Here is a 57,089-nt window from a genome sequence, read left to right as displayed (position 1 = left end):
TGTGCCAGGAACGGATACCTACCCGCAGTGTGATGAAATGCCTCCGCTCGGCACTTTTCGGCCATCGGCTTGGCCGAAGTGCGGCAGGGCGGACGGCGGCTCGACGGGCCGTTGTCAGTGGCGGGTGGGAAGCTGCTGGTCATGGACGAGGCTGACTTCATGCGGGGCCGGGTCTACGGCGCCGACCACGAGGACGCGGCGCCCCGCCCGGACCGCGAGTACGCGGAACTGGTGGGCGGCCCGCTGGACGGGCTGCTGCTGGACGTCACCGACCGCCCCGGCGGCGACCTGCGCGAGGTGGCGCTGACCACCGAGATTGGCCGCTACGGCCCCGGCGGCTGGGCCCTGTACGAAGAGCGCCCCGGCGACATCCGCCGCTTCGACTGGCGGGGAGACGCGCCCGGCACCCCCTGACGGCCCAGCAGGGGTCCGGCGGGGACGCCGTGCGACGGTCGAGGGTCCGCCCGTCCTGGGCCGGTTCGCGTACGACGACGCCGTCGTCCTGCCCGGCGACGGCGGCGCCTCCGCCGACTTCGGCAGCATCCGTCGGCCCGTCCTGCCCGGGGCGAAGCCACCGGCCCAGGGCGGCGGCGAGACGGCGAACCCCGAGCGGTTTCGTGGCCGGCTTCGCCGGGGGAACACTCCCGCCGGCGGCCGGGGCGCGGTACGGCACCGGACGCCGGGAACGGGTATCCGCTCCGGCGTTCTCCGACAGTGGTGCCGCTGGGGCGTAGGAGTGCGATTCGGGGGTATGCGCGCGGTCATGAACGGGGTAATCAAGGCGGTCCGCATGGCACCTGTCCCTCCCGACGAGGGTTCTCCGCGTCCCGATCGGGGCCGGGTCGAGACGACGATGGCCCTGGACGGGGAGAGCGGCTGCATCGCCGGGGCGCGGGAGCTGACGGGCTCCTTCCTCGCGAGCGTGCAGCGCGAGCACGGGGTGCCGGTGTCGGCCCGCACTATGGATCTGTCGCAGCTCGTGGTGAGCGAACTCGTCACCAACGCGCTGCGTCACGCGCCGGGCCCGGCCCTGCTGCACCTGTGCATCGCCGGTGCCGCCGTGGAGATCGCGGTCTGGGACAGCGAACCGGCGCTGCCGGTGCCGCGCGGGGCCGATCCGACGAGGGTGGGGCAGCACGGCCTGGAGATCGTGATGGCCGTGGCCCAGGCCGTCGACATCGTACGGGAGCCGGTCGGCAAGCGGATCGTCGCCCGGCTGGGGCTGCTGGACGGCCTGTAGGCGGCGGTCAGGCGGACGCCGTGGAGGTCTCGTCGCCGAGGACGCGGAACGTCGCTCCGCCGACGGTCAGCACCCCGTCCGACAGGGGAGTGCACCGCACGCCGCCGTTCCCTCGCAGGGCACGCTGCGCGCCCGGTCCGACGGTGACGTCCAGCCACGCGCACGGTCGTGCCGGACGGTTCACGGCGAGGGTCACGGCACCACCCCCGGAGTCGAGGACGATCGTCGAGCCGACGAGGGCGTCGATGTCGACGCCCCGCAGCAGGATGTTGCGGCGGGTGTGCCGGAGATCGGCGTCGGGGGCGATGTCACGGGGAAGGCTCTCGGCCGCCATCACCGTCACCGAGGCGTTCCGGTGGGCGGGCCGGCCGAAGTAGCGGTCGCCGACCAGCCCCAGACCGGCGCGGACCCGCACCGACGGCACGAGTTCGTCGCCGGGCCCGTCCAGCGGCCCGCCCGACGGCCCGTCCCCGGGCCGCCCCGAGAACCGGTGCACGGGCGACACCAGCAACTGCACGATCTCCACCTCGGCCATACCGCCCACCCTAGGCAGGGTTCGGCCCACGGGGGACGGCGGCCGTCGTTCGCCCGGTCCCAGGGCTTGTCAGGGCTTGTAGGGAAGGCCGGCGCAGTTCGAGCCGGCCGGCCTGCCTTCGAGGCGGTCGGTGAGCCAGGAGATGGCGTCGCCCTGGTCGGTGAGCAGCGGGGCGAAGTGGTTGAGCAGGGCGTTGCCCAGCGGCAGCAGGACGACGGGCTTGTAGGTGACGTCCGCCCCCTTCGCGCACCAGGCGACGGCGAGGTCCCGGGCCTGTCCGTGCGGTACGAGGTTGTCGGCGGTGCCCGTCGCCACCCGCACCGGGGAGGCGGGCCTGAGCCTGCCGATGCGCTGATCGTCCAGGAACGCCTTCAGCGCGGGCTCGTCCTCGATGATGGCGCCGAGAGGGCGGCCGTCGGTGGTCCAGGCGGTGCTGCGTGCCGAGTTGTAGGCGAGGAGGGCGTCCCCGACGCACATGGTGGACAGATCCCTGAGGGCCGCCCGGCCGGCCGCGCTGAGGTGCGCGTCCGCGATCGGCTTCAGCTCCGGGTCGGACTCCAGGAAGCCGTTGACCGACCAGCCGAGCGCCCCGGCGAGGTCGCTGCCGTCGATGGCCGCGGTGACGGCGACCAGGTCCGCGGGCGGCGCCCCGGCGTAGGTGCCGGCCAGCGGCACGTCGGGGGCGTACGTCGGCTGGAGTTCGGCGGCGGCAGCGGTGGCCCCGCCGCCCTGGCTGTAGCCGAACAGCGCCACCCGCGAGCCGTCCGTGAGCGACGTCCCGTCGAGGGAGCGGGCCGCGCGGACGGCGTCCAGCACCGCGTGGGCCTCGTCGACCCGGTTGACGTAGGTGTGCAGCCGGTCCGTGGTGCCCAGGCCGGTGTAGTCGGTGACGACGACGGCGACACCTCGGGCGAGCAGGCGGTAGATGGCCAGGTCCTCGTAACCGACCGACACCGTCTGTCCGTTGAGCAGGAGCGGGCGTTCCAGGCCGAGGGACGCGGCGCACTGGTCGCCCTGTCCCATGGTCCCCGGGGCCACGGCGACCAGCGGCCGTGGCCCGGTGCCCCGCCAGGCCGCCGTCGGTTCGATGTAGGCGCCGGTGACGGCCGTCGGGCGGCCCGCCGAGTCCGTGGACCTGTACATCAGGCGGGTCGCCCGGCCGGGCAGCGGGCCGTTGACGCCGGGCAGGCTCAGGGCGAGGGGAAGCCGTTCGGTGCGGATCAGCGCGCCGTCGTCGGCCGGCAGAGAGGCGGGCGGGGTGTAGAAGGCGGGGATGGTGACCCCGCGGGAGACCACGGGTTCGGTCGGTGTCGCGGCGCCGGCCGGAACGGCCGTGGTGCCGAGGCAGGCGCGGCCGTGACGGCCCGCGGCGAGCAGGCGGGTGGGGGCGGGCATGGCGGACCTCCGGGGGGAGAAGGGGAGGCCGAGCCTCACTCTGCGGCTCGGCTGACGCGCGGTCCGGTGAGGACGGACCGCCCGGCCCACGGCGCCGGTCGTCCCACCGCCGCCGCGTGCCGTACGGAAATCGCTCTTAGACGAGCTGTCAGGAAGGTAACGGCGACTGGGTTACCGGCGGTAGCGGTCGGTAGGTTACGGTTCAGTAATATGGCGGTGGATGATCCGGACCGCCCCGCCGCCCCGCTCACGGCCCGCTGACCGCCCCCAACTCACCACTACCGCCGGTGTGATTGACTGCCTGCGTGGTGCACGAGTCGGTCTTCCGGACCCAGGACCTCCCGGCGGCCGACCGGTTCGAGGGCTGGGTCCAGCGCATGGGCCGCACGCATGCGCCGATGCAGCTGAGCAGCGACCGTGCGGCGGACTACGACGGCTGCCAGCGGGCGATCCTCCTCGGCGACGTGACCGTGTGGCCGGCCACCTTCGACCCGCTGGTCTTCCGCCGCACCCCCAGGCTCATCCGCGCCTCCGATCCCGAGGTCCACCACCTCTCCCTGCTCCTCAAGGGGGAGGGCGCGGCCAGTTGGGGCAGCAGCCGGCAGGCGGTCTACACGATGAACGACTTCCACATCAGCAGCTCCTCGCGCCCCTTCGAGATCCACACCGGAGCCGACCCGGTCACCATCGTCGGACTGGAGATCCCCCGCGCCCAGGTTCCGTTGCCCGGCCGGCACGCCGACCAGGTGATGGGGCGGCGCATCGCGGCCACGGAGGGCATCGGCGCCCTGCTGGCACAGTTCCTGCGCCAGCTGGCCGCGGACACCTCCAACTACCGGCCCGCCGACGGGCCTCGCCTCGCCACCGTCGTCGCCGACCTGGTCTCGGCGGCGTTCGCGCACGCCCTGGACGCCGACCTGAGCCTGCCGCCGGAAAGCCACAGCAGGACCCTCACCCTGCGCGTCAAGGCGTTCGTCCGCCGCCACCTCGCCGACCCCGAGCTGACCCCCGCGACCGTCGCCGCCGCCCACCACATCTCCCGCAGCCACCTGTACCGCCTCTTCCAGGCCGAAGGCCTCGGCGTGGCCTCGTACATCCGCGACCAACGGCTGGAGCACGCCCGCCGCGAACTCCTCGACCCCGCCCGGAGCGCGACGCCGATCCACGCCGTCGCCGCGCGCTGGGGTTTCCCGCGGGCCGCCGAGTTCACCCGCGCCTTCCGCACCGCCTACGGCCTCCCGCCCAGCGAACTGCGCGCCCGCGAACACCCCGGGCCCGACACGCCCGGAGACGCTCCGCCAACCGAGCGTGGACGCCTCGCCAACGACACGCGCCCCGGTTCCGGCGCATCCTGGTGACCATCCGGCGGACGTCGCCGGAACCCGGGCGGCGTGCCAGGACCACGGGGGAGTCCTGGTGCGCCGATGCCCGGCGGACGCGCGCGAAGGCGGAGCGGCCGGGAGCCGGGCGGACCGGCCGGCGCGGACCGGCCGATGCAGACCGCGGGCGACGACGACCGGCCCCGATGATCGAGTGGTGACGGTCCGGGCGGCGGCGTACGGTCGAACGGTGAACACGACAGTGGACGTGACCGTTCACTGAATCTCCCAGGGGCCCGCCCCTGTGCGGGCGACACGCTATGAGTACATCTCCGCAGCCCTCCGCGTCCCAGACCTCCGCCCCGCCGCCGGGCGGCGGCGGTCATCCGATGGCGCTGTTCGTCATCGCCTCGTGCCAGCTGATGGTGGTCCTCGACATCACCATCGTGAACATCGCGCTCCCCGAGATCCAGCGCTCCCTGGACTTCTCCACCGCCAACCTGTCCTGGGTGGTCAACGCCTACACGCTCACCTTCGGCGGTCTGCTGCTGCTCGGCGGCCGGGCCGGGGACATCCTCGGCCGGCGGCGCGTCTTCGTCTTCGGCGTGCTGCTGTTCGTCTTCGCCTCGCTCCTGGGCGGGCTCGCCCAGGGACCCGGCCAACTCCTGGCCGCACGCGCCCTCCAGGGCGTCGGCGGGGCCATCGCCTCACCGACCTCCCTCGCCCTGATCAGCACCACCTTCCGCGAAGGGCCGGAGCGCAACCGGGCGTTCGGTGTGTTCGCCGCGGTCTCGGCCGGCGGCGGCGCGATCGGACTGCTCGCCGGCGGCATCCTCGTGGAGTGGCTGAACTGGCGCTGGGTCCTCTTCGTCAACGTCCCCATCGGCCTGCTCATCGCCCTCGCGGCACCCCGCTGGATCAAGGAGTCCGAACGCCACCCCGGCCACTTCGACATCGCCGGTGCGGTGACCTCCACCGCCGGCATGGTCCTGCTGGTGTACGGATTCATCCGGGCCGCGCAGGACGGCTGGCGCGACGCGCTCACCATGGCCTCGTTCGCCGCGGCCGTCGTCCTGCTCGCGGTGTTCATCCTGGTGGAGCGGCGCTCCCGGCAGCCGATCACACCGCTGCACATGTTCGCCGACCGCAACCGCGCGGGCACCTACGGCATCATGCTCTGCCTGGCCGCCGGCATGTTCGGCATGTTCTTCTTCCTCACGCTGTTCGTGCAGAACGTGCTGGACTTCAGCCCCCTCCAGGCCGGACTGGCCTTCCTCCCGGTGAGCGTGGTCATCGCCGTCGGCGCGGGCCTGGCCTCCCGGTTCCTGCCGACGTACGGCCCCAAACCCTTCATGGTGGTCGGAGGGATCCTTGCCGCCGTGGGACTGGGCTGGCTGACCCTCACGGACGTCCACTCCACCTACGCGGGCAGCGTGCTGGGCCCGATGCTCGTGTTCAGCCTGGGCATGGGCATGGAGTTCGTCTCCCTGACCCTGATGGCACTGTCCAACGTGTCCGTCCGTGAGACCGGCGCGGCCTCGGGGCTGCTCAACGCCACCCAGCAGGTGGGGGGTTCGCTCGGCCTGTCCATCCTGGTCACGGTGTTCGGCACGGCCAGCAACAGCGAGGCGGACAAACAGATCCCGGCGTTCCTGGCCCAGGCGACCCCGGCGGAACGCCTGCGCTTCCAGCGCACCGGCGAACTCCCGCCGCCCTGGGCCGACGAGATCCTCACGGCGGGCGTGTCGGCGGCCTTCGTGGTCGCGGCCGTCTGCACGCTGATGGCCGCCCTGATCGCCGTCGTCGTGATCCAGGTCCGGCCCTCCGACCTCGAACGCCTCAAGGGCGACGGAGCGGTGGCACCGGGCGGGTGAGAACCGGAGTCAGGGACTCCGCGACGGGCGGCAGGCGCCGCCGGGTTAGGGTCCGCCCATGGTTCGTCGAGACGTGGGGATCCTGCATCCCGGTGACATGGGCGCGAGTGTGGCCGCGCAGGCCGTGGCGGGCGGGGCCGAAGTCTGGTGGCTGCCCTCCGGGCGGTCGGGGGCGACCCGGCGCCGGGCGGCCGAGACCGGTCTGCGGTCCGCCGCCGACCTCGGTGAGTTGGCCGGGAGCTGCGAGGTCGTCCTCAGCGTGTGCCCGCCGGCCGCCGCCCTCGAGGTCGCGGAGGAGGTGGCACGCGCCGGCTTCCGCGGCGTCTACGTCGACGCCAACGCGGTCGGTCCGGAGCGGATGGCGCGGATCGCCGAGGTGCTCGCGGCCGGCGGCGCCACCGTGGTGGACGGCGGGATCACCGGCCCGCCACCCCGCGAGGCCGGTACGAGCCGGCTGTACCTCTCCGGTGACGCGCAGGCCGTCGCCCGGGTCGCCGGCCTCTTCGCGGGCACCGCGCTCGCGCCCTTCGCGCTGGACGGCCCGATCGGCCGGGCGTCGGCGCTGAAGCTGTCCTTCGCCTCCTACAACAAGATCGCCTACGCCCTCGCGGCCCAGGCCTGCGCGCTGGCCGACGGCCATGGAGTCCTGGACGAGCTGATCGACCTCGCGGCCGGGGCGCTGCCCCACACACCGCTGGCCGCGCCCGAGCGACTGGCCGGCGCGGGCGCCAAAGCCTGGCGCTGGGAGCCGGAGATGCGCGAGATCGCCCGCGCCTGCGCACAGGTCGGCCTGCCGACCGGCTTCGCCGAGGCCGCCGCGGAGACGTTCGGACGCTGGGAGACGCACAAGGACGACGCGGCGGTGACCGGCGCCCGGCTGATCGCCGATCTGCGCCGGACCGGGCCGCCCGAGGGGCCCCGCCCGGCGTGAGCTGTCAGGGTGCGGCGGGGCCCCGCCCCGCCGCACCCGCACCCGCACCCCACCTCAGTCGTCGAGCGCGGTCAGGACCTCTCGGAGGTCGACGAACTTGAAGTTCGTCGCCGTGCGGTCCTCGGCCTGACCGGCGTCGTCGTGCCCGTCCTGCACGACGAGCAGACCGCCCGGGTACCTGCGGCCCAGGGGTGCGTTGAGCACCGCCGCGCCGTCGCACTCCTCCGAGCCGTCGGGGCCCGTCCCGGTGGCGGCGACCCGGAAGCCGCCCTCGTACTCGTTGTCGTCACCCTGCTCGCGGTCGTAGGCGGCGAAGGTGTCGTCGCCCTGGCTGGAGGCCAGCACATAGCCGTCGCCGTCCGCCTCGCTGAGCAGCGTCAGGCCCTCGACGTCCGCGGCGATCCGCGTCCCGCCGTAACCGGGGTCGGTGCCGTTCACGCACTCCTCGGTGGCCTCGTCGTACGTCCCGGGGACCCCGTACTCCCGGACGGTGTCCACGAGTCGGGGCGTTCCCTGGAGGGTGGCGGGCACGCGCCAGATGCCGATGTCCTCCTGGCCGGCGTACAGGGTGCCGTTCGCCGGGTCCACGACCATGCCCTCGACCTGGGGCAGTTCACCGGGCTCGGCGCACGGCGACCAGGACGTGCCGTTCGGCAGGCGGAAGGAGGACGGCAGGTCCAGGGTGCGGACCTTGCGGTAGCCGACCTTGCCGCCGGCCGTCGGCGTCAGTTCGAGCAGGGCGATCGTCGTACGCTCGCGCCGGCTGACGAGGGCGTAGGTGCGCCCGCTCGCCCTGTCGGTCCAGGTGGCGAGGCCGTACGCGGTCCGCTGCTCGTTGATCTCCGTCTGGTCGGCGGAGAAGACCGGTGCGGCGGCAGGGTCCGTGACGTCCGAGAGGGGACGGCCCGGCGACGTGGGGTCGATGCGGTAGATCCGCAGCCGGTCGTTGCCCCGGTCGGTGGTGACCGCGAGGTCGGCGCGCCCCGTGGACAGCTTCAGGCCCTGCACCACGTCCACGTTGTTGTAACGGCCGGGAGCGTCCTCGGGACCCGGTCCGGCGGGCGCGGCGAGCGACTGCACGAGCCGGGCGCCGAGGTCGTACACCCTGAGGCCGCCCTCCTTCGCGGTGGCGACGACCAGACTGGCGTCCGGGTCGGCGGCGTTGCGCCAGATCGCTGGGTCGTCCGCGTCGGAGTTGCCGCCCGCCTCGTCGTCGTACAGGGCAGGCGTCTCGACGCGGGGGAGGACGGCCGGCAGGGCGTCGTCGTCCCCGGCGGAGGCGGGAAGTGCGGCGGTCAGAGCGAGCGACGCCGTGAGGACGGACACGGCGAAAGTCCTCGGAAGCGATCCGGCCATGTCGACCTTCCTTCGGTTGGGGGCATGACAAAGCATTGATGATCTTGGTGGTGCGGGCGGACGGTGAAGGGTCGTACGGGTGAAGGGCAGGCACCTTCCGGCGGAACAACTGTCGTGCCGGCAGGGCCCCGTGGGAAGTCGCCGTCGCCGGCCCGCACCCCGACCGCGGGGCGCGGCACTCCCACAGGTGTCCGTCCGACGCCCCGTCACCTCACCGAAGGGCAGAGGTGGGCCAGGGCGGGTTTGCGGACCGAGCGAGCGGCAACGCGAAGTCCATGACTGAACCGAACACGGACACGAACGAAGAGCGCGCCGCCAAGCGCGCGACCGCATCCAAGGCCCGGCGCGCGGCCGACAAGGCGACCGCGCCCGCCGCAGGGGCCGCAAAGGGCGCCGCCGACAAGGTGGATGACACCGCGTCGGCCGCGGGCTCCAAGGCCGAGCGGGCCGCGGGGACGATCGGTGGGGCGGCGCAGGGCGCGGCCCGTGGCGTCGAGGCGGGCCGCCAGGTACTCGCCGAGAAGACCGGGCAGGTCGCCGCCACCGCCAAGTCCGCCGGCGGGCAGGTCGCGGCCACCGCCAAGACGGCCGGCGGACAGGTCGCCACCACGGCCAGGACGGCCTGGACGGTGATCGCCCACCGCAAGCTGATAGCCGCCGGAGTGGGTGCCGGCGTGACCGCGCTGACGGCCGCGTCGTACGCGGTGGGCCGCCGCTCGGGCCGCCAGACCCTCGGCCCGATCACGCGGCTCACCGGCGGCCGCATCTGACGCCCCGCACGCGCGGTGGGACGGGCCGCTGGACGGCCGGGCCCACCGTGCGGAGCCGGGGAGGAACGCTTCCGGTCAACTCCGTTGCCGTCTCGGGCAATCGGTCACGATGAACCGCCCCAGCCGGGGCACATGCCCCAAGTGATCTTCGTCGAAGGCCGCTTGGGAGGAACCACCACCGTGACCGCACCCACCCGCCCGCTACGCCCCGTGCACCGCCGCCGTCGCTTCGACCTGCGGACGACGGCCCTCTTCTTCATCCTTCTCGCCCTCCTGCTGACTCTCGCGGGACTGGTCGCCCGCACCGCCGCGGCCGCGGCGGAGCGCCGCCCCGCGTGGGCCGTGTCCCTGCTCGTCCTCGGCTTCGCCCTCACCGTCGCCTGCTGTCGGGGCCGACGCCGGTGGTCGGCCCGCAGACTCGTACGGCGCGCCACCGAGGCCCTTGAGGAAGCGGCCGAGACAGCAGTCGACGCACTCGGCGAGACGCCGGTCGAAGTCGTCCCGGCGGGTGCGCCCGACCCGGTCCGGACGTCCGCCGTCGCCGACGTGGAGCAGACGCTCGTCATCGAAACCGCCGACGCCGCCGACGCCGCCGACGCCACGGACGTCACGGACTACGAGGCCCTGGACCCGGACGAGTTCGAACAGGCGATAGCCGGCCTGTGCGCCCGCGACGGCTGCGCGGACGTCGAAGTCGTGGGCGGTGCGGGGGACCTGGGCGCCGACGTCATAGCGGTGGCACCGGACGGACGCCGGCTCGTCCTGCAGTGCAAGCGTTACGCGGCCGACCACAAGGTCGGCTCCCAGGACGTGCAGCGCTTCGGCGGCACCTGCTTCACCGTCCATGAGGCCGATGTCGCCGTGGTCGTCACCACCAGCGACTTCACGGCACCCGCCACCGAGTACGCGACCCAGTGCGGAATCCTGTGCGTGGACGGCGAGGGACTGCGCGCGTGGGAGACCGGTACCGGCCTCCGCCCGTGGGAGCTGTCCGTCGAAGGCTGACACCGCGCCTTCACGGCCGTATCGGAAATTGTTCGTCGTCAGTCCGGTTCGCCGTCGGCGACGGGGGCACTTGGCGATGAGCGAAACCCGAGCACAGGAGGTCGTCGTGGCGGTCCGGCATCGGCTGATCAAGACATCCCCGAGGCGTGTGTGGGCCGTCCTGTCGGACGGCGACCGGTACGCGGACTGGGTGGTCGGTACGGCGGAGTCCCACCCGGTGCGGGGTCAGTGGCCCCAGGTCGGCGCGGAGATCGGCTACGAGGTCCGGATCGGGCCCGTCCGGCTGACCAACCGGACCGTCGTACGGCGCTGCGAGGAGGGCGTAGCCCTGGAACTGGAGGCCCGGGCGGGCGCGCTCGGCACCGCGAGGGTCGCCATCGAGCTGCGCCCCTGGGGCGAGCACTGCCTGGTGATCGTGGACGAGCATCCCCTGCAAGGAGTGGGCGGGGCCCTGCACAACGCGGGCGTCGAGGCGTTGATCCAGCTCCGCCACCGGACGATGCTGGCCCGGCTGGCCGGGGTGTGCGAGGAAGGGGCCGAGGACGTCGGGCCGGGGCCGGTACCGGTGCGGCACCTCGGCGGCGCCGATGCCTGACGCCGTGGTGATCGGGGCGGGACCCAACGGCCTGGTGGCCGCCAACCTGCTGGCCGACGCGGGATGGAGCGTGGAGGTCGTCGAGGAGCAGCCCGAACCCGGCGGAGCGGTGCGTCACGACCGGGGAGTGGACCCGGACTTCGTCAACGACCTCTTCAGCTCCTTCTACCCGCTCGCCGCCGCCTCCCCGGTGGTGTCGGCCCTGCGCCTGGAGGACCACGGACTGCGGTGGAGTCACGCACCCCACGTCCTGGCACATCCGCTGAGCGACGGCAGGTGCGCGGTCCTGGACCGGCGGATCGACGCCACCGCAGCCTCCCTCGACGTCTTCCACGACGGCGACGGCGCCGCCTGGCGCCGACTGCACGAGATCTGGGAACGGCTCCGTTCCGACATCGTCGACGCCCTGTTCACCCCTTTCCCGCCGGTGAAGGCCACCGGGCGGCTCGCCGTCCGGCTGCGTGCGGCTGGAGGTCTGCGGCTGGCCCGCACCCTCCTGCTGCCGGTGCGCCGCATGGGCGCCGAGGAGTTCGGCGGCGAGGGGGGCAGGCTCCTCCTCGCGGGGAACGCGCTGCACGCCGACCTCGCCCCGGAGGCCGCCGGCAGCGGCGGCTTCGGCTGGCTGATGTCCATGCTCGGCCAGACGTACGGCTTCCCCGTACCCACCGGCGGCGCCGGCGCCCTCACCGACGCGCTGGTCCGCCGGCTGCGCTCGCGCGGCGGCACCCTGCGCTGCGGGCAGCGGGTGGACCGCGTCGTCGTCCGCGGCGGACGAGCCGTGGGCGTACGCACCGCCGACGGCGGGACGCTCGCCGCCCGCCGCGCCGTCCTGGCGGACGTGTCCGTCCCCGCCCTCTACGGCGAACTGGTCGAGCCCGAGCACCTTCCGTCCCAGCTCCTGGCCGATCTGAAGCGGTTCGAGTGGGACTTCGCCACCTTCAAGGTCGACTGGGCCCTCGACGGCCCCGTGCCCTGGCGTGCCGAGCAGGCCGCACGGGCCGGCACGGTGCATCTCGCCGACGGCCTCGACGAACTCACCCGCTTCGCCGCCCAGATCGCGATGCGGCAGGTCCCCGACCGCCCGTTCTGCCTGTTCGGCCAGATGACGACGGCCGACCCGACCCGCTCCCCGCAGGGCACCGAGTCAGCCTGGGCCTACACCCACGTGCCGCACGAGGTCGCGGCCGACGCGGGGGACGAGGGCCTCACCGGGGCCTGGGACCCCAAGGAGCAGGAAGTCATGGCCGACCGGGTCGAACGCCAGGTCGAACGATTCGCGCCCGGATTCCGCGCGCTGATCCGCGCCCGCCGCGTGCTCGCCCCGCCCACCCTCCAGGCACTCGACGGCAATCTCCGCGCGGGCGCCATCAACGGCGGCACCGCGGGCATCCACCAGCAGCTCATCTTCCGTCCGCTGCCCGGCACCGGACGGCCGGAGACACCGCTGCGCGGCCTGTTCCTCGCTTCGGCGAGCGCCCACCCCGGCGGCGGCGTGCACGGCGCGCCGGGCGCCAACGCGGCCCGCGCGGCGCTGCGCCGGAACCGGGCGCCGGGGCTGGCAGGGCTACAGCGCGCCCTCACGCACCGGGACCGCGCGGGCCACGCCCGGCCCACCTGAACGGCGACCGGGGGGACCGACGATCGGAGCGACTCATGGCGCAGGCGCACAGTCCCCTGGAGAACCGCACCGTCGTCGTCACGGGCGCGGCGCGGGGGGGTGGGCGCCGCCCACGCCCACGCGCTCGCCCGGCGCGGCGCCCGCCTGGCCCTGCTCGGCCACGAGCGGCCCGCCCTGGAGGCCGTCGCCGCCTCGCTGCCCACACCGGCCATCGCCGTCGAGGCCGACGTCACGGAGGAAGAGGCCCTCCGGCACGCCGCGGAGACCGTCCGTGCCCGCCTGGGCCCACCGTCGGCGGTCGTCGCCAACGCCGGTATCGCCGAGGGCGGCCCCTTCGCGACGCAGGACATGGCCGACTGGCGCCGGGTCGTCGACGTGAACCTCACCGGCAGCGCCCTCACTGCGCACACGTTCCTGCCCGACCTGCGGGAGACGGCGGGCTACTACCTCCAGATCGCCTCCCTGGCCTCCTTCGGCGCCGCTCCGATGATGAGCGCGTACTGCGCGTCCAAGGCCGGAGTGGAGGCCTTCGCGCACGCGCTGGGGGCGGAGGAGGCGCACCGCGGTGTCGCGGTCGGTATCGCCTACCTGAACTGGACCGACACCGACATGATCCGGGACGCCGACCGGCACGCCGTCCTGCGGGAGCTGCGCGCGCACATGCCGGGGCCCGCCCGGCGGGTCCACCCCGTCGAGACCGTCGCGGAGGCGCTCACCCGCGCCGTGGAACGCCGCAGCACCGCCGTCTACGCGCCCGCCTGGCTGCGCCTCGCGCAGCTCGCCCGGATCGCGCTGCCACCCGTGGTGCTGCGCGTGGCCCGTCGCGAACTGCCGCGGCTGGAGGCAGCGGATCCCCTCCACTCCACGGGTCTGCTCGGGGCCGGTGGCCGAGCCGACCGGGATGCCCGGCCCTTGCCCTGACATTGCCCTGGATCCCTTTCGCCCCGCGGGTCTGCTCGGGGCCGGAGTCCGGGCCGACCGGGGTGCTCGGCCCCTGCCCTGACACCGCCCGGCCCCTGCGCGGAGCGCGGGCCGGGGACGGTTCAGAAGGCGTAGCGGATGCGCAGCCACGGCGCGTGGACGCCGACCAGTTCGCGCAGCGTGTTCACCGCCTCGGCCTTGATCGCGTTGCGGTAGCGGACGTTCGACGCGCCGTTCTCGGAACGTTTCGCCTGCTGCAGATCCGGCTGCCACAGCACCTGCTCGGCACGGGGATGCCAGCCCAGGTTCACCTCATGCAGTCCCTGGTTGTGGGTGAGCATGATCACCTCGGCGGCCGCCTGCCGCTTGACCCGCTCGGGCAGCACGTCGTCAAGGTGTCGGAGCAGGTCGCCCCAGGCCTCCCGCCAGCCCGGCCGCAGGACGACGGGGGAGAAGTTGAAGTGCACCTCGTAACCGGCGTCCAGGAAGTCGGCCGCGGCGGCGACACGGGCGGCGACCGGTGAGGTGCGCACGTCCAGGAGACGGGCGTCGGTCTCGGGCATCAGCGAGAAGCGGATCCGGGTCCGGCCCCGCGGCTCCAGCGCGAGCAGGTCGGGATTGACGAACTTCGTCGCGAAGGACGCCTTGGCCGTCGGCCAGCGGCGGAAGGCACGCACCAGATCGGCCGTGTTGTCGCAGACGAGGGCGTCCACCGAGCAGTCGCCGTTCTCCCCGATGTCGTACACCCACGCCGTCGGATCGCACTGGTTGGGCTCCTGTTTGCGACCCTGCCGTGCGATGTGCCGCCCGAGGTGGGCGATGATCCGGTCGACGTTGGTGAACACGGTGATGGGGTTGGCGTAGCCCTTGCGGCGCGGCACATAGCAGTAGGCACACGCCAGGGCGCAGCCGTTGGAGAGGCCGGGAGCGATCCAGTCCGCCGAGCGCCCGTTGGGGCGTGTGTCGAGCGTCTTCCTCTCGCCCAGCACGAGTGTCTCGCCCTTGACGCGCACCCACCGTTCGACGTTGCCCTCGTTGCCGTGCAGGCCGGGAACACGCCAGTGGGAGTCGACCTCGATCAGCCGGGCCTCGGGGAAGCGGGCGATGATCTGGCGACCGCGCGCCGAGGCGGCGGCTGCCGGTTCGGCGTGGATCTCCCGCACGGGCAGCAGGCGACGGGCCGTGTCGGAGTCGCGGAACGACGGACCGGCGGAGGGCGGGGGCGGCTCGAGGGCGTCGAGTCCGAACAGGGCGTCGGACCCGCCGTCCGGGCCGGCTGACGGGGCGGGCATGAGGGCTCCGGAAGGGAATGGCGTGCAGCCGCGGGACATAACACTCTACGCATACCGGGCACGTGGCTGCCGACCGGTGTGGGCGGCGCGGCCGAGCGACGCCGGCGGCGGACCCGGGCGCCGGGGAGCACGCCAGGCGGCACGCCGGGGCCCGTCAGTCGACCTCGCCGGCCGGTCGCCTCCGCAGCACCATCAGCGCCGTGTCGTCGCCCTGGGTACCCGCCGCGTGGCGTCGCAGGTCACGGTGGACCGTCGCGGGCAGGTCGCCGGGGCGGACGTCGCCCCAGGCCGCGGCGCGCTCCTCCAGGGGATAGAACGTCCCCGACGGATCCCGTGCCTCGGTGACCCCGTCGGTGCACAGCAGCAGCGTGCTGCCCCGCGGGAAGGAGAACCACTCGACCGTACGGGGCTCAGGAGAGAGCGCGTCGAGACCCAGCGGAACGCACGGCTCGCCCTTCAGCACCGGACCGTCCCGGTCGCCGTGCAGCATCAGCGGCGGGACATGACCGCAGTTGATCGCCTGGACCTCCGTGTCGGAGCCGATGCCGAGGACCAGCGCCGTCACGAACCGCTCGCTCTCGCCGGCCTGCGCCGCGAAGGAGTTGTGCCGCAGCACCGCGTCCTCCAGGGCGTCGACGACGGCGGTCAGGGTGGGCTCGGCGATGGCCGCCTCACGGAAGGCGCTGAGGACCGAGAAGGCCGCGCTGATGGCGGGCAGCCCCTTGCCCTGGACGTCGGCGATGAAGACCCGGCTGCCGTACGGCGAGGCCACGACCTCGTACACGTCGCCGCCCACCCGGCTGTCCTCCTCCACCGGCTGGTAGAGGCCGTGCACGATGAGCTGGTCCGTCATCAGCGGGAACGGCCGCAGGAGTTGCCGCTGGAGCGCCGCCGCCGCGGACCGCAGCCGGGCGATCTCGCGCTCGCTGTGAACCCGCTGGGCGGCCCGCGCGACGCTCAGCCCGTTGAAGACGACCGCGAAGACGACGGTGGCCGTCGCCGCGCCGATCGTGTCCTCCGCGGTGTCGAACAGGGCACCGGCGATCATCACCGTCACCCAGGCCGACGCGACGGCGGTCTGGCGCACGCTGCCGCGTCCGGCGATCAGCGCGGGAAGCACCACGAGGAAGGGGGCGAGCCTGGTCTCACGGTCCAGGAAGACCCCGATCACCGCCAGGACCACCGTGACGAGGACGAGCCAGAACACCACGACCGACCAGCGCAGCGGCGGCGCGGTACGGCCCTCCCCGCCCGCCGCGGACGACCCGCTCGGCTCTCTCGACGCGTCCACCGTCTCTCCCGCTCCGTGTCCGGCCGTCGGCGTCCCGCCCGGGAACGGGAACACCCTCCTCCTCAATATCCGCCTCCCGCGCCCCGCCCGCCGATCGCGGCATGGTGATCACATGACCGTGCTCGCTGTCCTGTTCGCCGTTCTCGCCGCCGCCAGCAACGCCGTGGGGACGGCCTTCCAGCGGAAGGCCGCCGCCACGGTGCCGCACGGCGGCGGCCTGCGGCTGCTGCGCGCGCTCGTGAGGCGGCCCGCCTGGGCCGTCGGTGTCGCCGGTGTCGTCGGTGCCGCGATCTTCCAGGCACTCGCCCTGGTCAACGGACCCCTGGCCCTCGTCCAGCCCCTCTTCATCCTGGAACTGCCCTTCGCGCTGCTGCTGGCCGTTCCGCTGCTGCACCGCCGTCTCTCCGCCGACGGCTGGCGGGCGGTCGCGGCACTGGTGGCCGGTCTGGCCCTGGTCCTGCTGTCGGCGGCGCCCTCCGGCACCCGCGACCAGGCTCCGATGACGCACTGGATCCCGGTACTGGCGCTCTGCCTGGCCGCGATGGCCGCCGCCGTCGCTGTCGCCCGCCCCACCCGCTCACCCCTCGTGCGGGCGGCGGCGCTGGCGACGGCCGCCGCGATCGGCAACGCCCTGACCGCCGCGCTCATGAAGTCCGCCACCGGACGCCTGGCCGACGCCGGCCTCCCCGGCTTCCTGACCGCCTGGCAGACGTACGGCTTCGCCCTGGCCGGCGTCTGCGCGCTCCTGCTGCTGGAGAACGCCCTCCAGGCCGGCCCGCTGGTCGCCTCGCAACCCGCGCTGACCATCGGCGACGCCACCGTGAGCCTCCTGCTCGGCATCACCTTGTTCGACGAGCACGTCCGCACCGGCTGGTGGCTCCTCCCCGAGGCCGCCGGAGCCCTCCTGATCGTCTGGGGCGTCGTCCGGCTGACCCGCGTGGTGCCCCACCTCGTCGACGTCGTCCGGTAGGCCGAGCCGCTCGCCGACCTGCGTGGGCCGGTGCGCGGTGTGAGAGTTACCGCGAAGGTGATCAACCCGAGCATGCGGTGGGTGAGGGCATGTCGGCCGACGCCGGCGAAGAGCACCTGCGGGACCTCCTCGCCGACCCCGTCAACTCCAGCCTGGACCTGTCCGCCGCCGTCGCCCGCTGCGCAAAGGCGCTCGGCCTCGCACACACCGTCGTCCACCTCGCCGACCGACCGGGCGCCTCCGGGACGACGCCACGATCCTTCTGCCCGAGTGGCAGCCGCCGGTCCACCCCTGACCCGCCCGTGTCCCGCCCGTGTCCCGCGGGGCACCCCGAACTGTCCGCGGGTCCCAACAGCCCTGCCCCCGCAGATGGTTGTGGTCCTGCCCGGCCCTGACTAGGTTCGGTCGGATAGCCGCATGGCACCCCCCGGAACGGCGGAGGGCCGCCACCGACAGCAGCTCAGACGGGAGAACGGGTGCACGCGCACGAGGAACCCACGAAGACCGCGGCACGCCCCGCCCCCCTCCCCGTGCCGCACCCCTCGGCCGGACACGCGGCGCGTCCCGGCACGGCGGGCCTCACCCCGGAGAGCGCGGCGGCTCTCCAGCGCACCGCGGGCAATGCCGCCGTCGCCCGCGCGGTCGGTCGGGTACGGCAGCCCTGGCAGGCCTCCGGCCCGGCCGGGACCACCGTCCAGCGGATGCCTCCCAAGCGCGACCGGGACACGGCCGGCCTCGAACGCGGCGACAGCCCGCCGGCCCGCCGCGCCACCCGCGGCAGCACGAAGGTCTTCGACCTCGACAAGCCGACCCTCACCTTCACCTCGGCCTACGACGGCCCGGCGAGCCAGCGCCTCGACGCCGACCAGAGCATCGGCTTCACCCAGGCGGCGGCACTGCACAACCCCGCCGGCGCCCCGCTGTCCCCGGCCAGCAACTACCACTTCTGGCAGGAGGTCACCGACAGCAACGTCCAGATCATCCCGGCCCGCAGCACCGAGGGCGTTCCCAGCGAGCGGCCCTGGCAGCAGGACGGCCCGTACAAGCCGCCGTACAACAACGCCGTCATCGTCAGCGACCGCAACGCGATCACCTTCAACGACGATCCCGGCTTCTCCACCACGTCCAAGCTGACCGCCGGATACTGGCTCGCCTCTTACAGCGTCAGCTTCCGATGGAAGGTGGCCCGGAACACCGGCGCCTTCAACCGCGGCGCCCCGGCCTGGACCAGCGGCGTCGTCACCCACACCCTCACCTCGGACTTCGACCCCGAGTCACCGGACGCACCGGCACCGATCCGGGCTCGGGCGGCGGGCAACCGCACCTGGACCGTCGACCTCGGCGCGACGGGCGACGACGCGTAGGGCAAGGCCCGGCCCCGCCCCGGCTCAGCGGGGACCGCGCCGTTCGGTCCGCTGGGCCTCCCGGGTGGCCTCGCGTGCCTCGCGCTCCGCACGGGTGAGTGCGTCGGAGGCCGCCCGCTGCTGCTCCTGGGCCTCCCGCCGCTCCTGCCGGGAGAGCTGAAGCTCCTCCCGCGCGGCGTGCAGCCGCCGCTCGGCGGCGGCCACCTCCTCCTCCGCCCGGTCATGACGCTCGCCCGCCCGGACCGCCCGGTCGTCGGCCTCCGCCAGTTCCGTACGACGCTCGCGCAACCGCCCCTCGGCCGCCTCCGCCGCCTCCTGGGCCCGTGCGAGCTGCCGCTCGCGTTCACGGCGCCGCTCGGCGAGGTCGTCCTCCGCCGGGGCGCGGGCCGCGGGCCGCGCGGGTGTCGTAGGGCCGCCCTGCTGGGCGGGGCGCTGCCGGCGGGCAGGTCCGAAGGCGGGGTGAGGGCGGTCTCCAGCCGGCCGGCGGCCCACTGCTCGGCGGCGCCCGGGTCGGCCAGCACCGCCTGGAGCGTCGCCTCGACCTCCTGCCGCACCGAGGCCGACAACCGTTGCCCGGCCTCCGCGGCGAGCCGCGCGGCCTGCCCGGACAGCGCCGCGACGACACTGCGGCGCCGCACGGACAGCTCCTTGATCCCGGCGCGGTCCAGGGCGCCGTACGCCTCGCGCAGCGCCTCGCCGAGTTCGAGGAACCGTCGGCTCTCCTGCGGAAGGGAGCGCCGCAGCAGGTTCGCCGTCCAGGCCGCCAGCGAGGGCCGGCGGGCGGCGTGGATACGACGGGCGTCCTCCGCGCGCCCGTCCGTGCGGGCCCGCAGGGCCAGCTCCTCGCGCCGGGAGACGAAACCGGCGGGCGGCGTGCTGTACAGCTCGTCGAGCGCGGCCTCCACCTCGGCCCCGGCCTCCGCGGTCCCCCGCTTCCCCCCTACGTCCTTGCGCGGCACGCTTCCCAGACTCCACCGGGCCGGGCCCGCGCGCACCTCGGCCCCGGACCGGTCGGGCAGGATGGGTACCAGGGCGTCCGGTCGGCGGCGCCGGGGAGGGGAGCGGTGCGTGAGTGAGGAGCCGGGGTGCGCGTGGACGGCCATGACACCGGGGGACTTCGACCGGGAAGCACCGCTGCGGCTGAACGTCCGTACCGGCGGCGCCGCCGTCCCGGCCGAGCCGGACGAGTGCGGGACGGTGCCCCTCTTCGGCGACGAGGCGCCCGCGCGGCGTCGCCCGGCGGCCCGGCCGCGTCGGCGCGATGCCGCCGGACACGAGCAGGAGCGCCTCTTCTGACCGGTTCTCCCTGAGAACCGGGAGCCTCGACCCGCTCAGCGGCCCGTGTACTGGATGACCAGCAGGGCCACGTCGTCGGTGCGCTGCCCGGCCGTGCCGGACGTACGCAGCAGGGTGTCGACGAGCGCGTCCAGGTCCCGGTCGTCGGCACGGTCCAGCTCCACGGCGAGCTGGTTCATCGAGTCCTCCAGGTCGACGCCCGGCATCTCGATGAGCCCGTCCGTGTAGAAGACGAGGATCAGCCCCGGCACGAGCGGGATCTCCGTGACCGGGAACTCGGCGTCGGCATCGATCCCCAGGAGAGGCCCGGGCGGCATGTCGAGCGGCCGGGCGGCGTGACCCGGCAGCCGCAGCAACGGCGGTGGGTGCCCGGCGCCGGCCAGTGAGACCCGCCGCCCCGCGAAGTCGATGCAGGCGTAGAGGCAGCTGGTGAACAGCTCCAGGCCGAGGTCCGTGACGAGCCGGTTGGTTCCGGCGAGCACCTTGTCCGGGGGAGTGCCGAGGGTCGCGTGGGCGTGCACACCCATGCGGACCTGGCCCATCAGCGCGGCGGCGGCGACGTTGTGCCCCTGGACGTCGCCGATGACGGCCGCCGCGGCGGTGTCGTCGAGGCGGATCAGGTCGTAGAAGTCCCCGCCGATGTCCATCCCGTGGGTGGCGGGCAGATAGCGGGCGGCGACCCGCAGACCGTCGATCGCGGGCAGCGTGCGGGGCAGCAGCGCCTGCTGGAGAGCGTGCGCGAGGTCGTGCTTGGTGTCGTACAGCCGGGCGCGGTCCAGGGCCTGGGCGATGAGTCCGGCGAGCGAGGTCAGGACGGCGCGTTCCGCGGCCGGGAAGTCGTGCCGGTGCTCGTAGGACAGGACGCAGATGCCGACCGGACGGCCCGAGATGATCAGCGGGAGGAAGGCCCAGGCCTTTTTGCCGCTGATGTGGGGGGCCTCGGGGTAGATGCGCCGCATCTCCTCGGGGTTCGAGAAGAACGCCGGGATGCCGCTGTCCAGGGCGCGCCCGCGGGGGTGAACCCCGTGTCCAGCGGCAGCCCGTCGAGGCGTTCGATGGTCTGCGGCGTGTAGCCGCGGTAGCCGGTGATCCGCAGCCGTCCGGCGTCCGCGGTGGACAGCACCAGTCCCTGGGCGCCGAAGGCGGGCATGATCTGGTCGGCGACCAGATCGATGACGTCCTGCACGCCGACGACCTCGGTGAGCGCGGCGGCCAGGTGCGTGAGCTGGTAGAGCTGGCCCATCCGGGACGGCACGGAGCCGCTCTCGGGCCGGCGGGGCGCCGACAGGGGCAGCGGCCGCGCTCCGCTGGGGACGATCCGGACGCTGATGCCGCTGTCGTCCGGGAAGAGATGGAACTCCAGCCACTGGCCAGGCGGCCGGCAGGCGGTGAAGGAGACGGGCGCGCGGCTGAGCACGGCGGCGCGGTAGCGGTCCTCGTAGGTGGGGTCGTCCAGCCAGCGCAGGGACTGCCACGGCAGCGTGCCCAGCAGTTGGCCGGCCTCGCGGCCGAGCAGCGTGCAGGCACCGGAGCTGAGGTAGGTGAAGCGGCCCGCCAGGTCGAGGGCGCAGCTGCCGCCCGGCAGCCGTTCGACGAAGTCGGCCGCCGCCATCGCCGGTCCGGCGTGCCGGTGCCCCGCCCCCGTTGGGCAGGACCCGCGGCCGGCCGGTGCCGGCCGGCGGCCCGCCGCGCTCGGCGGCCTCCTCGATCAGCCGTGCCAGCCGCCGGCAGCTCGACACGATGTTCCCCTGCTCGCGCCCCGTCATGTACGGCGGACGGGTGGCCGGCCACATCAGCAGCAGGGCTCCCCAGCGGCGGACACCCGTGACCGGTGAGGCGGCCAGGGCCAGCGGATAGGGGAGCGCCATCGCGGTGCGCGGATAGGAGCGGGCCATCTCGCTCTGGCTGCCCACCCAGACCAGGCGCCCCTCGCGGACCGCGTCGCCACGGGTGCCGGAGCCGCCACCGGCACCCGCGCCCACGGTTCGGCCAGCTCGGCGGGGGCCCCGCTCAGCACGTCCAGGCAGAGCACCTGCTCGTCGGGGGAGAGCAGGTAGAGGGCGCCGATCGACGCGCCGGTGCGGCGTACGATCTCGGCGAACGCGGCGTCCAGGCCGTCACCGTCGACGGCCGGATCACCCGTGTCGGTCACGAGGCACCTCCAGCGTCAGGGGGGAGCCTCGCGGACGGCTGCCGGCTCCACGCGCGGCGCGGCACGCCTCCGCAGACATGCCGCGCCTCCGTCATCAAGGACGCTACGCCGATCCGGGATGCTCGGCACGTCCCCGAGGGCGCCTCATCCAAGGGAATCGAGCGCCTCCAGAAGCCGCTCGACGTCCTCGTCGGAGCTGTACGGCGCCAACCCGACCCGTACGCCGCCCCCGTCGCCGAGTCCGAGGTGGCGGGACGCCTCCAGGGCGTAGAACGACCCGGCGGGCGCGTCCACACCGTGCCCGGCGAGATGGCGGGAGACGTCCGCCGGGGTGTGACCGGCCACCGTGAACAACAGGGTGGGGGTGCGCCGCACGGCCCGCGAGTACACCGTCACCCCGCCGGTCTGCGACAGCCCGGCCTCAAGGCGCCGGCGCAGCGCGTCCTCGTGGGCCTCGATCGCCGCGAAGGACGCGACCAGGCGCGCCCGGCGGCTGTCGGGCCCGGTCCCCGGCACGAACCCGGCGAGGAAGTCCACCGCGGCCCGCACCCCGGCCAGCAACTCGTACGGCAGCGTGCCCAGCTCGAAGCGTTCGGGGACGGCGTCGGTGGACGGCAGCAGCTTGTCCGGGCGCAGCGACTCCAGCAGTGCGGCCCGGCCGGTCAGGACGCCCAGGTGCGGACCGAGGAACTTGTACGGCGAGCACACCAGTGTGTCCGCGCCGAGCGCGGCGAGGTCGACCGTGGCGTGCGAGGCGAAGTGCACCGCGTCGACATGGAGCAGGGCGCCCGCCCGGTGCGCGAGCTCGGCGACGGCCGGGATGTCGGGGCGGGTGCCGAGGAGGTTGGACGCCGCGGTGACCGCCACCAGCCGGGTGCGCGGGGACAGGACCTCCCCGATCCGCTCCGGGGCCAGCTCGCCCGTGGCCGGGTCGAAGTCCGCCCGGCGCACGGTCGCGCCCACCGCCTCGGCCGCCTGGACCCAGGGCCGTATGTTGGCGTCGTGGTCGAGGCGGGTGACGACCACCTCGTCACCGGGACGCCAGTCCCTGGCCAGGGTGCGCGCCAGGTCGTAGGTGAGCTGGGTGGCGCTGCGGCCGAAGACGACGGTGCCCGGGTCGGTGCCGAGCAGATCGCCCATCGCCCGGCGGGCCGCCAGCACGATTCCCTCGGCGTTGCGCTCGCCCTCCGTGAGCTGTCCCCGGTTGGCCAGCGGGTGGGCGAGGGCCTCGGCGACGGCGTCGATCACCGGCTGCGGGGTCTGCGTGCCGCCGGGCGCGTCGAACCGGGCCGAGCCGGACTTCAGGGCGGGGACCTGCGCGCGGATCGCGTCGACGTCGAGGTGCATGCGTACTCCTGCGGGGCGAGGGCGTCTTCTGTTCGGACCAGTCTGACCCCGATCGTTTCGGATCGGGGCCGTCCCCGAGCGGCGGTGCCGGCCGCGGAGTGTGTCCCGCGATTCCCTGGTGTGCGACGCGGTTTCCTGGGCAGACGTGCGTCGTGTGGTGCGGGGCGGTGCACCTGGGGAGGTCAGCGCCGCCCCGCCCCCTTGCCCGGATCACCCGGACGGTCCGGACGGCTTCTGCCCGAGGACGGGGCGGTCAGGAGACGGTGGCGGGCGGCGGTGTCCAACGGCCGGTCCTGGCCGGTCCTTCGGGGACGCCGTACTCCTTCTTCAGCTGCTCGGGGATGGCGTAGTGCATGACGCGGCCACGGGTGAGGGAGGACAGCTCCAGTACGGTGGTGAGGTGGCCCAGGCGGTCCAGGGCCCAGCCGACCGTCGGTGAGCGGTCCTCGATCGTCTCCAGGACGCCCAGGAGGTGGGGGACGGCCCGGACGAGGGTGTCCCAGGGGGTGCGGGGGACCTGGAGCCAGTCGGCGCAGGTGTCGCCGACGAGGTGGCGGATCAGGGCGGACACGACCGGGTCGAAGAGCGTGCCGGGGACGACGTCCTCGTACAGGTCGATGAGCTGTCGGGTCAGGTGGGCGCCCTCGGCGGACGGGCCCATGTGGCGCGTCATGTAGAGGTCGAGGAACCGGCGGGCCTCCGGGAGGGTCCGGGGCACGGCGTCCTGGTCGACGCCGAGCATGGCGCCGACGACGCGCCAGGCGTAGAAGTACGCCTCCGCGCCCTCCTCGGACAGGTGGATGCCGAGGCGGTGCAGGGAGTCCAGGACGAGCAGGGAGAAGAACATCTGCCCGCCGATCATGTCCTCCTGGCAGATCGGCACCCCCAGCGCCTGTGCGTCCCAGCGGTTCTCCCGCGTCAGGTGGTGCCGGATGGAGGCGTGCAGCAGGCGCACCTTCTGCGCGGCGGGGATGAACCGGCTGCCGGCCTCGAAGGCATCGGGCCGCATCAGCAGAACGGTGAACTGGCCGGTCTCCGCCATGCGCTTGGACGGATAGCTCAGCCCGTGGGTGGCCGACAGGAGCCGGGCCACGTGCGGGACGAGGTAGCAGGCGGGCATGGACGCGAAGGACAGCGCGGTGGAGATGTGCACGTTGTTGTCGATGAAGAACAGCCGGGCCTTCTCCATCTCCGTCCAGTCCACCCAGTGCGGCGGAGCGCTCGTGGCGTGGAGGTACTCGCGGGCCACCTCGGGCAGGCCGTCGGGCGGCTCCTGGCCGGCGGTGGAGACATGGCGCATGAGCGTGTTGAACGCGCCGACCTCCCCCCGCTCGAACAGGGTGGCCACGACGGCGTCGGCGAGTTCGTCGCCGCTGCCGCGCAGGGCGTCCATCGACGTCTCGGTGAAGGTCATGAGGTCTCCTCGGCGGGCGGCTAGGGGCGGCTGGGCGGATCGGTGTCAGTGGAGGCGGTCGGTGGCCCGGTGCGCGAGGTCTTCGAGCGCGCGCCGCGCCCGCGGCGGGACGGGGGCGTCGTCCAGGGCGCGTGTGGCCTGCTCGACCCGCGTGTGGATCATCCGCTCGATCCGTCGCGGCGCCCCGAGTTGACGCATCAGTTCTCGTACGTCGTCCAGGTGGCCGTCGTCGAGGTCGCGCCGCCCCAGGACAGCGCTCAGCCGTTCGCGTTGCGCCGGGTCGGCGGCGTTCCAGGCCTCGGCGAGCAGGGCGGTGGGCCGGTGCGTGCGCAGGTCGTCCAGGCCCGCCTTGCCGGTGCGCTCCGGGTCGCCGAACAGGCCCAGCAGGTCGTCGCGCAGCTGGAAGGCCTCGCCCAGCGGCAGCCCGTAGGCGGACAGGCCTTCGCGCAGCGCGGGCGAGGCACCGCCGAGCGCTCCGCCGATCAACAGGGGCTGTTCCACGGTGTACTTGGCGGTCTTGTGGCGGATCACCTGGAGGGAGGCGGCGGTGTCGGGGCGGCCGCCGGTGCGCAGGATCTCCAGGCATTCACCGGCGACGAGGTCGCGGGCGAGCGCCGCCCACAGGCCGCGGGCGCGGCCGAGGTAGGCGGTGGGCAGGCCGCTGGTGACGAACAGTTGCCCGGCCAGGGACATCAGGAGGTCGCCCACGAGCATGGCCAGGGACCGGCCGGCCGGGCGGGCGTCGGGGCGTCCGCGCAGGGCCGTGGCGAAGGCGACGTGGTGGTGGGCGCTCCGTGGCGCAGGGGGCTGTCGTCGATGAGGTCGTCGTGGACGATCGCGGCGGCGTGCACGAGTTCCATGGAGGCGGCGGCCCGCACGAGGGCGTCGCTGTCGGGCTGTCCGGACGCCCGCCATCCCCAGTAACAGAACGCGGCCCGCAGGCGTTTGCCGTGCCCGGCGGCGTCCCGCAGTCGTCCGGCCACCGGCTCCAGGTCCTCGTCGACCGCCACCAGCAGGCCGGCTTCCTCGGCCAGCCGGGCACGCAGGACGGTGTCGACGCGGGACCGGAATGCGGCGGCGTCCCAGTCGTCAGACATCGCCGGAATCGGGCTTCTCGCGGGCGAGCTTGTGCCGGGCGAGCACCTCGAGGTGGGCCGGAGGCACGTTCGCGTACCGGTCCAGGGCGAGTCTGCCGCGGGCCTGGAGTTCCTGCCGAGCGCTCTGCGCGAGGTCGGCGGTGTCGGACCGGCGCAGCAGCCCGCGCAGCGTCCCGAAGGCGGAGCCGACCGTGCGCACCGCCAGGTCCGCCAGGCCGGCGGCCAGCAACAATGCCTGCTCCTCGCGCGCCGGACCGCGCGGTGTCGTGTACGTCATGCCGCTTCCCCCATGCCCACGTCCATGCCCGTGTCCATGCCCACGGGCCGTCGCCGTGGAGGCACTCAGAGCATGGCGGGCCGCCGGAGCCGAAGATCGACGGATACCCCATCGAGTGACGGACGGGACGCGTGTCGGGAAGCCGTTGCCGTCGCCGGCTCCGACCTGTCCGGAAGCTCTGCGATTGTTTCGTGCCCGACAGGTCGCCCCAGTGGATCTCCTTGATGGTCCCTCTGGGTCGCCCACTGGGGAGGACTCACCAGGTGAGAGCCATTGATCTGGCAGAACAAGCTCTCTGAAGACCCTTCAATGTCGTCGAAGGTTTCGAAAGGACTACCGAAACTGTTGACTGCCGATGGGGACCGCTCAACACTTTCGCCATTCCCCGTCCCCCGAAGGAGGAGGCGCGCACATGGCCGCGTTCATCCATCCGCAGAGCCGCAGTCGCGGGCGGTTCCGCACGCTCGCCCGAAGCGCCTGGGCCGTCGCCCTGGCCGTCGTCGTGACGATGCTGCTGCCGGTCCCGGCCCATGCCGACACCGTCGTCACGACCAACCAGACCGGCACCGACAACGGCTACTACTACTCGTTCTGGACCGACAGCCCCGGCACCGTGTCCATGAACCTGGGCGCCGGCGGCAACTACGGCACGTCCTGGAGCAACACGGGCAACTTCGTCGCCGGCAAGGGCTGGAGCACGGGCGGGCGCAGGGCCGTGACCTACTCCGGCACCTTCAACCCGTCCGGCAACGCCTACCTCGCGCTCTACGGGTGGTCGACCAATCCGCTCGTCGAGTACTACGTCGTCGACAACTGGGGCACCTACCGGCCCACCGGAACGTTCAAGGGCACCGTCACCAGCGACGGCGGCACGTACGACATCTACCAGACCACGCGGTACAACGCCCCCTCCATCGAGGGCACCCGCACCTTCAACCAGTACTGGAGCGTCCGGCAGTCCAAGCGCACCGGCGGAACCATCACCACGGGCAACCACTTCGACGCCTGGGCCCGCGCGGGAATGAGCCTGGGCACCTTCAACTACATGATCCTCGGCACGGAGGGTTACCAGAGCAGCGGCACCTCCAACATCACGCTGGGAGACGCCGGTTCGGGCGGTGGCGGAGGCGGTGGCGGTGGCACCGGATGTACGGCGACGGTGTCGGCGGGTCAGCAGTGGAGTGACCGGTACAACCTGAACGTGTCGGTGGGCGGGGCGAGCAACTGGACGGTGACGATGAACGTGCCGTCCCCGGCGAAGGTCCTCTCCACCTGGAACGTCAGCGCGAGCTATCCCAGCAGTCAGGTGCTGACGGCGAAACCCAACGGCAGCGGCAACAGCTTCGGGGTCACCGTGCAGGCCAACGGCAACTGGACCTGGCCGACGGTCTCCTGCGCACCGAGCTGACCGTCCGGGCCGGGCCCGAAGCGGGGGCGTCCGACACGTCGGGCGCCCCCGTCGGCATGCGTGGCGGGTCTCAGCCCGCCGGCCCGGGAGGCTCCGGAGGCTCGCCCCACGGCAGCTCCAGCACGGCCCTCAGCTCCGCGACGGACCGCCCGCCGATCCGCTCGGCCAGGGTGCGTTCCAATGCGCCGAGGACCTGTGTCGCCCGCTCGTGCGCCCGTCGGCCCGCCGGGGTGCGGCGGATGAGCAGTTGCCGGGCCGAGCTGGGGTGCGGGACCTGCTCCAGCAGGCCCATGGTCACCAGGGTGTGCACGGCCTTGTGCGCGGTCTGCCGGGTGACGCCCATGCGGCGGGCCAGCTCGGACACCGTCGTGCCCCGCTCGTCGAGGACCGCGAACAGTTGCAGCTGGGTGGACGACACCTGCTCGGCGCCGTCGGCTTCGAGGGCCGCCAGCAGGGCGTCGTCGAACCACCGACGGGCCTCACCCAGCAGCTGCGGCAGGCTGCGGCGTCCGGCGTTCATGCACTCCCCAGGGTCGGACGAAGAAAGGGTCAGCGAAGTCTTGCACGCTCCCGAACCACTATGTCAGCCTGGCTGACATAGTGGCCGTCGACAGGCCACCGCACCGCCGCACCACCGAGGAGAGCCGTGACCATCGAGTACGCCACCCAGTACCGCCGTGCCTCGCAGATCCCGCCCGACCCGGGCAAGCCGTACTTCATCGAGCGGGGCATGGGCGACCGCGCCCTGCTGTTCACCGACCTGTTCACCGTGTACGCGGGCGGTGAGCAGACGGAGGGCACGTTCAACTTCTTCACCTGTGAGGGCCCCAAGGGCGACACCATCCCGGCCCACCTCCACCCGGACACCTACGAGGTCTTCTTCGTGACGGACGGCGCGGTGCGGCTGTTCGTCGAAGACACCGCGGGGGAGCAGTACGAGAAGCTCCTGACCAGCGGCGACTTCGGATTCGTCCCGACGAACTGCCCCCACGCCTACCGCATCGAGCGGCACGGCAGCCGGATCGTCGGCGTGGCCGCGGGCCCCGGCGGCACGTTCGAGCGGTTCTTCGAGAACCTCGGCACACCCGTCGAGGGCCCCGACCTGCCCACGGCGCCGTACGTACCCGAGCGGAGCAAGTTCGCCACCGTGCCCCAGCGGTACGACGTGCGGTTCCTGCCCGACCACCAGTGGCGCACCCCGTGACCGCACCCACCGGCCTGCGCGCCCTGATCGCGGCCCCCCACCCGGACGAGGCGCCGCTGCCACCGGCCGCGCACCTCGACGCCGGGGTCCGCCTCCTGCGCGGCGTTTCCTACGCGGACGTACCGGGGGCGCGGCCCCTCGAACTCGACCTGTGGCTGCCCGGGCACGATCCCGGCCGACCGCCCGTCCCCCTCGTGCTGTTCGTGCACGGCGGGGCCTGGCGCCGGGGGCGGCGCGAGGACATGGGGTACCGGATGCGGAGCTGGGAGCCCGGCCCCTTCGCCCGGATCGCCGCCGCCGGGCTGGCCGTCGCCTCGGTCGACTACCGGCTCAGCGGCGAGGCCCTCTTCCCCGCCCCGCTGGACGACCTGCGCGCCGCCCTGCGTTGGCTCGCCCTGCGCGCCCCCGAACTCGGCACGGACATCGACCGGACGACCGTGTGGGGCGAATCGGCCGGCGGGCACCTCGCGGCCCTGCTCGCCCTGTCCGAAGGTGCGTCGCGGCTGAGAGGCGCCGTCGCCTGGTACGCGCCGAGCGACCTGAGCCGGCAGGCCGAGGCCGCGGACACCCCGGAGGCGCTGCTCCTCGGAGCGGCCCCCGCCGAGGTGCCGCGACTCGCCCGCCAGGCGAGCCCCGTCGCCCAGGTCCGGCCCGGAGCGCCGCCCTTCCTCCTGGTGCACGGCGAGGACGACTCCATGGTCGACTGCGACCACAGCCGAGCCCTGGCCGCCCGCCTAGGCGAGGCCGGCGTCCCGGTCGACCTGTGGACGGTTCCCGGCGCCGACCACGTCTGGCACGGCCTGCCCGAGGCGCAGGTCGAGGACCTCTTCGGCCGGACCCTGCACTGGATCCGGCAGGCCACCCGGTAGCACCCCGGCGCCCGCCCGCCCCGACCGGAGACCGGAAACCGGCCGTCACGGCCCCCGCCCGCGCCATGACACCGCATCGGGTCGGGCCGGCCGCCTCCGGGTGGCGTGGCCCGGTCTGTCCGGCGGTGCCGTGTGTCAGTGGCACGGTCCGGTGGGCCCGGTGGCACGGCACGGCGGCACCGGTGCGCCGGGTGCCGTGCGCGCGCCGCGTGTGGTCCTGGTGGCGCGGCGCCGGTCTCAGTCCGAGTCGGCAGCCGGACCAGGTGTACCGCCGTGCTCGACCAGTCGCCCCGCGGCAGGTCGAGGAGGAGGCCGTACTCGGTGAGGACGGTGGCGTGGTGCACGGTACCGGTGCGGGTGTCGCGGTAGCGGGCACCGGGCGTGAGCGCCGGCAGGCGGACGGGGATGCGGGGGGTGCCGTGCCGGGGCCCGTACTGCCAGGCCAGTACGAGGAGTTCGGCGGCGTCCTCGGCGATGTACTGCACCACCGTCGGACGGTCGCCGAGCGGCTCGGTCAGCCGGTACTGCGCACCTTGCTGCACCAGGTGGCGCACCTTCTTGTACTCGGCCACCAGCTGCGCGCCCTCGGCCAGTTCCTCCCGAGACCAGCGGGTGAGGTCGCCGCCGATGCCGAGCAGCCCGGCCATGGCGCAGTGGAAACGGAACCGCAGCGGCACCGTGCGGCCGGTGAGCTGGTTGGGCACGTCGGTCACCCACGCGGACATCGTGCGGGCGGGATAGACCTGCCCGTACCCGTGCTGGATGGCCAGACGGTCCACGGCGTCGGTGTTGTCCGACGCCCAGGCCTGGTCGGTGCGCGCGAGGATGCCGAGGTCGACGCGCCCGCCGCCCCCGCTGCACGTCTCGATCCGCAGACCGGGATGGTCGGCGCGCAGCCGGTCCAGGACGCCGTACAGGTTCGTGACGTACGCGCTCCACAGCCGGTCGTCGCCCTGGTCCGCGCCGGGCCAGCCCGCCTCGCTGAAGGCGCGGTTCATGTCCCACTTGAGGAAGTCGACGGCGTGGTCGCCGACCAGCCGGGTGAGCCACCCGTACGCCCAGTCGGCCACGTCCGCGCGGGCGAAGTTGAGGACGAGCTGGTTGCGCAACTCGCTGCGGGTCCGGCCGGGGATGTGCAGGACCCAGTCGGGGTGTGCGCGGTACAGGTCGCTGTCGGGGTTGACCATCTCCGGCTCCACCCAGATGCCGAAGCGCATACCGAGTCCGTGCACGGCCTCGGACAGCGGGCCGAGACCGTCGGGGAAGCGGCCGGGGGCCGGCGTCCAGTCGCCGAGACCGGCCCGGTCGCTGCGGCGCGAGCCGAACCAGCCGTCGTCGACGACGTACAGCTCGACGCCCAGCGCGGCGGCCCGTTCGGCGAGGGCCTTCTGGCTCGCCTCGTCGACGTCGAAGCCGGTGGCTTCCCACGAGTTGTAGAGCACCGCCGCCGTCTCCCGGCCGCGCGGCAGGACATGGGCGAGCGTGTACGCGTGCCAGGCGCGGCTCGCCGCACCGAACCCGCCGTCGGTGCAGAGCCCGGCGAACACGGGAGTGCTGTGCTCCTCGCCCGGCGCGAGCGGCACGCTCGTGCCCTCGTGACCGGCGCCGCCGGTCCAGCCGGCCCGCCCGTCGGGGGTGCGCTGCGCGGTGACCCGCCAGGTCCCGGACCAGGCGAGGGCGGCGCTCCACACCCGCCCGTGGTCCTCGGTGGCGTCGCCCGCGTCGAGCATCAGCCACGGGTTGGCGTGGTGACTGGTGATGCCCCGCCTGCTCGTGAGCACGGTCTCGCCGTAGGGGAGGGCCTCCCGGCGCAACTGGCTCTCGGCGGACCACTGGCCGGTGACATGGCTGAGCCGGTAGTCGGGCAGTGCGGGCAGGGTCCAGGCGGCGGAGTCGGCCCGCAGGAGGTCGACGCGCTGGTCCCCGGCGTTGCGCAGCACGGTCCGGCGCTCGATGACGTCCGTGTCCTCGCGCACCCGGTAGTGCAGCTCCACGAACAGCGGGTGGACGCGGTCGCGGAACTCCAGGACGAGTTCGGTGCTGCCGGGCGCGGGCTCGTGCACGCGGTGTCCCACCGGCTCCCATTCGAAGGCGCGGGAGCCGTCGGCGTAGCGCACCTGGAGGGAGGGCGGGCCGAAGCGGGTGCCTCCGTCGACGGGTAGTTCCTCGCCCACCGGCGGCAGCCCCTCGAAGCTGTCGCCCGCCGACTCGACGGGGACGAGGAGGCCCTCCGCCTCCCGGAGGGTCAGCCGCGGCCCCCACGCCAGATGGCGGGGAGCGCCCGTCTCGTCGATCCGCAGGGCGTACGACGTGTGCGGGGTGGTCAGCAGCCAGATCCCGGTGTCCGGGGAGAAGGAGATCATCGGTGTCGGGCCTCACTGGGTGAAAGACGAGGGGAGTGACGGAGTGACGCAAAGCCAAGCCTGACCTTCGATCGCATGTCAAGCCCCCACCTGCGTCGATGCTTCGAAAGGCAACCGCAACTCACAGCGGGCCTTCAGGGTTTCCGGGTTTCTTTCATTGACAGCGGAAAATAAAAACCCGTAGGTTCCCGGCCATGTCCTCGCCCGCCGACACCGAGACGCTCCCCGCCGCCACGCCCGCCGCCGCGCACATCTTCACCACGGTCCTGTCCCACGGCCCCCTCACCCGCCTGGAGGTGGCCCGGCGGGCCGGCCTGTCCGCGGCCGCCGTCACCAAGGCCGTCCGGCCCCTGATCGAGTCGGGCTATCTGGTGGAGGAGGCCGACACGGGGGCGGGCGCGGACACGGAGGTCCGCCCGGCGCTCGGGCGGCCCGCGACCCTCGTCCGGGTCGACGGCGGTCGCGCGCTGTTCATCGGCGTGAAGCTGACCGGCGACGAGATCATCGGGGTGCTCACCGACCTGTGCTGCCGGATCCTGCTCGCCCGGCGCGTGCCGCTGGCCGGCCGCGACCCCGGGGCGTCCTCGCCACGGCCGCGGACCTGGTGCGGGAACTGCTGACCGAGGCGGACGGCTACGGCGTCCGGGTGGCCGGCCTGGGCATCGCCGTCGCCGGTGACGTCGACCGCGCGGAGGGCGTCGTGCGGTACTCGCCGTTCCTGGAGTGGCGCGACGTGCCGCTGGCCGGACTCGCCGCCGCCGTCACGGGGCTGCCGGTGACCGTCGACAACGATGTGCGGGCACTCACCGTCGCCGAGCAGTGGTTCGGCGCGGGCGTGGGCCTGTCGGACTTCGCCGTGGTCACGGTCGGCGCGGGCATCGGCTGCGGCCTGGTCGTGCACGGCCGGGTGGTCGCCGGAGCGCACGGTGTGGCCGGCGAGATCGGCCATGTCACCGTCGACCCGAACGGTCCGCCCTGCCACTGCGGCAACCGCGGCTGCGTGGAGGCCATCGCCGCGGACGCGGCGATCCTCGCCCGCATCCGCGAGACCGGCGGAACCGAGGTGGCCGACACCGCCGAGGCCGTGGACCGGGCCCGGCACGGGGACACCGACGCCCGCGAGGCGTACGCCAGGGCCGGGGAGGCCATCGGCCGGGGCATCGCCACCGTCGCCAACCTGCTCGGACCCGCCCGCGTGATCATCTCCGGGGAGGGCCTGGCCGCCTACGACCTGTTCGCCGAGCAGATCCGCGAAGCGTTCACGGCCGCCGCGTTCGGCTCGGCCGCGCAGTGCGACGTACGGACCAGGCCGCTGCCCTTCGAGGAGTGGGCGCGCGGGGCCGCCGCCACCGCCATCCAGTCCTTCATCACCGCACCGAACTGAGGACCCGAGCGGTTCCGGCCGTCGTGCTCCGTGTACTGCACATGGCAGCCCCGGCCGTCCCCCGAAGCCGCTAAACCCCCCTGCCTCCGACATCTCCTCGCACACCACGGGCAAGGCCTCGGGTCATCCGACCCTTTCCCGAGGAGGCACTCCGCATGGTCGCCAGACCCGCCGCCGGCAGACGCCGCGCCGCCCTGACCGCTGTCAGCACCCTCGTCCTGACGGCCGTCCCCGCGGTCGCGGCCGCGGGGCCGCCGCACGCCGCGCGGCCCGCACCCGCCGCCCGCACGATCGGCGCCGAGCACGCCCCGCCGGAGGTGCTGCGTGCCCTCCAGCGCGACCTGCGCCTCACGGCCGGGCAGGCCGCCGCCCGCCTGGCCAACGAGGCGGAGGCGGGCCCCCGGGCCGGCCGCCTGCACAACGCGCTGGGCGCGCGCTTCGCCGGGGCATGGGTGACCGGCAGGACCTCCGCCGGCCTCACGGTCGCCACCACGGACGCCGCCGACGTACCCGCGATCCGCGCCGAGGGCGCCCAGGCAGCCGTGGTCACCACCCCCCTCAGCGGCCTGCTCGCCCTCAAGGACGACCTCGACGAGGCGGCCGGCCGGGTCCGCACCGCGCAGACGCCCGTCTGGTACGTCGACGTCAGGGCGAACCGGGTCGTCGTCCAGGCGACCAGCCGGTCCGCCGCGAACGCCTTCATCAAGGCGGCCGGCGCCCAGGCCAAGGGCGTCGGCATCCGCGTGTCGGCGGAGCGGCCCCGTCCCACCGAGGACATCGTCGGCGGCGACGCCTACTACATCGACGCCGTCGCCCGCTGCTCCGTGGGCTTCTCCGTCACCAAGGCCGAGCAGCAGGGCTTCGCGACGGCGGGTCACTGCGGCCGGGCCGGGTCCACGACGACCGGCTTCGACGACACCGACCAGGGCGTGTTCCAGGCCTCGGTCTTCCCGGGCAAGGACATGGCCTGGGTGGGCGTCAACAGCGACTGGACCGCCACGGCCGCCGTCCGGGCGGCGGCCGGCACGACGATCCAGGTCTCCGGCTCGGTGCAGGCGCTCGTGGGCGCGTCGGTGTGCCGCTCCGGCTCGACCAGCGGCTGGCACTGCGGCACGGTCGAGCAGCACGACGCGAGCGTCAGCTACCCCGACGGCCCCGTCGACGGTCTCACCCGCACCACGGTCTGCGGTGAACTCGGCGACTCCGGCGGGTCGTTCGTCGCCGGGACGCAGGCCCAGGGCGTCACCTCCGGCGGCTCGGGGGACTGCAACAGCGGCGGCACCACGTACTTCCAGCCGGTCAACACCCTCCTGGAGGAGTTCGGGCTGACTCTGAAGACCGCGGGCGCCACGGGTACGCCCGCGCCCCAGCAGGGCGCCTCCACCGACTCCTGGGCCCCCGGCCGGGTCTACGAGGTGGGGGAGACCGTCTCGTTCTCCGGCGTCGACTACCAGTGCCTCCAGAACCACCAGGCACAGAGCACGGGGTCGCCGGAAGTCGCCTCGTCCCTGTGGCAGCGCTCCTGACCACCGCGTCCCGCTGGGCCCCGGCGGTGGAACGCCACCGTCGGGGTCCGCCCGGGTCAGCCCTGCGCGAGGAGCGAGTAGGCGGTGGCCACCGAACGGGTCGTGGGCTTGGAACCGGCGGGTGCACAGGGCCACCAGGGCCGTGCCCGTGTCGGGCGGGAAGCTCAGAGGAAAGCCCGCCGACCGGCTTGAGCCGTTCCAGGAACCCCACTTCGGGATCATGCCGTCGCTCATCCGGTGCCGGCCGACGGTCAGGGCGGCGGCGAAGGCGGCCATCAGCGTGGAGTGACAGCGGAGCGCGAACTCCGGCTCGCCTCTTCGACATTTCCGGCTTCACCGTCCCGGACCCCGACTCCGGCCCCCGCACGGCGGGTCGTCGGGTGGGTGAAGGCCCTGCCGGACGCCAAGAGCCGTGCGCCGCAACGGGAAGAGGCGCCGCACTGGCAGGAGCCGTGCGCCGCACCCGCAAGCGATCCGACCGATCGTCAGCGAGGCGGTCCGGCTGGGCAGTCCGGCGAGGCGGTCCGGCGAGGCGGTTCGGCCAGGCGGTCCGGCTAGGTGGTCCGGGCGACGAGAAGGGCGACGTCGTCGTGGTCCTCGGGGTGCCGCAGCCCGTACAGGAGCAGGTCGCAGATCTCCTCCAGGGGCCGGTGCGGCTCGTCGAGGAAGCCGAGCAGCACGTTCAGCCGGTCGTCGATGGAGTGGTGGCGGGTCTCCACCAGGCCGTCCGTGTAGAGGACGAGCAGGTCGCCGGGGACCAGATCGGTGGTGGTGGTCTCGAAGGCGACGCCGCCCACGCCGAGTGGAGCCCCGGTGGGCAGGTCGAGCAGCCTGGGCTCATGACCGGGGCCGGCCAGCGCGGGCGGCATGTGGCCGGCGTTGGCGATCCGGCACTGGCGCGTACGGGGGTCGTAGACGGCGTAGAGACAGGTGACGATGTAGTGCTCCAGGCCTCGGGTGATCTTGTCGAGGTGCTGGAGCACGGAGCCGGGGTCGAGTTCGAGGTCCGCGTAGGCACAGGTGGCGGTGCGCAGCCGGCCCATGGTGGCGGCGGCGTCGATGCCGTTGCCCATCACGTCGCCCACCACCAGGGCGGTCTTGTCGTCCGTGAGCGGGATGACGTCGTACCAGTCGCCGCCGACCTCGCTGGTCGCCTGGGCGGGCTGGTAGCGCGAGGCCAGCTCCAGCCCGGTGTGCCGGGGCGGATGGTCGGGCAACAGGCTGCGTTGGAGCGTGAGGGCGGTGTTGCGCACGCTCTGGAACCAGCGCGCGTTGTCGATGGCCACGGCGGCGCGGCCGGCCAGCTCACCGGCGAGGATGACATCGTCGTCGTCGAACGGGAGCGGATTGCGGGTGCGCTTCAGATCGAGGGCGCCCAGCACCTCGCCGTGGGCGATCAGCGGCACGGCGAGATACGAGTGCACGCCGGCACGGGCCAGGAGCGCGGAGGCCTCGGGGCTGCGGGCGATGCGCGCCAGATCGCGCTCGCCGACATGGCGTACGAGGACCGGGCGGGCGCTGTGCACGCACAGGGTGACCAGGCGGTCGCCCTCGTAGGCGGCGAGGTCGCCGGGAGGGTCGGCGGCGCGCTCCGCCACGGTCGGGTGGGCGGCCTTCAGGGCGAGGGCGCGGAAGAGTTCCGGGCCGTTGTCCGGACGGCGTCTGCGGCGGCAGGCGAGGGCGGAGTCGAGGATGTCGACGGCGACCACGTCGGCGAGCTGCGGGGTGGCGATCTCCGCCAGTTCCCGGGCCGTCTGTTCCACCTCCAGCGTGGTGCCGACCCGCGTGGAGGCGTCGGCGACGAGCGCCAGGCGCCTGCGGGCCCGGTCGGCCTCGGCGGCCGCACGGTGGCGCTCGGTGACGTCGACGAGCGAGATGGCCGCGCCGAGTACCCTGCCGCCGGGGTCCTCCAGCCGGTAGAAGGCCAGCGACCAGGCGTGCTCGCGGTCCGGGTCGACCGGGGGCCGACCCACGTGGAACTGGTCGAGCAGCGGGGTGCCGGTGGCGATCACCTGGCGCAGCGCGGACTCGATCGTGTCGATGTCGGGCAGGGGCAGGGCCTCCCGCAGACGCCGGCCGACGTGATCCGCGGCGGGCATGCCGTCGATACGCTCCAGCGCCGGGTTGACCAGCAGGTACCGCAGGTCGGTGTCGACGAGGGCGAGACCGATCGGGGACTGGTTGATGAGCCGCTCGCACAGCGCGAGGTCCGTCTCGACGCGCTGGAGGAGCTGATGGTCGGCCACGATGCCCAGGGCATAGACATCCCCCAGATCGTCCTGGAGGCGGATGTTGCGGAACTCCACCAGGCGGCTGCTGCCGTCCTTGTGCCGGACGGGGAACGCGCCCGCCCAGCCGCGCCCGGTCTCCAGCACCTCCGCGAACAGCCGTACGACGGCCTTCAGGTGCGCGGGGTCGACGAACAGCCGCGCCGCGTACGCGCCCAGGGCCTCCGCCGCGGAGTAGCCGAACAGCTCCTCGGCCTGCGGCGTCCAGAAGACGATGCGCCCCTCGGCGTCGAGGACCACCGCGGCCACGCTCAGCATGTCCAGCAGGCCCGTGGTGAGGGGCGGCCCGGAGCCGTACGGGTCGCTGTCGAACGGGAAGGGTTCGGTCGTCATCCCTGAGCCTCCTCCACCGGTCGCGGAGCGGCGGTGCGGCCACCGTCGGTACCGCCGCACACCCGGACCACGGGCACCGGCCCTTCCATGCTCCCTCCCCCCGGCGGATCCCGGAAACGGAGCCGTCGAGGGCGGTCGGACCCGGGCCGGTGCCGTGCGCATCGGGCGGACTAGCAGGACCATGGTCGTGAAGAGGACGGCAGCCATGGATTCTGCTCGAGGTACCCCCGACGGACCGGCGCCCGGCGACCCCGACGGCCTGGGCGAGGGGCCGACGCGTGGTGACGCCGATGGTGTGGGTGGGGGGTCGGTGTTCGGCGAGCCGGATGGTGTGGGCGAGGGGCCGACGCCCGGTGACCCCGACGGTGTGGACGACGGGCCGACGCCCGGTGACCCCGACGGTCTGGGCGACAGGCCGATGCCCGGCGACCCTGACAGTGTGGGTGAGGGGTCGGCGTTCGGCGAGCCGAACGGTGTGGGCGACGGACCGACGCCCGGCCAGCCCGGCGGGCCGACGCTCGGCGAACCCGGCGGGCCGACGCTCGGCGAACCCGGCGGGCCGGTGCCCGGCGAGCCCGGCGGTCTCCGCGACGGAGCGCGCCCCGGCGAGCCCGGCGGTCTCCCCGACGAAGTGCGCCCTGACGAGCCCGGCGGTCTCCCTCACGAAGTGCGCCCCGGTGAACCCGACGACCTTCTCGACGCGTCCACCGACGCCGCGGCCGTCGTCACCGCCGGCGGCATCGTCGTGGGCTGGACCCGGGGCGCCGAGGCACTGCTCGGCCGCCCGGCCGGTGAGGTGGTCGGCGGCTCCGCCGCGTGTCTGGTGGCGATGCCCGCGGACCCCGCCCGGGTGGCGGCGTCGCCGAGCGCTGCCGCGCCGGAATGGGGTGGAACGGGCGCATCCGCGTACGCCACCGCGACGGCCGGGCCCTGGACGTCGATCTGCGGGTCTCCGCGTCCTTCCGCATCGGCAACGACGACTGCTTCCTGCTCTCGGCGCGCGAACAGCGCCGGCGGGAGACCGTCGGCCGGTCCGTCCTCGACGGTTTCCTGACCCGCTCACCGATCGGCATGGCGGTGATGGACCTGGACCTGCGCTACGTGTGGCTGAACGACACCTTGGAGCGCCTCGGCGGAGTGCCCCGCGAACAGCGCCTGGGACGCCGGCTGAGCGAACTGCTCCCCGGAATCCAGGCGGAGACCCTCGAAGGCCTGATGCGCAAGGTCATGGACACGGGCAACCCGGTCACCGACCACGAGTACCTGGGATGGAGTTGGGCCGACCCGCACCGGCAGCACGCCTACTCGACCTCGTTCTTCCCCCTGGTCGACGCCGGCGACTCCGTCACCGGGGTCTGCTACATGGTCCAGGACGTCACCGAGCGGTGGAACGCGCGTCGGCTGCTGTCGATGGTCAACGAGGCCGGAACCAGCGTCGGCACCACCCTGGACGTGGTGCGGACGGCGCAGGAACTGGCCGACTTCGCCGTTCCCCGCCTCGCGGACTTCGTCATCGTCGACCTCCTCGAGCCGGTCCTCAGCACCGACGGACACGGAGCGTGGCTGACCGACGCGGGCCCGGCGCCCGCCAGACCGACCATGCGCCGCGCCGCGCTGAGGTCGGTGCGGGAGGGCTGCCCGGAGGCCGTGGCGCGGATCGGCGACCGAGTGGACTTCCTCCCGCCGCCGTACGACATGAACCTGCTGATCGGAGGTGAACCGATCCTCATCCCGGTCCTCGATCCCTCCGACGACCTGTGGGTGGCCCAGGAGCCCGCGCGGCGCAGCGGATCCGGGAGTTCGGCCTGCACTCGCTGATCTCGGTGCCGATGCGGGCCCGGAACACCGCCCTCGGACTCACCACGTTCATCCGCTCGCGCAACCCCGTCTCCTTCCAACCCGACGACGTGCTGCTGGCCCGGGAACTCGTCGCGCGGGCGGCCCTGTGCGTCGACAACGCGCGCCGCTACACCCGCGAACACACGGCCGCGGTCACCTTGCAGCGCAGCCTGCTGCCCGACGTCCTGGTCGGAGGTTCGGCGCTGGAGGTCGCCTCCGGCTATCTGCCGGCCGACGCGACGGACGGCGTGGGCGGCGACTGGTTCGACGTCATCCCCCTGTCCGGCGCCCGGGTGGGCCTGGTCGTCGGGGACGTGGTGGGGCACGGCATCAACGCCGCGGCCACGATGGGCCGGCTGCGCACCGCCGTGCAGACCCTCGCCGACATGGAGATGCCCCCCGACGAACTCCTCGCCCATCTGGACGACCTGGTGCTCCGGCTGAGCGCGGAGCGCGGCGACGACGAGGTGGCCCGCGCGACAGCGGCCACCTTCCTCGGCGCGACCTGTCTCTACGCCGTCTACGACCCCGTCACCCGCCGCTGCTCGATCGCCCGGGCCGGGCACCCGCCTCCCGTCGTCGTCTCGCCCGACGGGGAGGTCACCTTCCCGGAGGTTCCCGCCGGGCCACCGCTCGGGCTCGGCGGCATGGGCTTCGAGACCACCGAGATCGAACTCGCCGAGAACAGCCTCCTGGGCCTGTACACCGACGGCCTCATCGAGGGAGCCGACCGCGACATGGAACGGGGGATGGCCCGGCTCGGCGAACTGCTGGCCCACCCCGACGCCGATCTGCCCACCCTGTGCTCGTCGGCGGTGCGCGACCTCGTGCCCGCCCCCCAGCCAGACGACATCGCCCTGCTCCTGGTCCGCACCCACGCCCTGGGCGGCGACGACGTCGTCTGCTGGGAGGTGCCCGTGGACCCGGCCGCCGTCGCCGACGTACGGGCCCGCGCGACCCGTCAGGTCGAAGCGTGGGGGCTGGGCGACCTCGCGATGACGACCGAACTCGTCGTGAGCGAGCTGGTCACCAACGCGATCCGGTACGCCACCCCGCCCGTACGGCTGCGACTGCTCCGGGACTCCCGGCTGACCTGCGAGGTCTCCGACGCCAGCAGCACGGCCCCCCGGCTTCGCCACGCCCGCAGCTGGGACGAGGGGGGCCGGGGCCTGTTCCTCGTCGCCCAGCTCGCCCATCGCTGGGGGGCGCGCTACACACCCGACGGGAAGATCATCTGGGCCGAGCAGGAGATTCCGCCGCCCCCGTAGGCGAGGGCGGCGGGAGGAACTACGCGCACGCCCAGGCGTTCATGCCCTGCATCGCCGCGAGCCGGCGGGCCACGGCGATCTGAGCCTTCCTGCTCGCCAGGTCGGCCCGGGGCGCGTGTCTGAGTCCGCCCGCTGCGACCCAGCTGCGCTGCGAGAACTGGAGCCCGCCGTAGTGGCCGTTGCCGGTGTTGGCCCGCCAGTTGCCGCCGGACTCACAGCGGGCGATGGCGTCCCAGTCGGCCTCCGCCGGGACGCTCGGGGCCGCCCCGGCGGCCGGGGCCATCACGGTGAGGAGGGCGGCGAGGGGCAGGGCGAGTCGCAGGGCCGTGCGGCCCGACCGAAGCGGTCCGCGCCCATGACGCGGCATCATGCGTTTCTGAAGTGAAAACATGACAAGTGACACTAATGGGATGGTCTGTCCACTGCTTGTCATCACGCCCGTCCCGCGCCCGTGCCGCGGCCTTCCGGGTGACGGGCGTTGAGCAGCGCCACGGGTGACGGGCCTGAGGTCGCCGGGCGACGGCGTTCCCCGACCGAGGTCCCACGCGGCAGGCTGCCGCCCCGGCCGGGGGAGGGCGGCGGAGTGTCCCCCCTCGCACCCGTCTACGATGTCCAGGCCCCTGCCCGACCGGCGTGGGAGCGAGTCGGCGTCCGGTGCGCCGGTCCGACTCGGTGGACAGGGTCGACAAGGGCGTCGAACCGCCCGACGACCGTGCCTGTCCGCCGGCCCAACTGGCCCTGTCGTGGCCGCCGTCTGCCGAAAGTGACGTCCGAACGTGTTCCAGGAAACGCCGATCTTCCATCGTCTCGTCGCCGAGCGGGGCGACATCCCCACCCAGGTGCGGGGCGAGGCTGAGCGGATCCAGCGCGATCTCGCCTCCGTCATCCCGTCCCCGTCCAGCGCCGGCAACCTGCCCGCGCAGCACTTCCTCGCCGTGCGAGGCCGCCACGAGTGAACCGCCTTCCCGGTCCCGACACCGGGTCGGCCGACAGGACTTGCAGACTCCGTCCCCACGCTGAGCAGCCGCTTTGCTTCACGGTTGGACGACGTCTGAAAATGCCTTCATCTCTTTGCGCAAGAGGTGAGGAGTCGTGAGGATGGCGCGTCAGGGCGCGCACCGCCATCCATCCGTACGCCCTCACCTCTTGAGGAATCGTCATGCCGCATCTTCTCGCGCACGCCGCGGTCACCGCCGCCACCCTGACCGCCCTCCTGACGAGCCCTGCGGCCTCCCACGCCGCTGACGACGCCCCGCCCGGGACCCCCGCGCCCGACTGCGTGCACCACTACGCCGACCGCCGGTACACCACCGTCGTCAACGACTGCGACACCCCCGTGAGCGTGACCGTCGTGTACAGCGACGGCCGGTGGGCCCCTTGCCGCACGCTCGCCCCGCGAGACGTGGCCACCTTCGCCGGATACGGCTTCGACGGGAGCCGGGTCACCGGCCTCGGCAACTGCCTCCCCGGGACCGCCTGACCGCGCCGGGCCGCGATCAGCCCTCCGCCTGACCGCACCGAGCCCCGGTCAGCCCTCCGCCGGATCCGGCGTCCGGTCCCGCTCCCGGCGCCGGCCGAGTGCGAGGCCGAGCAGTGCCGTCCCCACGCTGACCACGGCCAGCCGGACCGTCCACTCGCCCACGGTCCCGAGGCCGGCGTCGGCCAGCGCGGGCAGTCGCAGCAGCGCGCTGCCGGTCGGGTAGGCGACCAGGCAGACCAGCAGGACCGTCCAGAACGGCGGCTCACGGCGGACGCTCAGCGTCGACGCGACGAGGATGACGGCGACGCCGAGGGCGATGACAAGCGGTGTGGACATCATGCGCACCAGCCTTCCGCCGGAGTTCCGCGAAAACGTCGGCCGACGGGACGAACGGCGCCTCTGTCGCAGGGTGGAGTGCGACCCGCAGGTGTCGGCGTGTGTGCGTCGCGGGCAACGGGTACTCGGCCCGCGATCTGTTCGACCTGCCCGGAGAGGATGGCCGTGATGACGGTGCCGGAGGAGAACCGGAAGAAGACCGACACGACCGACGAAGTGGTCGGCGAGGGCGCCGACACCGGGGCTTCCTCCCCGCCGGGCACGGCGACGGGCCGCACGATGCGCGAGGCGATGGAAGAAGCCGGTGTCCGCTCGGAGGACTACGAAGGTTCGCAGGGCTCCAAGGGGTCGAAGGAAACCTAGCGCCGCGCGCCCGGTAGGGCCGACCGCGCCGCCGGACGGCGGTGTCCCCGGCGCCGAGCAGGGCGCGAGCGCGGTGCCGCAGGAGGCGTACACGTCGCCGGAGGGCCGTCGCGGCATCTCCGGACGTTGCAGGACGCCTATCCACGGAGAGCCGGGCGAGGGCCGACGGGCCCTCGCCCGGTCACCCGGCTGGTGGACGAGCCCCTGCGGGGGAAGAGGTCCCGTGCCAGATTGATGCACGGAACCACCCCGTCCGTACGCCTTTGCGCGCCTTGTTCACGCCGGATTCCCCCGGGGCCGACGCCGCCGACCCGCGACACGAGCGAGCGGACGTCACGCACCCCCACGGCCGCCGGACCGTCACCCGGCCCCGGCAGCCGCCTCATGACCGAGAAGCGAAGGAAGCGATGAGCGAGAGCAATCCCCTCAAGCGGGCCGCGGAGAAGGTCGCCGACACCCTGAGCGGTGACGGCGCGGGGCCGCAGGACGGCATCCCCGGGAAGCCGGGCCCCGAGTCCCCGCCGGTCGCCGAGCCGACCCGGCCCAGGGACCCCCTCCCGCCGAAGCCGGACCAGAGCGGGCCCGACACGGTGTCCCCGACGGGGCAGCCGACGGGAGCCGACCAGGCCCGCTTCGCCCAGTCCGGCAGCTATCTGACGAACGCGCAGGGCACCCGCCTCCCCGACACCGACCACTCGCTCAAGGCGGGGCCTCGCGGCCCCGTCCTCCTCCAGGACCACCACCTGCGCGAGAAGGTCATGCACTTCGACCACGAGCGCATCCCGGAGCGCGTGGTCCACGCCCGGGGCGCGGCGGCGCACGGGGTGTTCCAGAGCTACGGCACCGCGGCCTCCGTGACGAAGGCCGCCTTCCTCGCCGAGGAGGAGGAGACACCCGTCTTCGTGCGCTTCTCCACGGTGCTGGGATCGCGCGGATCCTCCGACACCGTGCGGGACACCCGCGGATTCGCGACGAAGTTCTACACCAGCGAGGGCGTCTTCGACCTGGTCGGCAACAACATGCCCGTCTTCTTCATCCAGGACGCCATCAAGTTCCCGGACATCATCCACGCCGGCAAACCGCATCCGGACCGCGAGATCCCGCAGGCGCAGAGCGCGCACGACACCTTCTGGGACTTCGTCACCCTGCACACCGAGGCCACCCACCACACCCTGTGGAACATGTCCGACCGGGGCATCCCGCGCTCCTACCGCACGATGGAGGGCTTCGGCGTCCACACCTTCCGCCTGGTCGCCGCCGACGGCGGCACGACGCTGGTGAAGTTCCACTGGAAGCCCAAACTGGGCGTGCACTCCCTGGTGTGGGAAGAGGCGCAGATCATCAACGGCGTCGACCCCGACTTCCACCGCCGGGACCTCGCCGACGCCATCGAGGCGGGCGCGTACCCCCAGTGGGAGCTGGGTATCCAGACCTTCCCGGACACCCCGGACCAGACCTTCGAGGGCATCGACCTGCTGGACCCGACCAACCTCGTCCCCGAGGAACTCGCCCCCGTACGGCCGGTCGGGCTGCTGACCCTCAACCGCAACCCGTCGAACTTCTTCGCCGAGACCGAGCAGGTCGCCTTCCACGTCGGCCACCTCGTGCCCGGCATCGACATCACCGACGACCCGCTGCTCGCCGGACGCCTGTTCTCCTACCTCGACACCCAGATCACCCGGCTCGGCGGCCCCAACTTCCCCCAGCTGCCCATCAACCGGCCGCACGCCCCGGTCAACGACATGCTGCGCGACGGCCTGCACCAGACGGCCGTGCACCGCGGGGTCGCCCCCTACCGGCCCAACTCGCTCGACGGGGGCTGCCCCTTCACCGCGGGCGCGGACACCGGCGCCTACATCGAGTCACCGGTACGGGTCCCCGAGGCCACCAAGGTGCGGGAGGCCCCCGAGTCGTTCGCGGACCACTTCAGCCAGCCGCGCCGGTTCTGGCTCAGCATGAGCCCGGTCGAACGCGAGCACATCATCGGCGCCTACACCTTCGAACTCTCCAAGTGCTACGAACAGGCCATCAAGGAAAGGGCGTTGCAGGTTCTGGCCAACATCGACCCGGTGCTGTGCGCCGAGGTGGCCGCCGGCCTCGGTCTGCCGGCCCCGGAGCCGACCGTGCCGCTCGCGGACGTCGCCCCCAGCCCGGCACTGTCGCAGGTCGGCCAGAGCTGGCCCACTGACGGCCGGGTCATCGGCATCGTCGCGGGTCCGGACGGCGACCTCGACGCGTACGCGCCGTACGCGACGCCGTCCTCGAAGGTGGCATGGTCCCCCTGGTGATCGGCCCGGTCGGAGGCACGCTCGGCTCCCTGACCGTGCAGCGCACCTACGCCAACGCGCGGTCCGTCGAGTTCGACGCGCTGCTGCTGGCCGGAACCCCCGCCGTCGGCAGCGACGCCTACGGAGCCCGCGACGCCAAGGGGCTCCCCGCCGCCGCGGACCGGGCACCCACGGACCCGCGCGTCAGCCTCCTGGTGTCGGAGGCCTTCCGGCACGGCAAGGCCCTCGGCGCCTGGGCGGGCGGCGAAGCCGTCCTCGACGCGTCCGGGGTCCCCGTCGACGCGCCCGGCGTGGTCGTCACCACCTCGGGCACGGCAGCCCTCGAACAGCTCGCCCGCCTCCTGGGCGAACACCGGGCGTGGGAGAGGTTCGCCGCGGCCTGACCGGCGGACGGCTCACGAAGGCTCACCCCGATCGGTCGTCGGCCGCAGGCTCCCGCAGCCTGCGCGAGACCCCGTCACCCCACCGGGGGCGGTCCATGCAGACCTTCCTTCCCCACGCCGGCTTCACCGCGTCCGCCGCGGCCCTGGATCCGCGGCGGCTGGGGAAACAGCGCGTCGAGGCACTCCAGGTGCTGCGTGGCCTGATCGTCCCCGGCTACGGCTGGCGGCATCATCCGGCGGTCCGCATGTGGGCCGGGTACGAGGAGGCCCTGGTGCGCTACGGCCTGGACGTCTGCGGGGTGTGGACCGCCGCCGGGCGTGCCGACACCTGCGCCGCCACCCTCATGACCGACTTCACCGGCAGCCGTGGCACCGGCGTCCGCACCCAGCGGGAGCTGGCCGAAGCCGGTGAACTCCCGCCGTGGCTCGGCGACCCCGAGTTCCACCGGAGCCACCGGTCCGCGCTCGTGCGCAAGGACCCGGACTTCTACGCCCGCCTCTTCCCGGACGTTCCCGACGACCTGCCCTACGTGTGGCCGGCCTCGGACCGGGCCCCCTGACGCACCCCGTCCGCCTCGGCCGCACCCGCACGACGTTCGTCCGCGAAGTCGCGGGTCGCGGACGCTGGTGCGGGCCGGTGCGCCCTCCCCGTCCCGGCCCCTGCCCACCGACCGGGTGCCACACCCTCGCCGTCGGGGGAGTCGGGCGCCTGGGACGCCGTATGGCCGCTGCCGCTGCCGCTGCCGCTGCTCGACGACGCGGGCGCGGACCCGCGGGGCGGCGCGGTCGACGGCCTGGGCGCGCTGGTCGACGGCGGACTGCGGCTGTGGGAGCGGTACCCGGTGGCGTGGGCGCTGACCGCTCATCTGGCCGCCGGAGGCGACGACGTCCGGCGCACCCGTGACGCGCTCGCCGGCCTGGCGCAGGCCGTGCCCGCCGTGCGCCGCCTGGTCGGCCGGACGGCCTCCGGTGAGGTCCGGGCCGCGGCGCTCTCGCTGCTGGACGCCGACGACCCCTGCGACGAGCGTGCCCGCGACGACGTACGCAGCTTCGTCGAGGGACTGGACGATCCGCACGAGGCCGTCCGCTGTCACGCGGCACTCGGCCTCACGCGGTGGGCGGCGGCCGGCGGGAAACTGCCGCCGGGCAGCGGTGGAACGCGCGCCCGGCCGGCCCGGTCGGGAGCCTGCGACACCTCGCGACGGCTGCGCCGGGCCGCGACGGAAGCTCTGGAGGCGCTCGGACGGGCCACGGACACCTGAACTCGCCCGGATGGCCGCCTGCCGGGCCTGATCGACCTCCGGCCGGGTAGGTGAACGAGGACAGTGAGCGAGCCGACCGGAGGAGAATGAGATGGCGTCCGTCATCCAGCGCATCAAGGCATTCACCAGGAGCCCGCAGGGCCGCCGCACCGTGGAGCAGGTGCGCCGCGCGGCGTCGGATCCGCGCCGGCGGTCCCAGGCGCGCCAGCTGTTCGACCGCTTGCGCACCAAGCGGTAGGCGGCCCGGCACGCCGGTGACCGACTGTTCTAAAGTGACTGCCGTCAGTCAGTTCCGGATGGCCTGGGACGGAGAGGTAGTCGCTCATCATGCCGACCGAAACGTTTGAGTTCCGCGTAGAGGCCCGTCAGCTGTTGCAGCTGATGATCCACTCGATCTACTCGAACAAGGATGTCTTCCTGCGTGAACTCGTCTCCAACGCCTCGGACGCGTTGGACAAGCTGCGCCTGGCGGCGCTGCGCGACGACACGTTGGACGCCGACGTGTCCGACCTGTACATCGACATCGAGGCCGACGGCGAGGCCCGCACGCTGACCGTGCGGGACAACGGCATCGGCATGTCGTACGACGAGGTGTCGGAGTTGATCGGCACCATCGCCAACTCCGGCACGGCGAAGTTCCTCGAACAGTTGCGGCAGGCCGACGAGGCGGCCGACGCCGAAGGCCTCATCGGGCAGTTCGGCGTCGGCTTCTACTCCAGCTTCATGGTGGCGGACGAGGTCACCCTGGTGACCCGGCGGGCCGGCGAGACCCAGGGCACGCGCTGGTCGTCGCGCGGCGAGGGCACGTACACGCTGGAGACGGCCGACGAGGCGCCGCAGGGCACCACGATCACCCTCCACCTCAAGCCCGCCGACCCCGAGAACCAGCTGCACGACTACACCTCGCCCTGGAAGCTCAGGGAGATCGTCAAGCGGTACTCGGACTTCATCACCTGGCCGATCCGGATGGCCCCCCAGGCCCCGGCCGGCGACGACGGGGACGGCGCCGCCGCACGCGAACCCGAGACGCTCAACTCGATGAAGGCCCTCTGGGCGCGGTCGCGCGACGAGGTGAAGGACGAGGAGTACCACGAGCTCTACAAGCACATCAGCCACGACTGGCAGGACCCCCTGGAGACGATCCGGCTCCAGGCGGAGGGCACCTTCGAGTACCAGGCGCTGCTGTTCATCCCCTCGCACGCCCCGCACGACCTGTTCACCCAGGGCTACAAGCGCGGTGTCCAGCTGTACGTCAAGCGCGTCTTCATCATGGACGACTGCGAGGCGCTCCTCCCGCCGTACCTGCGCTTCGTGAAGGGCGTCGTCGACGCCCAGGACCTCTCGCTCAACGTGTCCCGCGAGATCCTCCAGCAGGACCGCCACATCCAGATGATGCACCGGCGGCTGGCGAAGAAGGTCCTGTCCTCCGTGAAGGGCATGATGACCGCTGCCCCCGACCGGTACGCCACGCTCTGGCGGGAGTTCGGCCCGGTCCTCAAGGAGGGCCTGGTCACCGACTCCGAGAACCGCGACGCCCTCCTCGCCGTCTCCTCGTTCGCCACCACGCACGACGCCGCCGAGCCGACGACTCTCCAGCAGTACGTGGAGCGGATGAAGGACGGGCAGGACGCCGTGTACTACATGACCGGCGACTCCCGCGAGTCCATCGAGAACTCGCCGCACATGGAGGCCTTCCGGGACCGCGGCATCGAGGTCCTGCTGCTGACCGACCCGGTCGACGAGGTGTGGACCGACACGGTCGCCGAGTTCGACGGCAAGCCGCTGCGGTCCGTCGCCAAGGGCGAACTCGCCCTCGACGGCGACGACGAGGACGAGCCCGCGGAGGACCGGGAGAAGCGGAACGAGGAGTACGCCGAGCTGCTCACCTGGATGAAGGAGCAGCTCGGGGAGGACATCAAGGAGGTCCGCCTGTCCTCCCGGCTCACGGTCTCCCCTGCCTGCCTGGTCTCCGACACGAACGACCTGACCCCGGCGCTGGAGAACCTCTACCGCGCGATGGGCCAGGACGTCCCCCGCGCCCAGCGCATCCTCGAACTGAACCCGGACCACACGCTCGTCAAGGGCCTCAACCGCGCCCTGCGCGACCGGGCGGACCGGGCCGCGCTCGCCGAGGACGCGGAACTCCTCCACGGCCTCGCGGTACTCGCGGAGGGCGGCCGGCCGAAGGAGCCCGCCCGCTTCACGCAACTCCTCGCGGAACGCCTGGAACGCGCCCTCTAGCGGGCCCGCCCGGTGGGCGGCGCCGCGCCCGGCGGCGCCGCCCACGACGGAATGTCAGCGGTGTGCTGAAGAATGCCCGGAAACGAGATCAACTCCGGGCATGACGGGGTAGGCGGTCTCGAGTCCCTGCCCCGAAAGAGGTACCGCTGATGCCGCTCACCGCGATCAGGCCACCGGCCGCCGACGCGCCCCGCACCCCGGCCACGGCCGACGTCCTGCGTACCGTCTCGGACGCCCGCACCCCGGTCTTCGTCACCGTGCACGCCAACGGCCGCCGCAGGTACAGTTATTGGCGCCCCCTGGACTCCACCACCGGCAGAGGCGGCTGCTACGTCGCCCTCCCCACCGCCGAGTGCGACGAACTCCTGTCCGCCGGCCGCATCGCCCTCGGCGACCCCCTCGCCGACCCCACGAAGACCACCTACCGAGTCCGCCCGGTACGCGCCCCCCAGACCCCCGCCCGCATATCCTCCGCCCCGGCCCGCCCGGCCCCGGCGCGGGAGCGGGTACGCGTACGGGCGGCGTGAGGCGGGTTCCCGGGACCGCCGCTCGACACCCGCAACCCCCCGACTTCACCGCTTCTTCACGAGTGGTCTGCGGTGACCGGCCCGTACCGAAGGTGAGGGCGGGCACCTCGGTGTGCACCGACAGGGCACTCGACCTCGGCTCGGCGAGGCTGGACGAGACGTGCCCGACGAAGGGGGAGGCGGCACCGACCGGGGCCGGCGGGAAGATGCCCGACTTCAGGGGCAGGTCGGTGAAGGCGGCTCGCGCGGCCCTCGACAGCGGTACGCCGACCACCGTGAACGACCCCTCGGCGAAGGAGCGTCGGGTGCTGAGCGACTCCTGCACCTGAGCGGCGCGGCCACGAGCCCGCGCGGCACCGGCACCGGTACGTCAGGCGGGCGGAGTGAGCGCCGCGCGCTGGTCGGCACCAGGGCCCAGCGGATCGCCGCCGTCATCGCCGTGCCGAGCGGTCGTACACACAGGTTGTCGACGACGGCGAGCCGTGGGAGGCGCAGCTCGGTTGCGGCCCAGTCGGGCAGCAGCGACACGGCGTTGGCGGCCAGCACGCAGTAGGGCAGGCGGGCGACGAACGGGACGGGCGGGCTCAGCAGGAGGAAGCGGGCGGTGTCCCGGGCCTCGGGCGTGGCGCGCAGCTCCGGGCGGTACGCCGACAACCGCGCCGCCAGTTCCTTCGTGGTGCGCGGCGGATCGGGGATGCCGAGGGCGACGGCGATCCGTGCCGTGTCCTCCACGTACCCGTCGCACTCGGCGTCGGACAGGGGCCGCAGTCCGTAGCGCTGGTGGGCGCGGAGGAAGCTGTCGACCTCGGCGACGTGCACCCAGGCCAGCAGATGGGGGTCCGACGCACGGTAGGGCTCGCCGCCCGCGGTGACCCCGCGGACGCGTTCATGGACGGCCCGGACCTGGTCGCAGGCCCGCTGGGCGTGCTCGGCGGTGCCGTAGGTCGTCGTGGCGAGGAAGGTACTGGTGCGCTGGAGGCGGCCCCACGGGTCGCCGCGGAACCCCGAGTGTGCGGCGACGGCCGCCATGGCGAGCGGATGCAGCGACTGGAGCAGCAGGGCGGACAGTCCGCCGACGAACATCGAGGCGTCGCCGTGCACCTGGCGGACGGGGCGCTCGGGTCCGAACCAGCGGGGGCCGGGCGTGCCGTGGATGCGGGCGCGGTTACGGACGCCGTCCGGGCCGGCGACGCGTGTGAAAAGGCCCTCCCCCAGCCACGTGCGCGGGCTCGGGGCACCTGTTCCGATCGTCCTCATGGCTGCCGTGGCCTCCTCTCGGTACGACGGGAGGCGCAGGACAGTCGCGTCCACTCCTCTCCTCCTTTGTACCTCCGCCGGGCACGATCAGGGGCAGGCGTACAGGAACCGGATCTCGGCCGACCGCCGCTCGGGCGTCAGCAACCGCAGCTCCGCCACCGCCGCGTGACGGCCCGGCCCCTCGAAGCTCCACAGCAACTCGAGCCGCACCTGCCGCTGTCCCCGTGCGACCGTGGTGTGCCGGACGTCGGAGGAGGTGCCGTCGCTGCGCACCCACCGGTAGGAGAGCGTGCCGGGCCGGCCGTCGGTGCGGACGACTCCGACGATGCCGGCGGTCGTGTCACAGCCCAGGGTCTCCCGCGCGGCCGTCACCGAGACCTCGCGCACGCCCGTCGCCGATGCCGTGGGCTCGCGCCAGAACAGGAAGAGGACGGCGGCGACCAGTACGAGCACGGGCAGTGCGTGCCGTTGCGGACGGCGGCGCGGAGCGGGGGGCGTCACGAGCGTGGGCGGGGTCGGACACGGGCGCCGGGCGAGCGCCGCGGTCACGCCGGGACCGAAGCGCAGGACGGTCGCGTCGCCGGGGGCGGACGCCGGGTCGGCCAGGACGGTGGGGACGGACCCGGGGTCGGGCCGCTGGACCCAGTGACTGGCCAGCACGGTCGCGCTGTACTCGTCGTCCCGGGCGTCGGGTCCCACAGCGGGGAGGGCATCGGGTGCGGGCGGGCCGCTGTCGGGGGTGGTCATCGCAGTTCGCACCGCCGGGTCAGGAGTTGTTGGGAGGCGCCGCCGTCGGCGGACGCGGGGCCGGTGCCGACCTGGACCGTCCAGTAGCAGCCGGTGCCCCAAAAGGCGTGGTCGACGGCGAACGAGTACTGCGTGGCACCGCTGTGCCGCGTCGTCGCCGGCGTCCCGTCGCCGGCCCCCGGCTGACCGGCGGTGTCGCCCGTGAACCAGCCGACGGTGACGGAGAACGGGCCGGTGCCGTCGGTCGTGACGGTGATCGTCGCCGTGGCCGTGCCTGGCCCGGTCTGCCGGAAGCCGGTCACGGCGACGTCCTTGACCGCGGCCGGGCCCGGGGGCGCGGAGGTGCCGGTCGTCCCGGTGGGCGAAGGCGACACCGTGGGCTCCCCGGTCGTCGTACCCGTGCCGGTACTCGCGCCGGGCGGGGTCCCTGACGTGGAGGCCGAGGGGGTGACGGAGGCCGGCGGGGGAGCGAGGCTGCCGGACGAGGCGCCCGCGGACGGCGGGGAGGAAGGTGTCTCCGAGGGCGTCGCGGTGCCGGCCGGGGACGTTCCGGCGGGCGTGGCCGGGACGGCGCGGGTCGTGGCCAGCACCTGCCCCGCCTCCCCGGAGGCCGCCGCGGCGTCCTCGCCGATGCCCCGCGCCGCGAGGATCGCCACGAGCACGGCGGCCACGGACACCGCGAGCCCCGGCCAGGTGGGCCGCCACGGACGCAGCCCGGCGCGGCCCGCACCGCGCGTGAACACCGTCCGAGCCGTGTCGGTGGCGGTGTCCGGCACCTCCCGGGCGGTCGGATGCAGGAACAGCAGCAGCGCGACGAGCGCGGCCAGCCGGCCCCGTCCCCGCTCCTCCCAGTCACTTCCGTACGCCGCTACGGCGACCCCCTCCAGCTCCGCGACGAACGCCGCCGCGTCCGAGGGCCGGTGCTCCGGTGACTTGGCCAGCCCCCGGCCGACCAGTGAGCGCACCGCGTCGGGCACCTCCGCGACCGGGATCGCGCCCTCGACGTGTTGCAGCGCCAGTTCGGCCATGTTGTCGCCCGCGTAGGGTCTGCGCCCCGTCAGGCACTCGAAGAAGGTGGCCGTGGCGGCGTACACGTCCCCGGCGGGTGAGGCCGGGGCACCGGTCCACTGCTCCGGAGCCATGTAGGAGGGCGTCCCCGCGACACCGGCCCGCACACCGGCGTCGACCGCGATGCCGAAGTCGACCAGCTTGGACACGCCCTCGGGCGAGACCAGCACGTTCTCCGGCTTGTAGTCCCGGTGGACGACGCCGGCCCGGTGCGCGTCGGCCAGCCCGAGCAGCGAACCCTTGAGGACGACCAGCGCCGCCTCCGGCGCCAGGGGGCCCTGCCGGGCCAGCGCGGTCCGCAGGGAGACGCCGTCCACCAGTTCCATCACGATGGCGGCGCCGTTCGTCGCCTCGACGTACTCGTAGAGACCGGCCACGTGGGGGCTCCGCAGCCCGGCGAGCAACTCGGCCTCGGCACGGAACCCGTGCACGAAGCCCGGCCGCGTCCGCAGCGACTCGCTGAGGTACTTCACCGCGACCGGCACGCCGGTCGGCTCATGGACGGCCAGCACCACCCGCCCGCTCGCCCCGGACCCGAGTTCGAGCGACTCGGAGTACCCCGGTACAGCCCATGCGTTCATCGCCGTCCCCCAGCCCGCAGTACGCCCTCGATGCCGTATCCCGGCACATCGGGTTACGCGGACGAAGACACATTTCCGGCCAGGGCGGTTGCAGGACGGCCGTGCTCGTCACCCCTTTGCCGCCGGACGCCGGACGCCGGACGCCGGACGCCGCACGCCACGCATCAGGGCGGGCGGAGTCGGCCCGGCCCGCCGGAGTCGTCGGTCACCGGGGAAACGGCGCCGGGCCGGTGTCCCGGGCGGTGCCCGCCGGTTCCCTCTTCCTGTGGCGGGCGGCGGCGAGGCCCGCGGCGGTGAGGAGGGCAGCCAGGGCGGTCAGGACCGTGCCGCGCCAGCCGAACGCGTCGAGGAGCGGGGCGGTGGCGGCCGTGCCCAGCGCGCCGACGGCGAAGTAGAGCACGAGGTAGACGCCGGTGAGACTGCCGGAGCGGTCGGGGTCGACGGCCACGACGATGCTCTGGTTGGCGGCCTGCGCGGCGAAGCAGCCCGCGTCGAACAGGGCCAGCCCCAGCACGGTCGGGACCGGGTGCGGGAAACCGGCGGCCAGGACCGCCGTGCCGAGCGCGGCGACCCCCATGGCCCCGACGGTGACCCGGCCCGGCGTGTACCGGTCGACCAGCCGACCGGTGAACGGCAGCGCGGCGAATCCGAGGAGACCGGCCAGGCTGTACAGGCCGATGGCGGTGGCGTCGAGCGAGTACGGCGGACGCGCCAGCGTCAGGGAGAGGGCCACCCAGACGACGTTGAAGGCGAAGTACCACAGGCCGCCCGTGATCACGGCGCGGCGCAGCGGGCGGTGCCGGCGCAGCAGCGGCGCCAGTGCGGCGAGCGCGGCCGGGTAACCGCCCTGCGGGCGTGGCCGGTCGCGCGGCAGGAGCCGCCCGGTGGCGAACGCGCCGAGCAGGGCGAGCCCGGCGAAGACGAGCAGCATCCGGCGCCAGCCGAGGAGGTCGGCCAGGCTCCCGCCGGCCCAGCGGCTCAGCAGGATGCCCGCCGACAGGCCGGTGGCGACCGTGGCCATGGCGGTGCCGCGTCGGCCGGGCGCGGCGTACCGGCCCGCGATGGCCCCGGCCTGCGCCGCGACCCCCGCCATCGCGCCGATGAGCAGACAGGCGGTCAGCAGCACCGGCGCGTCGGGCGCGGCGGCGGCCAGCGTGAGCGCGGCGGCCAGCACGCACAGCTGCACGCCGATCAGCCGGTGCGGGGCGACCCGGTCGGTGAGCGGCAACAGCAGGGCGAAGCCCGCCGTGCACCCGACGAGGGTGGCCGTGGGGATCAGCCCCGTCGTGGTCGCGGACAGTCCGAGGTCGTCGGCCACGTCGGTGAGGGCGGGCTGGAGGGCGTAGTTGTTGGCGATCGCCGTCGCCGCGGTGCACGCGAGCAGCAGCGTGCCGTACCGGGGGAGGGCCGGGCCGCTCACGGCCGGTCGGCCTGGGCGCGGATGACCACGTACCGGCATTCGGCGTCGCCGTCGTTGGCGAAGGTGCAGGGCGCTGGCTCGCCGAGTTCCACGGTGTCACCGGGGCCGAGGTCGTGGACGGTGGGACCCTCGTGGAAGGTCAGCCGCCCGTCCAGCACCCACACGACCTGGCGGGCGAACGCGAAGGACGCCGCCGGATACGACACCTCCGCCCCGGCGGGCAGCCGGATCTCCGCCGTCTCCACGGGGAAGCGCGGCCCGGTGATCTGACGGCGCCGGTAGCCGGTGGCCGGGTCGCGCCACTCGGCCGCGTCGTCGTGCCGGCGAACACCGCCCGCGGCGTCGGGCCCGTGCGACTCGCCCTCGGCCAGCGCCAGCAGCGAGGAGACGCTGAGCCGGAACGCGGCCGACAGCTTGCCGAGCACGACGGCCGTGGGGCTGCTCTCGCCCCGCTCGATCCGGTGGATCATGGCCCGGGAGACCCCGGAGGCCTCGGCCAGCTGGTTGAGGGTCCAGCCGCGACGCTCGCGCTCGGTGTGCACGCGGACGGCGATCCGCTCCACCAGGGGATCTACTATGTTGGACATGGTGACAATATATGAGAAGCGCGAGGTGGTGCGGGTCCGTCCGGCGACGACGGCCGACGGCGAGGCGATCCGCGTCATCCGCAACCACGCCGTCGCCACCTCGACGGCCCTGTGGACCGACACCCGGCAGTCACCGGCCGACGCCGTTGCCTGGCTCGCCGTACACCTCGCACGGGGCTCGGCGCTCGTCGCGGAGACCGGCGGCGAGGACGGCGAGGTCGTCGGGTTCGCGGTCTACGGCCCGTGGCGCGACCTCGACGGCTACCGCCACACCGTGGAGAACTCCGTCTACGTCCGTGAAGGCAGCCAGGGGCTCGGTATCGGCGGCGCACTCCTGGGCGCACTCGTCGACGCGGCGCGCGGGGCCGGGCACCACAGCATGATCGCCGGCATCGAGTCGGGCAACGCCACGTCGATCCGGCTGCACCGGCGGTTCGGGTTCACGGAGGTGGGCACGGTGCGCGAGGCCGGGCTGAAGTTCGGCCGGTGGTTCGACCTCACGCTCATGCGCCTGGCGCTGGAGAACTGACCGCGCGCGGTGATCGGGGCGGGCGCGGGCTGTGCGGTCGCACGACCCCGGGGGCCTGGCCGGGCTGCAAGGCCGAGGTCCCCGGGTCCGCCGCGGATCAGGCCGTGTGCAGCGTCAGCCCGTAGCGGTTGAGTATCTCGTTGACCGGCTGGAACCAGGTCTGCCCACCGCCGGCGCAGTTGCCCCAGCCGCCCGACGTGACGCCCTGCGCCTGGTCACCGCTGAGGAACGAGCCGCCGGAGTCGCCGGGCTCGGCGCACACGCTGGTCTTCGTCATCTGGTGCACCGCGCCCTGGCTGTAGTTCACCGTCTCGTTCTTGGCGAGCACGCTGCCGCAGTGCCAGTGCGTCGTGGAGCCCGACCGGCAGATCGAACTGCGACCGGCGCCTCGGCCGAGCCGCGCACGAGCTGATCGGGAACGGTTCCCCAGCCGAGCACGACGGGGACGGTCCACCAGCCGCTGCCCACGTTCACCCAGGCGTAGTCGTTGTCCGGGAACGACGAGCCCTGGAACGTGCCGATGTAGGAGCGGTCCCAGCCGCTGACACCGGCGCCCGCCCGGCCGCAGTGCCCCGCGGTGACGAAACCGCCGTGCACCGAGAAGCCTATGGAGCAGCGGACGTTGCCCGTGTAGTACGGGTCACCGCCGACCGTGCCCGCGGCGAAGGTCCGCGGCGCGGCGGCGACCGTCTCGACGCTGACGGGGCCGGCCTGGCGAGCCTGGGAGACGAACCGGCGGACATCGTTGTCGGCGGCCTGGTCCCGGACCACCTCGACCACCAGCGCGTTGGCCTCGGGATCGACATGCCAGCTGCTCACGCCCTGCGGGGCGGCCAGCCGGTCGAGGCGCGCCTTCGCCGTATCGAGTTCCCGCGCGCTGTGCTCGACGGTGCGGACGGCGGCGCCGGTGGATCGGACCGCGCGCAGGGTGGTGGGGGAGGCGTCGGAGGTGACGGCCACGGTCAGCCGCCCTTCCTCCGCGTCGAACCACGCGCCGCCGTAGGAGGTTCCGGCGGCCCGGCGGGCCTGTGGTTCGACCGCGGTGGCGGTGCGCTCGGCCGCGAGTCGTTCCCGCGCCTGACGCTCCGACAGGCCGAGGTCGCGCCGCATCGCGGTCAGCAGTCCGGGGGAGACCGGCGCGGCATCGGTCACGGCCGGTGCGGGGGAGTCCTGCGCCGCCGCGGGCAGGACGGAGCCGGTGGTCCAGCTGCCGGCCATGAGCAGGACGGCGAGTCCGGCGTACTTGAGTCTGCGGTGTCTCACGGGAGTTGCCCCTTCGTCGTTCCAGCAAGGTGGGGGTGGAACAACCGCGTGTTGAGAGCGCTCTCGTACGGATGGGTCGAGGGTAGCCATCAGTTGTGGACAGGTCCATGCCAATGACGCGACTTTGCTCCCCGGGAGTTCCCGGTGCGCGGACGCCCCGCGCACGCCGGGGCAGGCGTGCGCCGAGGCGCTGGGGCGGGGCGCTGGGGGTGGGGG

The 57,089-nt window shown here is 73.7% G+C and carries 45 protein-coding genes and 9 pseudogenes; 30 read left to right on the top strand and 24 right to left on the bottom strand.

The window, feature by feature from the left end; translation table 11 throughout:
• Positions 1–141: 141 nt before the first annotated feature.
• Positions 142–414, top strand: a complete 273-nt coding sequence (locus tag BM536_RS36850) for a hypothetical protein (RefSeq protein WP_094104030.1) — start codon at positions 142–144, stop codon at positions 412–414.
• Positions 415–790: 376 nt separating this feature from the next.
• Positions 791–1,240, top strand: coding sequence for an ATP-binding protein (locus BM536_RS36845; RefSeq protein ID WP_094104029.1), 450 nt, complete (start codon positions 791–793; stop codon positions 1,238–1,240).
• 7 nt (positions 1,241–1,247) lie between these two features.
• On the opposite strand, the gene BM536_RS36840 is transcribed toward BM536_RS36845, so the two are convergent.
• Complete coding sequence (locus BM536_RS36840; protein WP_073497770.1) at positions 1,248–1,775, bottom strand: molybdenum cofactor biosysynthesis protein; 528 nt, start codon at positions 1,773–1,775, stop codon at positions 1,248–1,250.
• Between the two features lie 69 nt (positions 1,776–1,844).
• Positions 1,845–3,170, bottom strand: a complete 1,326-nt coding sequence (locus BM536_RS36835) for a lipase family protein (protein WP_094104023.1) — start codon at positions 3,168–3,170, stop codon at positions 1,845–1,847.
• A 305-nt stretch (positions 3,171–3,475) separates the two neighbouring features.
• Between BM536_RS36835 and BM536_RS36830 the strand changes: the two genes are divergently transcribed.
• The 3 genes from BM536_RS36830 to BM536_RS36820 all read left to right on the top strand — a co-directional run bounded on the left by BM536_RS36830 (position 3,476) and on the right by BM536_RS36820 (position 7,294).
• Positions 3,476–4,528, top strand: a complete 1,053-nt coding sequence (locus tag BM536_RS36830; RefSeq protein ID WP_094104022.1) for a helix-turn-helix domain-containing protein — start codon at positions 3,476–3,478, stop codon at positions 4,526–4,528.
• A gap of 281 nt (positions 4,529–4,809) precedes the next feature.
• Complete coding sequence (locus BM536_RS36825; RefSeq protein WP_094104021.1) at positions 4,810–6,363, top strand: MFS transporter; 1,554 nt, start codon at positions 4,810–4,812, stop codon at positions 6,361–6,363.
• A 58-nt stretch (positions 6,364–6,421) separates the two neighbouring features.
• The gene (locus BM536_RS36820; protein ID WP_094104020.1) at positions 6,422–7,294 is read left to right on the top strand and encodes an NAD(P)-dependent oxidoreductase; all 873 of its coding nucleotides are present in this window, start codon (positions 6,422–6,424) and stop codon (positions 7,292–7,294) included.
• Positions 7,295–7,348: 54 nt separating this feature from the next.
• Here the strand turns inward: BM536_RS36820 and BM536_RS36815 are convergent, their stop codons facing one another.
• Complete coding sequence (locus BM536_RS36815) at positions 7,349–8,650, bottom strand: phytase (RefSeq protein ID WP_094104019.1); 1,302 nt, start codon at positions 8,648–8,650, stop codon at positions 7,349–7,351.
• A gap of 275 nt (positions 8,651–8,925) precedes the next feature.
• Here BM536_RS36815 and BM536_RS36810 point away from each other — a divergent pair, with 275 nt between their 5' ends.
• The 5 genes and pseudogenes from BM536_RS36810 to BM536_RS36790 all read left to right on the top strand — a co-directional run bounded on the left by BM536_RS36810 (position 8,926) and on the right by BM536_RS36790 (position 13,559).
• Positions 8,926–9,420 carry a hypothetical protein gene (locus BM536_RS36810; RefSeq protein ID WP_094104018.1) on the top strand — a complete coding sequence of 165 codons (495 nt, stop codon included), beginning with the start codon at positions 8,926–8,928 and terminating at the stop codon, positions 9,418–9,420.
• 180 nt (positions 9,421–9,600) lie between these two features.
• Complete coding sequence (locus tag BM536_RS36805) at positions 9,601–10,425, top strand: restriction endonuclease (RefSeq protein ID WP_245873973.1); 825 nt, start codon at positions 9,601–9,603, stop codon at positions 10,423–10,425.
• Between the two features lie 106 nt (positions 10,426–10,531).
• Complete coding sequence (locus BM536_RS36800; protein ID WP_073498984.1) at positions 10,532–11,020, top strand: SRPBCC family protein; 489 nt, start codon at positions 10,532–10,534, stop codon at positions 11,018–11,020.
• Positions 11,013–12,638 carry a phytoene desaturase family protein gene (locus tag BM536_RS36795; RefSeq protein WP_094104016.1) on the top strand — a complete coding sequence of 542 codons (1,626 nt, stop codon included), beginning with the start codon at positions 11,013–11,015 and terminating at the stop codon, positions 12,636–12,638. The genes BM536_RS36800 and BM536_RS36795 overlap by 8 nt, the downstream gene beginning before the upstream one ends.
• A gap of 35 nt (positions 12,639–12,673) precedes the next feature.
• Positions 12,674–13,559: pseudogene (locus BM536_RS36790) on the top strand (SDR family oxidoreductase).
• 122 nt (positions 13,560–13,681) lie between these two features.
• Here the strand turns inward: BM536_RS36790 and BM536_RS36785 are convergent.
• Both BM536_RS36785 and BM536_RS36780 read right to left on the bottom strand, forming a co-directional pair.
• The gene (locus BM536_RS36785; RefSeq protein WP_073498985.1) at positions 13,682–14,851 is read right to left on the bottom strand and encodes a spore photoproduct lyase family protein; all 1,170 of its coding nucleotides are present in this window, start codon (positions 14,849–14,851) and stop codon (positions 13,682–13,684) included.
• Between the two features lie 154 nt (positions 14,852–15,005).
• A complete protein-coding gene (locus BM536_RS36780) occupies positions 15,006–16,142 on the bottom strand; it encodes a PP2C family protein-serine/threonine phosphatase (RefSeq protein ID WP_094104028.1) in 1,137 nt (378 codons plus the stop codon).
• A 112-nt stretch (positions 16,143–16,254) separates the two neighbouring features.
• On the opposite strand from BM536_RS36780, the gene BM536_RS36775 reads away from it, so the two are divergent.
• From BM536_RS36775 to BM536_RS36770, 3 genes are all read left to right on the top strand, one after another.
• Complete coding sequence (locus BM536_RS36775; protein WP_094104015.1) at positions 16,255–17,112, top strand: DMT family transporter; 858 nt, start codon at positions 16,255–16,257, stop codon at positions 17,110–17,112.
• An 89-nt stretch (positions 17,113–17,201) separates the two neighbouring features.
• Entirely contained in the window at positions 17,202–17,507 is a 306-nt protein-coding gene (locus tag BM536_RS40515) for a hypothetical protein (RefSeq protein WP_143651072.1), read from the top strand.
• Positions 17,508–17,588: 81 nt separating this feature from the next.
• Positions 17,589–18,476, top strand: a complete 888-nt coding sequence (locus BM536_RS36770; RefSeq protein ID WP_094104014.1) for a hypothetical protein — start codon at positions 17,589–17,591, stop codon at positions 18,474–18,476.
• Positions 18,477–18,500: 24 nt separating this feature from the next.
• Here the strand turns inward: BM536_RS36770 and BM536_RS44560 are convergent, their stop codons facing one another.
• Positions 18,501–18,968, bottom strand: a complete 468-nt coding sequence (locus BM536_RS44560) for a hypothetical protein (protein WP_342748879.1) — start codon at positions 18,966–18,968, stop codon at positions 18,501–18,503.
• Positions 18,969–19,577: 609 nt separating this feature from the next.
• Here BM536_RS44560 and BM536_RS36760 point away from each other — a divergent pair.
• Positions 19,578–19,772, top strand: coding sequence for a hypothetical protein (locus BM536_RS36760; protein WP_094104013.1), 195 nt, complete (start codon positions 19,578–19,580; stop codon positions 19,770–19,772).
• A 35-nt stretch (positions 19,773–19,807) separates the two neighbouring features.
• On the opposite strand, the gene BM536_RS44555 is transcribed toward BM536_RS36760, so the two are convergent.
• From BM536_RS44555 to BM536_RS36735, 7 genes and pseudogenes are all read right to left on the bottom strand, one after another.
• Positions 19,808–21,139, bottom strand: coding sequence for a PP2C family protein-serine/threonine phosphatase (locus BM536_RS44555; RefSeq protein WP_342748878.1), 1,332 nt, complete (start codon positions 21,137–21,139; stop codon positions 19,808–19,810).
• Between the two features lie 20 nt (positions 21,140–21,159).
• Positions 21,160–21,384: pseudogene (locus BM536_RS44550) on the bottom strand (PAS domain-containing protein); the annotation flags it as partial.
• A gap of 180 nt (positions 21,385–21,564) precedes the next feature.
• The gene (locus tag BM536_RS44545; protein WP_342748877.1) at positions 21,565–21,924 is read right to left on the bottom strand and encodes a hypothetical protein; all 360 of its coding nucleotides are present in this window, start codon (positions 21,922–21,924) and stop codon (positions 21,565–21,567) included.
• A gap of 144 nt (positions 21,925–22,068) precedes the next feature.
• Positions 22,069–23,271, bottom strand: coding sequence for a cysteine desulfurase-like protein (locus BM536_RS36750; protein WP_094104012.1), 1,203 nt, complete (start codon positions 23,269–23,271; stop codon positions 22,069–22,071).
• Between the two features lie 253 nt (positions 23,272–23,524).
• Positions 23,525–24,685 carry an oxygenase MpaB family protein gene (locus BM536_RS36745; RefSeq protein WP_073497397.1) on the bottom strand — a complete coding sequence of 387 codons (1,161 nt, stop codon included), beginning with the start codon at positions 24,683–24,685 and terminating at the stop codon, positions 23,525–23,527.
• 45 nt (positions 24,686–24,730) lie between these two features.
• Positions 24,731–25,782, bottom strand: a pseudogene (locus BM536_RS36740) (polyprenyl synthetase family protein).
• Positions 25,775–26,059: a polyprenyl synthetase gene (locus tag BM536_RS36735; RefSeq protein ID WP_073497395.1), complete on the bottom strand. Its 285-nt coding sequence runs from the start codon at positions 26,057–26,059 to the stop codon at positions 25,775–25,777. Before BM536_RS36735 ends, BM536_RS36740 begins: the two are co-directional and overlap by 8 nt.
• 412 nt (positions 26,060–26,471) lie before the next feature.
• Between BM536_RS36735 and BM536_RS36730 the strand changes: the two genes are divergently transcribed.
• Entirely contained in the window at positions 26,472–27,467 is a 996-nt protein-coding gene (locus BM536_RS36730) for a glycoside hydrolase family 11 protein (protein WP_073497393.1), read from the top strand.
• A gap of 70 nt (positions 27,468–27,537) precedes the next feature.
• Here the strand turns inward: BM536_RS36730 and BM536_RS36725 are convergent, their stop codons facing one another.
• Positions 27,538–27,987: a MarR family winged helix-turn-helix transcriptional regulator gene (locus BM536_RS36725; RefSeq protein WP_094104011.1), complete on the bottom strand. Its 450-nt coding sequence runs from the start codon at positions 27,985–27,987 to the stop codon at positions 27,538–27,540.
• Positions 27,988–28,113: 126 nt separating this feature from the next.
• Between BM536_RS36725 and BM536_RS36720 the strand changes: the two genes are divergently transcribed.
• Both BM536_RS36720 and BM536_RS36715 read left to right on the top strand, forming a co-directional pair.
• On the top strand, positions 28,114–28,671 hold the full coding sequence (locus BM536_RS36720; protein WP_094104010.1) for a quercetin 2,3-dioxygenase: 558 nt from the start codon (positions 28,114–28,116) through the stop codon (positions 28,669–28,671).
• Complete coding sequence (locus tag BM536_RS36715) at positions 28,656–29,540, top strand: alpha/beta hydrolase fold domain-containing protein (RefSeq protein ID WP_342748876.1); 885 nt, start codon at positions 28,656–28,658, stop codon at positions 29,538–29,540. The genes BM536_RS36720 and BM536_RS36715 overlap by 16 nt, the downstream gene beginning before the upstream one ends.
• Positions 29,541–29,788: 248 nt before the next feature.
• On the opposite strand, the pseudogene BM536_RS36710 reads toward BM536_RS36715, so the two are convergent.
• Positions 29,789–31,903, bottom strand: a pseudogene (locus BM536_RS36710) (alpha-galactosidase); the annotation flags it as partial.
• Between the two features lie 194 nt (positions 31,904–32,097).
• Between BM536_RS36710 and BM536_RS36705 the strand changes: the two are divergent.
• Positions 32,098–33,287, top strand: a pseudogene (locus BM536_RS36705) (ROK family protein).
• Positions 33,288–33,442: 155 nt separating this feature from the next.
• Positions 33,443–34,813, top strand: coding sequence for an alpha-lytic protease prodomain-containing protein (locus BM536_RS36700; RefSeq protein ID WP_094104009.1), 1,371 nt, complete (start codon positions 33,443–33,445; stop codon positions 34,811–34,813).
• Positions 34,814–35,367: 554 nt separating this feature from the next.
• On the opposite strand, the gene BM536_RS36695 is transcribed toward BM536_RS36700, so the two are convergent.
• On the bottom strand, positions 35,368–37,434 hold the full coding sequence (locus BM536_RS36695) for a SpoIIE family protein phosphatase (RefSeq protein ID WP_094104008.1): 2,067 nt from the start codon (positions 37,432–37,434) through the stop codon (positions 35,368–35,370).
• Positions 37,435–38,101: 667 nt separating this feature from the next.
• Between BM536_RS36695 and BM536_RS36690 the strand changes: the two are divergent.
• Positions 38,102–40,541, top strand: a pseudogene (locus tag BM536_RS36690) (SpoIIE family protein phosphatase).
• Between the two features lie 19 nt (positions 40,542–40,560).
• Here BM536_RS36690 and BM536_RS36685 read toward each other — a convergent pair.
• The gene (locus BM536_RS36685; RefSeq protein WP_094104007.1) at positions 40,561–40,911 is read right to left on the bottom strand and encodes a transglycosylase family protein; all 351 of its coding nucleotides are present in this window, start codon (positions 40,909–40,911) and stop codon (positions 40,561–40,563) included.
• Between the two features lie 406 nt (positions 40,912–41,317).
• Between BM536_RS36685 and BM536_RS36680 the strand changes: the two genes are divergently transcribed.
• Entirely contained in the window at positions 41,318–41,497 is a 180-nt protein-coding gene (locus BM536_RS36680; protein ID WP_073497194.1) for a hypothetical protein, read from the top strand.
• Positions 41,498–41,700: 203 nt separating this feature from the next.
• Positions 41,701–42,021: a hypothetical protein gene (locus tag BM536_RS36675; protein WP_073497192.1), complete on the top strand. Its 321-nt coding sequence runs from the start codon at positions 41,701–41,703 to the stop codon at positions 42,019–42,021.
• A gap of 48 nt (positions 42,022–42,069) precedes the next feature.
• Here BM536_RS36675 and BM536_RS36670 read toward each other — a convergent pair whose 3' ends face one another.
• Positions 42,070–42,360 (bottom strand): hypothetical protein, encoded by a 291-nt coding sequence (locus BM536_RS36670; RefSeq protein ID WP_094104006.1) that lies wholly within the window; start codon positions 42,358–42,360, stop codon positions 42,070–42,072.
• 165 nt (positions 42,361–42,525) lie between these two features.
• On the opposite strand from BM536_RS36670, the gene BM536_RS36665 reads away from it, so the two are divergent.
• The 7 genes and pseudogenes from BM536_RS36665 to BM536_RS36640 all read left to right on the top strand — a co-directional run bounded on the left by BM536_RS36665 (position 42,526) and on the right by BM536_RS36640 (position 49,421).
• Complete coding sequence (locus tag BM536_RS36665; RefSeq protein WP_073497199.1) at positions 42,526–42,720, top strand: hypothetical protein; 195 nt, start codon at positions 42,526–42,528, stop codon at positions 42,718–42,720.
• Between the two features lie 407 nt (positions 42,721–43,127).
• Positions 43,128–45,391, top strand: a pseudogene (locus BM536_RS36660) (catalase).
• 95 nt (positions 45,392–45,486) lie between these two features.
• Positions 45,487–45,951: an MSMEG_6728 family protein gene (locus tag BM536_RS36655; protein ID WP_073497190.1), complete on the top strand. Its 465-nt coding sequence runs from the start codon at positions 45,487–45,489 to the stop codon at positions 45,949–45,951.
• 282 nt (positions 45,952–46,233) lie between these two features.
• A complete protein-coding gene (locus BM536_RS36650; RefSeq protein ID WP_094104005.1) occupies positions 46,234–46,653 on the top strand; it encodes a hypothetical protein in 420 nt (139 codons plus the stop codon).
• A gap of 91 nt (positions 46,654–46,744) precedes the next feature.
• Positions 46,745–46,891 carry a hypothetical protein gene (locus tag BM536_RS41505; RefSeq protein WP_170109985.1) on the top strand — a complete coding sequence of 49 codons (147 nt, stop codon included), beginning with the start codon at positions 46,745–46,747 and terminating at the stop codon, positions 46,889–46,891.
• An 89-nt stretch (positions 46,892–46,980) separates the two neighbouring features.
• Positions 46,981–48,894: a molecular chaperone HtpG gene (gene htpG, locus BM536_RS36645; protein ID WP_094104004.1), complete on the top strand. Its 1,914-nt coding sequence runs from the start codon at positions 46,981–46,983 to the stop codon at positions 48,892–48,894.
• A 149-nt stretch (positions 48,895–49,043) separates the two neighbouring features.
• Positions 49,044–49,421 (top strand): hypothetical protein, encoded by a 378-nt coding sequence (locus tag BM536_RS36640; protein WP_094104003.1) that lies wholly within the window; start codon positions 49,044–49,046, stop codon positions 49,419–49,421.
• A gap of 402 nt (positions 49,422–49,823) precedes the next feature.
• Here the strand turns inward: BM536_RS36640 and BM536_RS36635 are convergent.
• The 5 genes and pseudogenes from BM536_RS36635 to BM536_RS36615 form a co-directional block, all read right to left on the bottom strand.
• Positions 49,824–50,678 (bottom strand): annotated as a pseudogene (locus BM536_RS36635) (oxygenase MpaB family protein); the annotation flags it as partial.
• A gap of 87 nt (positions 50,679–50,765) precedes the next feature.
• Positions 50,766–51,425, bottom strand: coding sequence for a hypothetical protein (locus BM536_RS36630; protein WP_094104002.1), 660 nt, complete (start codon positions 51,423–51,425; stop codon positions 50,766–50,768).
• Positions 51,422–53,074, bottom strand: coding sequence for a serine/threonine-protein kinase (locus tag BM536_RS36625; protein WP_094104001.1), 1,653 nt, complete (start codon positions 53,072–53,074; stop codon positions 51,422–51,424). Before BM536_RS36625 ends, BM536_RS36630 begins: the two co-directional genes overlap by 4 nt.
• A 205-nt stretch (positions 53,075–53,279) precedes the next feature.
• On the bottom strand, positions 53,280–54,494 hold the full coding sequence (locus BM536_RS36620) for an MFS transporter (protein ID WP_094104000.1): 1,215 nt from the start codon (positions 54,492–54,494) through the stop codon (positions 53,280–53,282).
• Positions 54,491–55,081, bottom strand: coding sequence for a helix-turn-helix domain-containing protein (locus BM536_RS36615; protein ID WP_073497184.1), 591 nt, complete (start codon positions 55,079–55,081; stop codon positions 54,491–54,493). The genes BM536_RS36620 and BM536_RS36615 overlap by 4 nt, the downstream gene beginning before the upstream one ends.
• On the opposite strand from BM536_RS36615, the gene BM536_RS36610 reads away from it, so the two are divergent.
• The gene (locus BM536_RS36610; protein ID WP_073497197.1) at positions 55,080–55,610 is read left to right on the top strand and encodes a GNAT family N-acetyltransferase; all 531 of its coding nucleotides are present in this window, start codon (positions 55,080–55,082) and stop codon (positions 55,608–55,610) included. The genes BM536_RS36615 and BM536_RS36610 overlap by 2 nt on opposite strands.
• Before the next feature lie 97 nt (positions 55,611–55,707).
• On the opposite strand, the pseudogene BM536_RS36605 reads toward BM536_RS36610, so the two are convergent.
• A pseudogene (locus tag BM536_RS36605) lies at positions 55,708–56,873 on the bottom strand (S1 family peptidase).
• Between the last annotated feature and the right edge of the window lie 216 nt (positions 56,874–57,089).

The organism is Streptomyces phaeoluteigriseus (genome assembly GCF_001896135.2).
Lineage (GTDB): Bacteria > Actinomycetota > Actinomycetes > Streptomycetales > Streptomycetaceae > Streptomyces > Streptomyces phaeoluteigriseus.
This window is presented reverse-complemented; position numbering and strand designations above follow the sequence as displayed.

Excerpts from the sequence above, each read along its gene's own strand:
- BM536_RS36850 (WP_094104030.1), top strand. The coding sequence starts at position 142 with ATGGACGAGGCTGACTTCATGCGGGGCCGGGTCTACGGCGCCGACCAC.
- BM536_RS36845 (WP_094104029.1), top strand. The coding sequence starts at position 791 with ATGGCACCTGTCCCTCCCGACGAGGGTTCTCCGCGTCCCGATCGGGGC.
- BM536_RS36840 (WP_073497770.1), bottom strand. The coding sequence starts at position 1,775 with ATGGCCGAGGTGGAGATCGTGCAGTTGCTGGTGTCGCCCGTGCACCGG.
- BM536_RS36835 (WP_094104023.1), bottom strand. The coding sequence starts at position 3,170 with ATGCCCGCCCCCACCCGCCTGCTCGCCGCGGGCCGTCACGGCCGCGCC.
- BM536_RS36825 (WP_094104021.1), top strand. The coding sequence starts at position 4,810 with ATGAGTACATCTCCGCAGCCCTCCGCGTCCCAGACCTCCGCCCCGCCG.
- BM536_RS36820 (WP_094104020.1), top strand. The coding sequence starts at position 6,422 with ATGGTTCGTCGAGACGTGGGGATCCTGCATCCCGGTGACATGGGCGCG.
- BM536_RS36815 (WP_094104019.1), bottom strand. The coding sequence starts at position 8,650 with ATGGCCGGATCGCTTCCGAGGACTTTCGCCGTGTCCGTCCTCACGGCG.
- BM536_RS36810 (WP_094104018.1), top strand. The coding sequence starts at position 8,926 with ATGACTGAACCGAACACGGACACGAACGAAGAGCGCGCCGCCAAGCGC.
- BM536_RS36795 (WP_094104016.1), top strand. The coding sequence starts at position 11,013 with ATGCCTGACGCCGTGGTGATCGGGGCGGGACCCAACGGCCTGGTGGCC.
- BM536_RS36785 (WP_073498985.1), bottom strand. The coding sequence starts at position 14,851 with ATGCCCGCCCCGTCAGCCGGCCCGGACGGCGGGTCCGACGCCCTGTTC.
- BM536_RS36775 (WP_094104015.1), top strand. The coding sequence starts at position 16,255 with ATGACCGTGCTCGCTGTCCTGTTCGCCGTTCTCGCCGCCGCCAGCAAC.
- BM536_RS40515 (WP_143651072.1), top strand. The coding sequence starts at position 17,202 with ATGTCGGCCGACGCCGGCGAAGAGCACCTGCGGGACCTCCTCGCCGAC.
- BM536_RS36760 (WP_094104013.1), top strand. The coding sequence starts at position 19,578 with ATGACACCGGGGGACTTCGACCGGGAAGCACCGCTGCGGCTGAACGTC.
- BM536_RS36750 (WP_094104012.1), bottom strand. The coding sequence starts at position 23,271 with ATGCACCTCGACGTCGACGCGATCCGCGCGCAGGTCCCCGCCCTGAAG.
- BM536_RS36745 (WP_073497397.1), bottom strand. The coding sequence starts at position 24,685 with ATGACCTTCACCGAGACGTCGATGGACGCCCTGCGCGGCAGCGGCGAC.
- BM536_RS36735 (WP_073497395.1), bottom strand. The coding sequence starts at position 26,059 with ATGACGTACACGACACCGCGCGGTCCGGCGCGCGAGGAGCAGGCATTG.
- BM536_RS36730 (WP_073497393.1), top strand. The coding sequence starts at position 26,472 with ATGGCCGCGTTCATCCATCCGCAGAGCCGCAGTCGCGGGCGGTTCCGC.
- BM536_RS36725 (WP_094104011.1), bottom strand. The coding sequence starts at position 27,987 with ATGAACGCCGGACGCCGCAGCCTGCCGCAGCTGCTGGGTGAGGCCCGT.
- BM536_RS36700 (WP_094104009.1), top strand. The coding sequence starts at position 33,443 with ATGGTCGCCAGACCCGCCGCCGGCAGACGCCGCGCCGCCCTGACCGCT.
- BM536_RS36695 (WP_094104008.1), bottom strand. The coding sequence starts at position 37,434 with ATGACGACCGAACCCTTCCCGTTCGACAGCGACCCGTACGGCTCCGGG.
- BM536_RS36685 (WP_094104007.1), bottom strand. The coding sequence starts at position 40,911 with ATGATGCCGCGTCATGGGCGCGGACCGCTTCGGTCGGGCCGCACGGCC.
- BM536_RS36675 (WP_073497192.1), top strand. The coding sequence starts at position 41,701 with ATGCCGCATCTTCTCGCGCACGCCGCGGTCACCGCCGCCACCCTGACC.
- BM536_RS36670 (WP_094104006.1), bottom strand. The coding sequence starts at position 42,360 with ATGATGTCCACACCGCTTGTCATCGCCCTCGGCGTCGCCGTCATCCTC.
- BM536_RS36665 (WP_073497199.1), top strand. The coding sequence starts at position 42,526 with ATGACGGTGCCGGAGGAGAACCGGAAGAAGACCGACACGACCGACGAA.
- BM536_RS36655 (WP_073497190.1), top strand. The coding sequence starts at position 45,487 with ATGCAGACCTTCCTTCCCCACGCCGGCTTCACCGCGTCCGCCGCGGCC.
- BM536_RS41505 (WP_170109985.1), top strand. The coding sequence starts at position 46,745 with ATGGCGTCCGTCATCCAGCGCATCAAGGCATTCACCAGGAGCCCGCAG.
- htpG (WP_094104004.1), top strand. The coding sequence starts at position 46,981 with ATGCCGACCGAAACGTTTGAGTTCCGCGTAGAGGCCCGTCAGCTGTTG.
- BM536_RS36640 (WP_094104003.1), top strand. The coding sequence starts at position 49,044 with ATGCCGCTCACCGCGATCAGGCCACCGGCCGCCGACGCGCCCCGCACC.
- BM536_RS36630 (WP_094104002.1), bottom strand. The coding sequence starts at position 51,425 with ATGACCACCCCCGACAGCGGCCCGCCCGCACCCGATGCCCTCCCCGCT.
- BM536_RS36625 (WP_094104001.1), bottom strand. The coding sequence starts at position 53,074 with ATGAACGCATGGGCTGTACCGGGGTACTCCGAGTCGCTCGAACTCGGG.
- BM536_RS36610 (WP_073497197.1), top strand. The coding sequence starts at position 55,080 with ATGGTGACAATATATGAGAAGCGCGAGGTGGTGCGGGTCCGTCCGGCG.
- BM536_RS36615 (WP_073497184.1), bottom strand. The coding sequence starts at position 55,081 with ATGTCCAACATAGTAGATCCCCTGGTGGAGCGGATCGCCGTCCGCGTG.